Genomic DNA, 56862 nt, shown 5'->3' on the forward strand with positions numbered 1-56862 from the left:
TGAGCGGCTGTACCGGGCGATCGGGGAGTCGATGAACTTTGGCATCTGGATCTGCGATGCGGCGGGGCTCAACCAGTACGCGAGTGACTCCCTGCTCAAACTGGTGGGGATGACGCAGGCGGAATTCGCCGGGGAAGGCTGGATGAAGGCCCTGCACCCGGAAGATGCCGAGGCGGTGCGGCAGGCCTGGCGGCGGTGCGTGACGGGGCCGGACACCACCTTCTGGGAGAGTGAGCAGCGCTTCCGCGGGATGGATGGGGCCTGGCATCCCGTGCTGGCACGCGGCGTGCCGGTGAGGGATGAGTCCGGGCGGCTCCAGCAGTGGGTAGGGATCAACCTGGACATCTCTGAACTGAAGAAGACGGAGGAGGCGCTGCGCCGCAGTGAGGCGCACCTTACGGCTGTGTTTCAGCAGGCGGGCTCTGGCATTGCCCAGACCGATCTGGAGGGGCGGTATGTGATGGTGAATGACGCCTATTGCGAGATCACGGGGCGTACCAGGGAGGAGCTGCTGGGGCAGAAGGTTCATGAAATCACGCATCCGGATGACCGCGTGCACTATGGGGATGCCCATGAGGCGCTGGCGGGCGACGGCCCGGCATTCATCATGGAGAACCGTTTTGTGCGGGCAGACGGGGTGGAGGTGTGGGTGCGCAGCAGTGTGGTGGGGCTGCGGGATTCCCAGGAGCGGCTCTCGGGCACGCTGAGCATCACCCAGGACATCACGGAGAGCCGCCATGCCGAGGATGCGCTGATGGCGAGTGAGCAGCAGTTGCGGCTCGTGACGGACCACGCCCCAGTGTATCTGGCGCAGGTGGACCGGCACCAGTGCTACAAGTTTGCCAACCGGCCTTATGCGGCGCAGTACGAGCTGGAAGTGCCGCAGCTGGTGGGGCGGCCCATGCGTGAGGTGATGGGTGAGGCGGCGTATGAGGCGGCCCGTGGCTGTGTGGAGGCTGCACTGGCAGGAGAGCTGGTGGAGTTTGAAATGCAGATGCACTTCCCTTCCTCGCACGATGAACTGGGCGACCGGTGGATCCACTCCGTCTTTATGCCGGAGTGGCAGTCGGACCAGGCGGAGGTGACAGGCTTTGTGCTGGTGCAGACGGACGTCACAAACCGAAAGCAATCGGAGCTGGATCTGGAGCAGGCGCGTGATCAGGCGCTGGAAGCAGTGCGGGCCAAGGATGATTTCCTCGCCCGCCTCTCGCACGAGTTGCGTACGCCGCTGAGCCCGGTGTTGCTGCTGGCAAGTGAGGGGGCTTCCAATCCGGAGGTGCCGGAATCGGTTCAGGCGGACTTTGATACCATCCGCAAGAATGTCGATCTGGAGGCGCGTCTCATTGATGATCTCCTGGACCTGACGCGCATCACCCGGGGGAAACTGGCGATGGACCTCCAAGGTGTGGATGTCCATGTGGTGCTGCGTGATGCGCTGGACACGGTGCGCCAAGATGCGGAGGCAAAGAGCCTGGTGCTGACCCTGGCTCTGCATGCGACCTCCCGGTTGGTTTGGGGGGACAAAGTCAGGCTTCAGCAAGTGTTCTGGAACCTGCTCAAGAATGCAGTGAAATTCACGCCTGAGTACGGGGCCATTGTGGTGTCCACAGCGCTCGGGCCGGAGCCGGGCACGGTGATGATCCGGGTCAGCGACAATGGCATGGGGATGACCCTGGAGGAGCAGCAGCGGGTGTTCGAGGCCTTTGCCCAGGGGGAGCATGCCATGCAGGGCGGCTCGCATCGCTATGGCGGACTCGGGTTGGGGTTGACCATCACGCGCATGCTGGTGGAGCTGCATGAGGGGCGCATCCAGGCGATCAGCGAGGGACGTGGCCACGGGACAACGTTTGTGATCACGCTGCCTCTCATGAAGGCGGCAGCCGCTGCTGAGGGTGAGACCAATGGCATGGACGAGCGTGAGGCGGCTGCGGTCGGGCAGACGGGGAGCCCCATCTCTCCGGCAGTATGGCGGCGCATTCTGCTGGTGGAAGATCACGACGCCACGCGCGCAGCGCTGGGGGTGTTGTTGCGGCGGCGCGGGTATGAAGTATCCGCTGCGTGCAGTGTAGAGGAGGCCAGTCTCCTGGGGAATGAGGGGTCTTTTGATCTCGTGATCTCGGACATCGGCCTGCCGGATGGCTCGGGCTATGAAGTGATGCGCCACCTCAAAACGCTCCACCCCGAATTAAGGGGGATTGCTCTCAGCGGCTATGGCATGGAGCAGGATGTGGCGCACAGCCGTGAATCGGGTTTTACCTTGCACCTGACGAAGCCCGTCCGCGTGGAGGCGTTGGATCAGGCGATTGAGACGGTGTTCAGACAGGATTAACAAGATTTTTGAAGGATTAACAAGATGGGGAGTGGGGAGAGGTTCAGCGCCGCTTTTTGAAGTTTTGACATGTAATGTGTGAAATGCCATCGTTGCGGCCTGTTGTCATGAATCAAGTCCCCCCGCCTCTGCCTCTCCTGTCGTCATGCTCATCTGGCAATGAAGCTGGGAACTGGGAGTCCGCGTCGAGCTTTCTCACTTCGCTATTAAGAGCTGCTGCGGTGATTTTTCTGTTGTTTGGTATTCGAGACCTTGGTGGTATTCCATGGCTTTCGCTGGCCATCTCAATTGGGAAAGATGAGGTTTATGAGGGAATCATGGTCCGATCGGGCGCAGCCATTTTGGTTGGGATTGTCATGTATGTGTTAGGGACGGTCGTGGTTTGGAAACTGGCACCAAAGATTTCCTCGCATCTGAGCGGCAAACGGCGGGCTCAAGAGCCTGGTGGTGGACCACTCGGTGCTAACGAGAGTTTTCTTTTCCTCGCGGGTATTTTTGCCGAGTTGTGGGCGGTGGCTCAAGTGATCGGTATCTTTTGCCCTCCGATGACGTTCGGGGTGCAGCGTGAGGATGTGTTGCCACAGAGTGTTGGAACGGCGCTCCTGACCCCCGCAATCGTCTTTGGGGCCGGGCTATGGCTCTCTCTGGGCTCTCATCGCATTCACATGTGGATGGTGAAGCGCCGACAATGACGAAGATGCGAAGACACCCCACGCAGCGGGCCTCACTGCGCGGGGCAGGGGCCGTCGGTCTGGTTGGCTTCGTCGAAGAGCGCCTGGGCTTCTTCGATGTTGGTGCCGAGACGACGCTGAATGTGCCATACGATTTCCTCCGAATGGGTGCCGGATGGCGGCAGGGCGTCGTCTTCCTTGAGGTCGGGATGCAGATCCTGCAGGCGGCGCTTGAGGGTGGCCCAGTCGGATTTGAAAGGTGTCTCGATCATGACGCAGGGAGGAGTGTAATGAACGGAAGGGAATCGTTTGCAGGAGAGCGAACGAGGGGGGCAACTTTTGCAGACTTTCGCCCCCCACCCTCAAGCGTTAAGCCCCCCGCACGATTTCCGCACGATCAACGGGCATTCCAGCAAGATATCGCGCACGGGCATGTCGGGGCGGGCCAGGCGGTCGAGCATGGCACTCATCGCGGCCTGGCCGATCTCACGGGCTGGCTGATGCAGGGTGGTGAGAGGGACAGGCAGGAGGCTGGCGTAGGCGATGTCATCAATGCCCACGATGCGAATATCCTGAGGAACGCGGTGGCCGAGTTGCATGAGGCTGTGCATGAGCTGGCCGGCGGTGCGGTCGTTCGCGCAGACGATGCCGTCGGGGGTGGCGCTGTGGAGGAGGGTTTGAACCTGTTCCTGTGAGTCAGGGGCCAGGCGTTGCACATGCGCCTGGACCACCGGCAGGCTGTTGGTGTAGAGGGCTTCTCTGTAGCCTGCGATGCGCTCGTCAATGGTGGCTGCGGGTTCCGGGTAGGTGACGAAGGCGATGTGGCGGCAACCCAGTTCCACCAAGTGCTGGGTGGCGGCGAAGCCAGTGCGGCGGTTGTCGATGCCCACCAGATCGTGTCGGCTGCGTTTGGGGTAGGGCAGAAAGTCGCGGTCCAGCAGTACTACGGTGATGCCAGCCTGATCCAGGGCAGTGACGATGCGGTGGTTCGTCTGGTCCTCATCGTAGGCGGCTTCCAGCGGAGCGAAGAAGACGCCGCTCACCCGGCGGCCGAGGTAGCTCTGGCAGATCTCCCATGCTTGAGCGGCGCGGGAGAGTGAGGGGTCCCGCGAGAGGGAGCTGGACCAGAGCAGGGCATGGCCCAGGGCCTGCGGGGACTCTGCCATGCCCTGGCACATCGGTTCGAAGATCTCTGTGCGCCCCCGGTCTGGAATGAGCAGGCCAAAGGTGAGACCTTGTTCGGGTACGCCCATCTCAGCAGGGGGCAGGCGGACATAGGTGCCAGACCCGGCGCGGCGTTCCACGAGCCCGGAGCGATGCAAATCACGCACAGCCCGGCCCACGGTGATGCGTGAGGCCCCAAATCGTGTGACGAGGGCAGCTTCGCTGGGGATCTTCTGTCCTGGCTGATACTTGCCGTGAAGAATCTCCAGGCGCAAGGTGTCGTGGATTTGGCGGTGTTTAGAGATTTTCAAAGGGAGCGGGGGCGATGTTGGGGCAGGCAGGTGGTGGGAGGGTAAAGGCTTAAAGTTGTTACATCAACTTGGAAACATCGACTCTATAAGGAGGGGCCCCCTTAAGGCGGGAGGACTTCATCTTTTCGAAAGACTTCGCAAGGCGTAGTGACCTTGCGGAGAGCATGGAGCATGCTTTCTTTAGCTGGAGTTAAGTCAGCTTGGCAAGAGCTGTTATAACCAAACATCAATCTATGACCACACGAAAGGAGACGACCATGAGGACCACTGAATTTGAGACCTCCGGCGAGCGACGCTTTCTGGTCGCGAGCGACTTTGACAAGACATTGAGTTTCAATGACTCGGGATATGTGCTGGCGGAACTGTTGGGCGTACCAGGCTTTGAGGAGAAGGTCGCAGGACTGGCGAGAACCCACCTCGTGCAGCAAGGCGCGGAACTGGCGTATCTGCTGCGGCATGATCCCGCCTTCCGAGGCGTGCGGCGTGAGCATCTGGTGGCGGCGGGCAAGAAAGTGCGGTTGAAGCACCAGGTGGATCTGTTGAGCAGGGTGCTGGCCCAGGGGTTGCCGGGCTATGAGTTCCCCTTTTACGTGATCTCTGCCGGTCCGGCTGAGGTGGTGCGCTCGGCGTTGGAGGGCATTGTGCCTCCCGATCGGGTGTATGGCACGGAGTTCGACTTTGACCCCGCCACCGGGGAGATCGCCAGCGTGACTCGTACCCCGGCAGGTTACGGCAAAGTGACGGTGCTGGAAGGCATCGAGGCCGCGCTGCGCGTGAGTCCCGACCGTACCATCTACATGGGCGACGGCAGTTCTGACCTTTATGTAATGCACCATGTGAACAGCCGGGATGGGCATACGATTGCCGTCTCGGAAACGAAGGCGGTGGGCCGTATCGCGCAGCGCACGGTGATCAGTGACAACGCGCTGAGTGTGCTGGTGCCGATCCTGGAGGAGGTGCTGCTCTGGAACTCCACGCAGATCCGGGCACTCTTTGCCAGCCACGGCATGGCGTTGCAAGACTGGGACAAGATCCACACGGACTGGGTGAGCTTTCATCCCATGGGGGCACGGCATGATGCCACGCACCTCGCGCTGCTGGGCTGAAGGCCCGCATTCATTCTTCTCCTGATTGCCCCCTGATGAGTGAGCTATTGCAAAGAACCCCAGCACCCGCCGCCCTGGCAGCCCGGCGGGCGGTATCGTGGCTCTTCCTGCTGAACGGTATGCTGTTTGGCACCTGGGTGTCCCGCATTCCGATGGTGCAGGAGCGTCACGAGTTGACGCACGGAGCGCTGGGGGTGGCGCTGCTGGGCATGGCTCTGGGGGCGTTGGTGGCCATGCCGTTGTCTGGCTGGGCCTCTGCCCGGCTGGGAAGCCGGCGGGTGGCGGCCTTCTGGACGTTGGTGTATGCCAGCATGCTGCCCAGTCTGGCCTTTGCGCCCGGGGTTCACTGGCTGAAGGCAGGCCTCTTTCTTTTTGGTGCTGGTCATGGTGGCCTGGATGTGGCCATGAATGGCCAGGCCGTGCTGGTGGAGCGGCGTTACCACAGGCCCATCATGTCATCCTTCCACGCGCTTTTCAGCGCTGGTGGTCTGGCGGGTGCGGCATTGGGCGCCGGGATGGCCTGGCTGGCAGTGCCGGTGGAGACGCATTTCGTGACGGTGGCCACCCTGCTGGGTGGGACGGTCGTGTTGATTGCGCTTCGCCCCCTGCTGCCGGATGATCCGGTGGATCGCAGGAGTGAAAATAAAGTTTCCTCGAACGGAGGGCGGCTTCAGGCCAGCGGTTCCGGGAAGAGCGGCCTGGCCGCCATCTCCGCAGCGGATCTGCGGAGGCTCATCGCGCTGGGAGCACTGGCCTTTTGCATCATGATGGGGGAGGGGGCGATGGCTGACTGGAGCGGTCTGTTTCTCAAACAGGTCACTGGTGCTGGCGATGGTCTGGCTTCGGCCGGGTACGCGGCTTTCTCCCTGGCGATGATGCTGGGGCGCATCGCGGGAGATTCTTTGACCTTGCGTCTGGGGCCGGAGTGCCTCGTGCGCGGCAGTGGGGTCCTGGCTGCGGCTGGTTTGCTGTTGGCCCTCGTCACGGCCCATCCGTACGCGGCGGTGCTGGGCTTTGCGGCCGTGGGGGCTGGATTTGCCACGGTGATCCCTCAAGTCTTCAGCGCCGCCGGGAGGGTGAAGGAGATCTCCCCAGGGCTGGCTCTGGCGACGGTGACAACGCTTGGGTACGGAGGCTTTTTGTTGGGTCCGCCCCTGATTGGATTTGTGGCTGAAGGAATCGGCCTGCGGGGTGCGCTGGGGCTGGTGGTGCTTACCAGTGCGTGTGCAGTGACGCTGGCGGCAGCGTTGCGGACCCGGAGGAGCGATGAAATCACATCACAAGTCCAGGCGTCTCAGCGGTTGAGCGTTTAAGCCGGGGAGCCGAAACTAACTTTGATTGAATTATGAAGACAGAAACGACAAAAGTAAACTTGATGACAGAACAAGAACGCCAGCAGGTGCGTCTGGAACGTGCGCAGCTGGTGGAGGATGGCGTCAAGGGGGCTGCGCCGGTAAAGCGTGCGCTGCCCAAAGGACTGCGGCTGTGGGTGTATGCGCCGCTGATGCCCTGATGGCCTCAAGCGGAATACTCGCATACGAAGGACCCGATTTGTCGGCGGAGCACGCATCCTCCCCAAGGATGGGCCAGCCAGAACCTGTGGAGCAATCGTATCTTATGTCCAGGCCAGATTGCAGGGAGCGGGAAGCACCGCCCCCTGCCTGGACGATCAAATCAACTGACCGGCAAGCGACTTCCTTATGATCACACGTGAACTGGGCAAAAACGGACTGCGCGTTTCTGCGCTGGGGCTGGGATGCATGGGCATGTCCGATTTCTACGGGCAGCGGGATGACGTAGAATCCATCGCCACGATCCACCGGGCGCTCGATCTGGGGGTGACGCTCCTGGACACGGCCGACATGTATGGTCCCTGGACGAATGAAAAACTGGTGGGTAGCGCGATCAGGGATCGTCGGGACCAGGTGGTATTGGCCACGAAATTTGGCATCGTGCGCGATCCTAATGACCCCGCCAAGCGTGGGGTGAGTGGGAGGCCGGAATACGTAAAGGCCTCCTGTGAGGCGAGTCTGGCACGCCTGGGTGTGGACGTGATTGATCTCTACTATCAGCATCGTGTGGATCCCGAAACGCCGATCGAAGAGACGGTGGGGGCGATGGCGCAACTGGTGCAAGAAGGCAAGGTGCGGTACCTGGGGCTCTCGGAAGCAGGGCCGGACACGGTGCGCCGTGCACAGTCGGTGCATGCCATTGCCGCGCTTCAGACCGAGTACTCTCTGTGGTCACGTGATCCGGAAGATGAACTGCTGGGCGTGTGCCGGGATCTGGGCATTGGCTTTGTGCCGTACAGCCCGCTGGGGCGCGGCTTTTTGACCGGGCAGATCAAACGGTTTGAGGACTTCGAACCCGACGACTATCGGCGGCACTCTCCGCGGTTTCAGGGAGAGAACTTTGAGCGCAACCGGGCACTTGTGTCCCAGATCGAGCAGTTGGCCGCTGACAAGGGCTGCGCGCCGTCCCAACTTGCCCTGGCCTGGGTGCTGGCGCAAGGCCAGGATATTGTGCCCATCTTTGGCACAAAACGTCGCTCCTACCTGGAAGATAATCTGAAAGCTCTGGAAGTGCAGCTCACCGTACAGGATCTGGCAAGGATCGATGAAATAGCGCCTCAGAATGCGGCTGCCGGCACCCGCTACCCAGAGGCCTGGATGGGCATGGTGGGCCGCTGACGCGGAATGATAAATGATGAATTAGGAATTAGGAATGACTGAGAGAGGCTACCGTGTCCTATGAAAGTCATTACCTTTCACTTTTTACTCTCAACTTTTCACTCTTCTCCCCATGTCCCCTCTCTCTGTTGCTCCTCCTTCCTTCCTCTTCGATCTCGATGGCACGCTGGTGGACAGTGTGTATCAGCATGTGCTGGCGTGGCGGGAGGCGTTGGAGTCGGAGGGGATACAGCTTTCCGTCTGGCGCATTCACCGGCGCATCGGGATGAGCGGGGGCTTGTTCGTCAATGCCCTCATACAGGAGACAGGGCTGGAGCTGCCGCCTGAGGTGGCGCAGCGTCTGCAGCGTCGCCATGCCGAGAGCTATGCACGCCAGCGCTCTCAGGTGAAGCCCCTGCCTGGGGCCAAGAAGCTCTTGGAGGCGCTGACCCAGTGGGACGTGCCCTGGGCCATCGCCACCAGTGGAAAAATCGAGAGTGCTGGTCCGGTGCTGGAAATGCTGGAGGTGCCCAAACACGTGCCGATCGTGACACGTGATCAGGTTTCCTATGCGAAACCGAATCCGGATCTGTTTCTCGCTGCTGCCGCCAAACTGGGCGCGGACATCACGAAGTGCATTGTAGTAGGAGACAGCATCTGGGACATGCTCGCGGCCCGTCGCGCGGGAGCGTTGGGCGTGGGGTTGCTCTCTGGCGGGTATGGTCAGGAGGAGTTGGAGAAGTCGGGCGCGTACCGGGTGTATGCGGATCCTGATGACTTGCTGAAGCATGTGTACGAGGTGGGGATCCGCGGGGAAGAAGGCTAGACAGGATTAACAAGATTTAGGAAAGATTCACAAGCTGGGAAAGGGGTGGATCGAGCGGCGTTGAGGTTTGACGTTTGGTGTTTGAAGTTTGGATTTTCCCTGTGGTTAACCAATTTATTCTCTATCTCATGGATGCCTCCGCTGCCGTTCCTTTGACCCAAAGTCCCTTTGCGGTGCTGACGTTTATCGTCGCGCCGGCGTTGCTGACAAATGCGACCAGCATGCTGGCGCAGAGTACGATCAATCGCTTGTTGCGGACGCGGGAGCGAATGGCGCAGTTCCTGGCGAAGTCTGAGAAGGGGGTGGAGTCGGATGAGGCGGGAGAGTTGCTCTTGCAACAGGTGGATCGTGCGGAGGCCCAGGCGGCTCTGCTCATGCGGGCGTTGTTCTCCATCTATCTGGCGCTGGCGGCGTTTGCTGGTGCCACCTTCATCACCCTGCTGGGGGTGGTGCTGGCGTCGTTGCAGCAGGGGTTTTGGCTGAAGGGGCTGGTGCTGGTGGGGCTGGGTCTGGGGTTTATAGGCTTTGGCGGATTGATCTGGGGTAGTGCGTGTTTGTTCCGAGCCACGGCGCTTTCGCTGTTGAACATCCATCAGGAAGCGGAGATCATACGGGGGAGAGAGAGGGTGCGTCGTCGTTAAGAGATGAGCGTTAGACCGAGGATCTGGGGCGCGGGCGTGACGACTGGCATATCCGGCGGATTTGTCCAAGGAGCTTCGGATAGTTGGTTCGATCACGGCCATCTTCTTTGTCCTCGGGAACATGGTGATCTATCTAAAGTGGCGGAAGGGCCGAAAAGAACGCGAAGCAGTTGAGCCGCAACCAGACTCCGGAGGACTCTGATGCGGATCGCATCATGTTTTCGGGTGCGCGGTACCCTTTTTTGGCAGGCGTCGTTGCCATTGAGGGTTTGACGACAGGTCGGAGATGTTTCAAAGATGCGCGCGACAGTATTCAACTCAACAAAACACACCCCTCTGCGCCCACTCCCATGGCCATCACCAATGAAAACCTTAGCTCGTACTCCTTTGTCAAAGAAATGTACGAGGACGACTACTTCCCGACCTTTCTCGTGGACAAGTGCCGCAACATTCTCATCGCGCTCTGTGAAGAGATCGAACGCGTCAATCCGGCCAAGGACTCCGACCTGCTCGAACTGACGCATGCGGCGACCGAGGAGATCAATGAACTGGTCTCAGAGTTCGAAGACAACGATAGTGAGCTGGAAACCAACGCGCGGGAGATCCTCGCTGCAGACTTCGATTTCATTGTCAAAGCGTATGGCTTCGACCTGGATATTGAAGAGGTCATTGCGCCACGCGACTGGTAGCACGTTTTTTTTGGAGGTTGCCCCCGGCAAACGCCGATTTTTACACCACCAGTTGTCATGGGCATTTTGAGTTTCTTCCAACGTAAAAAAAGCAAAGAGCCGCCAACATTTTTTGAAACCCTGGCGGCGATGAGCAAGATGCAGAATGTCAGGGAGTGCTCCCCGGAATTCTATCAGCAGCATCGCGATGCGATTGACATGACCATGGGTTTTCTTGGCTTTCTACGGCAGCAGCATCCCGCATTCGGACAAATCTTCACGTGGACCAACGCACCCCTTCCTGACATTGCTGCCGCGCTGGAGCAGGCCATTCCGCGCATGGGGCTGGACCAAGGCACCGTCGACTTTGTCGATTCAACCATGACGACCGTGATGAGCAGGCTTTGCGATGTGGTGACCGTACCGGAGCTGCCACCCTATTTGGCGGAATGTGTGTGGCCCATCATCGGGGCGTTTGAGTCCTGAGGGGGCACTTGTCGGGATGGGCCGGTTTGGTCCACCCCTGGCGTCCTCTGATGAGGCAAGGGGCGAGGTCTGGCGTTGCAATCCGGGATGGTTCTGCGAGGTTTTCAGGCGTTGTTGGCTGGAATTTCTGCACTGGATTTTGTCATGGCAAAAGAACTGGAAAACAAGGTTGCCATCGTCACTGGCGGTGGCCAGGGGATTGGGCGCGGCATTGTGATGAAACTGTTGGCTCGCGGCATGCGGGTGGTGATTGCGGACAAGGATGATGACGCGGCGGCGGAGGCGGCGGATGAACTGGGGGAGAGCGCCCCGGATCGTGTTTTTGGCATCCAGACGGATGTGGCAGATGAGACGTCTGTGCGGGATATGGTGGCCGAGACGTTTGCCACTTACGGCCAGATCGATCTGCTCGTGAACAATGCGGGCCACGGGACCAAGGAGCCCACCCCGGTGGAGGAACTGACGCTGGAGGATTGGAACCGGGTGTTGGGAACCAACCTCACTGGGACCTTCCTGTGCAGCAAGCATACGGTGCCGCACTTGCGCAAGCAGCGGGGGGCCATCGTCAATATTGCCTCGACCCGGGCACTGCAATCGGAAGTGGACACAGAGGCATATGCCGCCAGCAAAGGTGGCATTGTGGCCATCACCCATGCGCTGGCCATCAGTCTCGGGCCGGACGTGCGGGTGAACTGCATCAGCCCCGGATGGATCGTGGTGGATGAGTGGCAGAAGCGCAGTGAGCGCAAGGCACCACAGTTGCGCCCGCAAGATCATGCCCAACATCCAGCCGGTCGGGTGGGGCATCCAGAAGATATCGCCGAGATGGTGGCCTATCTGGGATCAGCTCGAGCCGGATTTATCACCGGGCAGAACTTCGTGATCGATGGTGGGATGACGAAGAAGATGAGTTATTTTGGGTAAGAAGGGAAAAGGGGTGAGGATGCAAAGAGGGCTGAGAACCTGTTTGGATAAAAACATCTGAATCTGCCCCTCTGGGTTGCGGCCCTTTTGAGCCTGGACGGCGTTGCTCATCGGTTGTGAATCACGATTCACCCCCTCTTAGTGCCTTGTCCAGACTCAAAACGCCTCGCAACACACCCAGCGCTTTTATCCACACAGGTTCTGAGAGGGGCGCTATCGTTCGTTCACGTAGCTGGGCCGGTCGTTCTGGTGCCGGGTGAAGAAGTGGGAGGTGGTCCACATTTCGAGCTCAGGCATGGCAGGGAGTTTGTCTGCGAGGAGAGAGTGTTGGATGAGACGGGCACCGTGGGCGCAGCAGAGGATCTGAAGATCGACGGGCAGGTACATCTCCGCCATGATGGCGAGGGCTTTGCGGGCTCCCTGCTGGGTGACGATATAGGCCTCGGTGCCGCATCCGGGGGCGAGAGGGATGTAGGGATGCGCGGCCAGGTGGGCATCCAGTTTGTCGGTGCTCTGGATGTGTTGAGGTATCAGGCCCGGTACGCGATTGCTGAGAAAAATGAAGTCGGCGGTGGCGGGCCAGGGCTGGTGCCACCAGGGGCGCACGATTTGGGCGTCATCCTCAAAAATGCACGCATGGGGAAGCTCCTCTGCCACGACCTTCTGCCAAAGAGTCATGTGGGAGAGAGCGCAGGCGATGTGTCCGAGATGGAGGGAAAGCTTCCCTGCCCGGTCGGGGATGTTGCACAGGCGGATGCCAAGGTCGTCGCGGTGCAGTACCACCTTGTGCGTGGGGCTGCTCTCAGCAACCTTCAGGTCACGGCGGTCAATGGCATTGAAGATCGCGACTTCCCATCCGTGATCCTGGCTGCCCACCTCAAATTCGGCCAGCCGCTCGGTGGCCCGGGCAAGATTGATGACGAATGTCGGGAGAGCCACCGAGGTGGGCCCTTTCTCTTTAGACATTGTCGCAGGCGCCTCTTTGCGGCGGATCAACTTTAACTCATGAACCGGCCCCGAGAGGGGGGTGGTGGCTGTGGTGGGGAGCTCCATGTTAGTCAAAGGGGGCGTGATTCAGAGGGAGACCGTCCTCGGTGGCGGTGAGTGAGTTTTGGGACCTGTCGAAATGGTCTTATGATGATGGAGTATTACATCGCCCCATATACTTTCATTGTGGAATGAGTCTGACAGAGAAGTGGATCAAGTTTTGAAATCGCATCCGGCGCAGGGGTGGGGGAAACGAAAAAGGTCGAAGCCCTGGGAAGGGACATCGACCTTGGAGTGAGTGAGATGAAAGGGCGAGGAGCGCGTTTACGCACCGGAGGATTTTTTGGCAGCGGCGACCGCAGCCCAGCGTTTTTTCTGCGCTTCAATGATGCGGCGACGGCCTTCCTCAGACATCTTGCGCTTGCCGCCTGCCGATTTGGCATTGACTTTGTTCTTGCTCGCCGGTGGGCGGCCGGGGCCCCGACCACGCTTAGGCGCTTCTTCAGCAGGTTTGCGCCCGCGCTTGCCTGTGGCTTTGGTGGTGACGGTGGCGACGGCGCGGGTGGCAGCGGCCAGGAATGCATTAATATCGAGAGGGCCATTGCTGCTCGGGCGGCCACGGCGCCCCGGTGCGGGAGGGGTGGACGAACGGATGACGGTGGCGAGATCGGTCTGCAGACGCTGAATTTTCTCTGCAATGACCAGAGCTTGCTTGAGTTGATCAAGCGAGGGGAGAGAGATGGTTTGAGCCATGCGAGGATGTTAGCGAGATATGGCGCGACTCAAAGGAGAAAATTCAGTTACGGCTACAGGGAATTGACGACAAAGGATAAGATGGAGGGGTTTTACAGGGAACACAGTGGTTTTTTCAGGTGCCCAATGTTGAAAGAGATGTTCTTTTTTTCATGGTGCACCGCAGATAATGCCATCACGCAAGTCCACCTTGAGCATCTTTTCCTTCAACTCTGCCTCGGTGGCAAAGTTGTGATCACGAGTGATTTCCCCTGAGGGCTGGCAGGCCCGCGTCAGGCGATCCACCTGACGATGGAGTTGATCCATGTTGCCCGGGAGTCGCTCCGGTTTGAATCGATGCCGGCTCTCCCTCTGGCTCAAGCGCGCTGGGGGACCTCCGTTTGTGGTCGAGCGGCCTGGGTCGAAGGGGCATGGTCTCGCCTGCGCGTGGCGGTTGTAGTGGGTATGAGTCTGTCGTGATCCGAGATAGCTCTGAGTTAGTTCATGAACTCGTGGGAGGTGGGATTCGAACGTCCGATGGTTGACTGATGTCACTGTCCGCGCTGCCCATTACTGCTGTCCTTTAGGATTGATCTGGCAGCCATGGCGATCGGAGCGGCGGCCTATGTCGGGGTGCTGCTGGCCTTTTTCATGGGGATTGAGTGGCTCATCCAGCGGGGGAAGGGGTGTCATCCTCGTCAGGCCCGCTCCGTCTGCCAGCCAGTTTTCGGGCCGCAGTGCATGGTGACACCTGGGAGAAGTTGAGATCCGCACAAGTGGTTGGCGACGAATCTTTTTTAGGAATGACGAAACAGTCGTGCAGTTTCCGGGTTGTGGCGACAATGACCATACAAGGACGGGTATCCTGATGGGGCGGTGCCGGAGCGGTACGGCGGAGGGATCATGGTACCGGAACTGTTTCGCGATTTCGGTCTCTTTCCACGACTCCTTTTGCCATGATTTCTGACGCCTCATTGCCCAAGGTGGTGCCCCTATCTGCCCTCCCCTCAGGGGCAGCGGGGTGCCTTGCTGCTCTGAATCCAGGCCGGATGGGGCCGTCGAGGCGAAGATTCTGGGCGGTGAGAGTTACTCTTGCTCTGGTTTGCCTGTGGCTGGGGGCGGGACGGGTCAATGCGGCGACCTACACCTACACTAATACGACCACCGGTACGACCACCCAGTGGGCGGCAGGGACCAACTGGGATGTCGTGCCCGTCAGTGCGAGTGACACCGCTCTGGTGTTTGGGGCGGGGGCGGGGTTGGTGAACACCAACGTGCTGACTGCGAACAATGATGTGGCGGATCCGTTCGTGCTCAACTCGCTTACCATGAGCTATGCGGGGACAGGGACGGGGACAAACTTCGCCAAAGTGACCATCTCGGGGGGCACCCTCAATTTCGTGAGCAATGGAGGTATCGGCCCGACGCTGGCTTTGAACGCCACCGGCAGCACCGGAGCCGGTCTCAACACCATCCCTCAGATCAGCATCGACGCGAATGTGTCATTGTCCGATGCGTTGACGGTGACAGGCAACTCCTCTGCCATCATCAATGGCATCGTCAGTGGAAGCGTGGGGATCACGAAGAACGCCGGTTCCTCCGGCATCCTCGCGTTGGCTGGAGCCAACACCTACACTGGGGTCACCACCATCAGCAACGGGTCCATCAGTGTGCGTCACAATCAGGGGCTGGGGACCACCGATGGGGCGACAGTGGTTACCGCAGGAGGTGCCTTGTTGATGTCCGGCGGTGTGACTGTGACGGGAGAATCTCTCGCCATCGACGGGGACGGCGCGGCAACTGCGGGGGCCCTGCGCAATGAATCCGGCAACAACACCTGGGCAGGCGACATTACGGTGGGGGGCTCCGCCACCACGCGGGTCGTCTCCACTTCAGGAACGTTGACGATCAGTGGAAACGTCGCCGTCAGCTCCGATGTGACTGACCAGTTTGTGCTGCAGGGGGATGGCAACGGGGTGATCTCTGGAAACATCAGCGGTGCGGGAAGGGTGACCAAAAGCACCACCGGAACAGGGCGGTGGATCTTAAGCGGCGTGAATACCTACACGGGGATCACGACGATAAGTGGTGGAATACTCCAGTTTGCGAAGAGGGTTTCCCTCTACAACGCGGATACCAGCAAGTGGACTTCAGCCAATATCACGGCAGCGGCGGCCGGGGCTCTTGCTCTGAATGTGGGAGGAACAGACGAGTTTACCCTGGCGGATGTGCTCCTCCTCCAAAATATGGGCTTTGTTGCCGGCAGTGGATTGGGACTGGACACCACTAATGCTGCGGGGGGCACCTTTGACCTGAGCACAGGGCTCACCAACACCAACTTGAGGCTGATCAAGCTCGGGACTGGGATCCTGACTTTGTCCGTCGCGAACGCGTACACCGGAGTCACGACTGTCTCGGGCGGCACCGTGCGGGTGTTGAATGACCAGAGCATGGGGACTCCTACAGGCGGGGCAACGGTGGCCTCCGGTGCCACGCTGGAGCTGGTCGGGGGCAGAACGATCACTGAGACAGGTGCCACATCCGCTATCTCTGGAAGCGGCGTGGGCAGTGTGGGGGCGCTTTATAGCAGCAGTGGAAACAACGTGTGGAATGGGAACATCGACGCCGATACCACGCAAATTACTCGGATTGGCGTCGAGGGCGTGAGCAGTCTCACCATCAACGGCAACATCAAGACCACCGGTACTGCGGCGAACGGGCTGGTGTTTCAGGGCGTTGGTTCCACCACGGTCAACGGCGTCATCAGCGGCAACGGCCAACTCACTCGCAGCAGCAATGGCGCCGGAGTACTCGTATTAACGGGCGCAAATACCTACACGGGGAACACCATCATCAGCAATGGCACGATACAGGTGGGGGTGGCAGGGGTGGGATCGCTGGGGGCCACAAATGTGGCCATTGGATTCTCCAGCAGTACCGTCAAAGGCACGCTCGCTGGGACGGGTTCAGTGGGGGGCTTGGTGACGGTGGCCAGTGGAGCCATCATTTCGCCCGGTGACAGCGCCGGTGCTGGCACGGGGTCTTTGACGCTGGCGGGTGGGCTGACGCTGAATGCAGGCGGCGGTGCGGTACTGAATTACAATCTCGGAACGACTGCTGCATCGGACAAGATCGTGATGACGGGTGGAACCTTCACCTCCAACACCACGGGCAGCACGACTTTTGCCATCACTCCCGGAGTGGGCTACGACAACGGCATTTACGACCTCATCGACTGGACGAATCTGGCCGTGACTGCGACGGGTGTGGACTTGACTGACTTCGCCGTCACTGGTCTGGGGGCGGGTAAGATCGGGACGTTCCAGTTCGATATCACAGGACGAATTTTGCAATTGAACGTCACCCCGGAACCCGGTAGGGCGATGTTGTTGATGCTGGGGTTGGTGGCTGTTGCAGGGCGGAGGAGAAGGAGGTAAGAGGTTCTTTTGTTCGGTGTTATGTCATGAACCCGGAGGGTTCGGGATGAAAAGGGTGCCGCGCCGGTGCAAATCCTTGACCTGACCTGTCGAGCACGCGCACTGCGGTTCCCCCTGTCACAATCTTTTGGCTTTTGACATGCAGGATGTGGTCTCGTGTCAGTGCCTGGAGACAGGGTGTTTTTCACCCAAGAACCGGGGTGCTGATGCGTGATGCCCGGCGGGAGTTGGCTCTTTGGATCCGCTCTTTGCGCCAGTCGCTCTACTTGAACCCCCTTTTGCCATGCATCCTCTCGTTCGCCCTTCTTCACTATGGATGAAGCCGTTGCTTCTAGCGCTTTTGACCATTCTGTCGGTTGAGACCGCCACCTGGGCGCAAAGCAAGAGGGATGGCTTGCCGCCGCGCCCCAACCGTCCCATCACCCGGTTGCCGCAGGTGGAGGATGAGCACCTTCTGGGGCACCGGCCACCGGTCATCTGGGTGGATCCTCAACAGGGCAGGCTCAAGGGCATGACTGTCCAGGAGGTGAAGGTGGAAATTCGCGTCCAGGGACATCTGGCCACCACCACTATGGAGATGGCCTTCTACAATCCCAATAATCGGGTGCTGGAGGGGGAGCTGATCTTCCCTCTGGGGGTGGGGCAGACCGTGGCGGTTTATGCGCTGGAGGTGGAGGGAAAGATGCGCCAGGCAGTGGTGGTGGAGAAGGAGAAGGGACGCGAAATTTTTGAAGAGGTGGTGCGACGTGGCATTGATCCCGGTCTGGCTGAGTTGACCAAGGGCAATGTCTTCCGTACCCGGGTGTATCCCATCCCGGCCCAAGGAACGAAGCGGGTGTCGGTGACCTTTGAGCAGGAATTGCAATCGCAGGTGGGTGAGGGGGGTGCCGAGAGCTTTCGCTACCATCTGCCCATGGCCTTCGGTGAAAAGGTGGGGCGTTTTCACGCCCGGGCGGAGGTGGTGAAGCAGGAACTGTCACCCGTGACGGACAAGCAGGACTCTGCGGTGCTCTCTTTTGAGAAGTGGCGGGACAGCTATGTGGCAGAACTGACGCTGGAGAATGTGCGGCTGGAAAAGCCTTTGAGTTTCCTCGTTCCCCATGGTGGAGAGCGGAGCGGTGCGCACGCTCTGATGGTGGCGGATGCGCTGGAGCCGTCGATGGGGTATTTTCATGCCCGGGTGGAGCTGGAGGTGCCAGAAATGACGCCGGTGGCGAAGCCGGGTCGCATCGCTCTGTTTTATGATGCCTCTGGCAGTGCGGCAAAACGGGACCGGGACCTGGAGTGGCGGTTCCTGGATTCCTGGCTCAAGAGCCTGAGCTCGGTGGAGGTGGATCTGATCGCGTTCCGCAATGATGCGGATGCTCCGCGGCGTTTTGTCATTCAGAACGGTCAGACGGCAGCCCTGAAGGAAGCCATAGACGACCTGCCGCTGGATGGCGGGACTTCGCAGGGGGCAGTGGATCTGCTCAGTGTGATGGAGTCAGATGTGGCGCTGCTGGTATCGGACGGGTTCTTCAACTTTGACACTTCCAACCCGGGGCGGGCACGCAAGGACGGGCGGCCGGTGCAACTGCATGCAGTGCACGCTGCGGCGATGGTGGATCAGGTAAGGCTGCAGCAGATGGCGGCCGCGACTGGAGGACAGGTTGTGAACCTGCTGACGACGGGAGTAGAGGACGCGGTGAAGTCGCTCAGTGCAGTGCCGTTCCAATTCCTCGGTGCGAGGGTGGTCTCCGGAAAGGTGACGGAGGTGAGCCCCAGCCGTCCGGAGGCGGTGGGGAGGGTGTTCTCCCTGGCCGGACGGGTGGAGGGGCGCAGTGAGGTGGAACTCATGTTCGGTCAAAGGGGCAGGGTGACGATGACGCGGAAGATCACGCTCGATCCCAAGCAGGCACTGGTCGCAGATCGTGGGGATTTTATCCGTCGGGCCTGGGCGCAGAAGCGGGTCGCGGAACTCTCCTTGGAGCCGGACAGTGATGCGGCCATTGTTGCCTTGGGCAAGGCCCACCGTCTGGTGACGGAGGGGACGTCTTTGATCGTGCTGGACCGGATGGAGGACTACGTGCGTCATGGGATCGAACCGGCGGAGCCGGAGTTGAGGGATGAATACCTGGCACTGTTGAAAAAACAGCCCAAGGACTCGCGCAAGAAGGATGAGGCCGAGCATCTGGCGGCAGTAGCGAAGGCGTGGAAGGAGTTCAACGAATGGCATGACAAGCGCCATCCCTGGCTGGAGACGGTGTTGAAGCCAGCAGCCGAACGTGAGGCGGCACTGTATGCGGCACTCTCTGTTGAGAACCAGCCGGGAGGGAAGGCTGTGGGGCAAGCTGGAAAGCGCGGCGTTTTGAGCCAGGAAGACTCGGCGGCTGCCGCTGCTCTGAAAGAGAAGGCGCGTGATCTGGACGCCAGATGGAAGAGGGAAGGGCGTGAGACGGCGAGCCGGAACCAGTGGATCGAGGAAGCAACCAAGGTGATGCTGGCAGTGGATGCGCTGCGTCAGCGCAGGCTTGAAATGCTGCCTGGATCTGACGATCAACTCAAGCAGGAGACCGAGGGGGAAGCGAGGGGCAGCTACGGGGCTGCTGGCGGAGCAGCTCCGCCACCGCCCCGCCCGGCGACCGCGGCCCAGCCCATGGCCGTGATGCCGATGTCCCCAGCTTCTCCCGCTCCCGCTGAGCTGTCACGGAGTCGCGCCAGCGCCAAATCGGTCGTGGGTGAGAGTGGCGATGCTTCCCCACCTGCCATGACGAGTCAGATTGAAGTGAAAGCCTGGGATCCCAACACCCCTTACCTGAAGAAGCTGCGCAAGGCGGAGGATGCCTATGCGGCGTATCTGAAGGAGCGCCCGGCCAACGCCAGCAGTTCCGCTTTTTTCCTGGATTGTGCGGACTTCTTCCGTGAGGAAAAGAAGGATGAACGTCTGGCGTTGCGTGTGCTCTCGAACCTGGCGGAGATGGAGCTGGAGAGTGCGCCCCTGCTGCGCATCCTGGCCTATCGCCTGCAGCAGCTTGAGAGGCTTGACCTGGCGGTGCCTTTGTTTGAGGCGGTGCTGAAGATGCGCGGCGAGGAGCCACAGAGCCGGCGTGATCTGGCACTGTGTCTGGCGGAGAGTAAGGAGCCAGACTATGCCCGGGCGGCGTGGTTGCTCTCAGAGGTGGTGAGGAAACAGTGGGATGGCCGCTTCCGTGATGTGGAGGTGATCGCGCTGCACGAACTCAATGACCTGCTGAAAAAGGTGCCGGCGGACTGCCCGGCCAACCGGAGGCCGGATGTGGAGTCGTTGGGGATCCCGGCCGCGTTGCTGGAGGGCGTGCCCGTGGATCTGCGGGTAGTGCTGACTTGGGACGCGGACAACACGGACATGGACCTGTGGGTGATCGACCCCACCGGGGAGATCTGCATCTACAATCACAACCGCACCAAGACCGGTGGATACATGAGCGCAGACTGTACGCGGGGCTACGGTCCGGAAGTCTTCACCGTGCGCCGTCCGCTTCCGGGCACCTATACGGTGAAGGTGAATTACTTTGGCAACACCCAGCAGAAGCTGGCGGGGGCTACAACGGTGCAGGTGGAGTTCCAGACGGCTTTCGATCAAGAAGGGAAGGTGCGTCGTGACGCCGTGACACGGCGGCTGGAGGACAAGAAGGAAGTGATTGAGATCGGCAAGTTCTTGGTCGGCCAGTGACCCGGTACGTCAGTATATCGGTGACTCTGTAATTCGGTAGAACAGTAGTTCATCGGTGAGGGGGAAGTGTGGAAGGGGAAATTGGCCGTTTAGCCGTCAGAAATGGGCGGCTCCACCTGCCAGATGCATCAGGGCACAGCAACGATGTGATGTGGCGGTGTCACAAGCAGCAGGAGATTCACATGCATGAGGCAGAACCGCACCGTGAGTGACCGTCCTACGACGGTCGCCTGGTGCTCAGCCTGAAGATTGATTGTTATGAATGCCCCTGCCGAACTCACGTATGATTTGTCTGAACTGAAGTCGTGGCGCGGACTGCGGCCGGGAATGACTCGCAAGGAGGTGGAGGCACTGCTGAATGCAGAGGGCGTGGACACTTCCGATTGGGAGGAGGATGAAGAATGTTTTTTGGTGACCTCTGGATGGGATCTGGAACTGGTGTTCGACAAGCATCAGCGCCTCTACCAGATCTCTCTGGAAGACTCAGACAAGTACCGCTGGGCGGGCAAACCCATTATTGATGTGCCGCTGCACGAGGCCTTGTTGGCCATGCAGCCGATCATCTCCGGCGCGGGATGGCGCAAGGAAGACGCGGTGACAGACCCTTTCCAGGAGTCGGAAGTGATCTCTCCTTCGCAAGCGGCCAATCCCACAGGAGACGCCGCGCTGTTGTATGAAGGTACCCTGTGGCTGCCCGGAGCGGGCCTGGGGCTGATGATGTGCGCAGGCTATGTTTGTGAGATCACCTGGCGTCAGCCGAAGGATGTTCCCAATCCATTCCTGAGTGAAGTGACGATGTCGCAGTTGGAGCTCTCTCAGCAACCGGGACTGGATGATCATCTGCGCAGCATCATGACCCGTGAACATCGCGAGGCTGCTGCTGCCAATGGCAATCCGGTCATGGCGTTGGTCATCTGGCTGGCTCTTGCCGCGCTGGTGGGAGCGACGGTGGTCTTTGTGTTGAAGTGAGAGCCGCTGCGCGGGGAGACACAAGACTGCAAGACGCAAAACGCTGGAGAGCGCGCAACTCGCCTGGCATAGATTCCGCGCGCGCCAGTGTCTTGGAGTGTCGGTGGCTTGACACCGCTTTCGCCTGCCGGATGCGTTTTGGCTTATCCCGTGCCTCCGCCAGCATGTCTGTTGGCATTGTGCTGCCAGTGGTCTGACGAGGCGCCTGGGCGGGCAAACGTGGTCCGGCAGTTTTTCAAAATGACCTACGCATGGGAAGCTCGGGGAGCGCACGCAGCACATGACACCGCATCCATCTGACGTGGAGGCGTTCATGGCGGTGGGGAGAAAGTGGATGCAGTTGGCCGCCCCACCTGATCATCTCTCTCCGGAGGTTCCCAGGGTTTGACTCGCTTGAGGCTCGTCCAACCACTGGGCTGTGGTAGATATCCCCTTCGGGGAAAGCTACAGACTGAATAGGTAATGGCAAGAGCCGCGAAAGCGGTGTCGAGCCACCGGCACTCCAGGACGCTTCGCGACTCTTGTTCGCGTTGGAGTTGTTGAGCCCTGTCTGATGGTTTGTGAAAACAAAAAAGCGGGCCGCAGTTTCCTGCGACCCGCTGATGCTTGGGTTATTGGTTCACCGTTTTACCGGCTTACCGAACCACTGAATTACATGCCCATGCCGCCGTGGTCGTGAGCAGGCTCAGCCTTCTCTTCCTTGGGGATGTCGGAGATGAGGCACTCCGTGGTGAGGAGAAGACCGCTGATGGAGGCGGCGTTCTGCAGGGCGCTGCGGGTGACCTTGGTCGGGTCAACGACGCCGGCCTTGATGAGGTCCACGTATTCGCCGGTGGCGACGTTGTAGCCGCTGTTGCCGGAGCCCTTCTTGACTTCGGCCACGATGAGGGCGCCTTCCAGACCTGCGTTGGCGGCAAGCTGGCGGAGAGGTGCTTCGATGGCGCGGCGGACGATGTCAGCGCCGGTGGCTTCGTCGCCAGTCAGCTGGAGCTCAGCCAGAGCAGCCTGAGCACGGATGAGGGCAACACCGCCCCCTGGGACGATGCCTTCCTCAACGGCTGCACGAGTGGCGTGCAGAGCGTCTTCCACGCGGGCTTTCTTTTCCTTCATCTCGGTCTCGGTGGCAGCACCGACGTTGATGACGGCCACACCGCCTGCGAGCTTGGCAAGGCGCTCCTGGAGCTTCTCGCGGTCGTAGTCGCTGGTGGTTTCGTCGATCTGACGACGGATCTGGTTCACACGGCCGGCGATGGCCTCGGAACCGCCTTCGCCTTCAACGATGGTGGTGTTTTCCTTGTCGATCGTGACGCGCTTGGCGCGGCCGAGGTCGGTGAGCTCAAGGTTTTCGAGCTTGAGGCCGAGGTCTTCGGTAATGCAGCGACCACCGGTGAGGATGGCGATGTCTTCAAGCATGGCCTTGCGGCGGTCGCCGAAGCCAGGAGCCTTGACGGCGCAGATGTTGAGGGTGCCGCGGAGGCGGTTCACCACGAGGGTGGCGAGGGCTTCACCTTCGACATCTTCAGCGATGATCAGAAGCGGGCGGCCGGTGCGGGCCACTTTCTCAAGCAGGGGAAGGAGGTCCTTCAGGTTGCTGATCTTCTTCTCGTGGATGAGGATGAGGGCGTTCTCAAGAACGGCTTCCATGCTCTCAGCATCGGTCACGAAGTAGGGGCTGAGGTAGCCCTTGTCGAACTGCATGCCTTCCACGACGTCGAGGGAGGTCTCGATGCTCTTGGCTTCTTCCACCGTGATGGTGCCGTCCTTGCCCACTTTGTCCATGGCGTCGGCGATGATGTTGCCGATTTCGGTGTCCCAGTTGGCGGAGACGGTGGCGACCTGGGCGATTTCGGTCGCGTTGGTCACGGGCTGGCTGATTTCCTTCAGCTTGGCCACGATGGCCTCGGTGGCCTTGAGGATGCCGCGCTGGAGGGAGGTCGGGTTGGCACCGGCGGTCACGTTACGGAGACCTTCGGAGTAGATCGCCTCGGCGAGCACCGTGGCGGTCGTGGTGCCGTCACCGGCCACGTCGCTGGTCTTGGAGGAGACTTCCTTCACGAGCTGGGCGCCCATGTTTTCATAGGGATCGCTGAGTTCGATTTCCTTGGCCACGGTGACACCGTCTTTGGTGATCGTGGGGGAACCGAATTTCTTCTCGAGGATCACGTTGCGGCCGGAAGGCCCGAGGGTGGCTTTGACCGCTCTGGCGATCTTTTGCACACCACGGAGAAGTGCCTGACGGGCGCTTTCGTCGAAGTTGAGTTGTTTAGCCATGTTCTTAGGTATTCGATGTTTGAGTTAAGTGGAGAGGATCCGCCCGCAATCAGGCGATGATGCCGAGGATGTCGGTTTCGTTGATGATGAGCACGTCGTCGCCGTCGAGCTTCACTTCCGTGCCGCCGTACTTGGAGATGAGCACCTTGTTGCCGACTGCAACCGTGAAAGTCACGTCCTTGCCTTCGTCATCCTTGCCGGTGCCGAGAGCGAGAACTTCAGCCTCTTGGGGCTTTTCCTTGGCGGTGTCGGGCAGAAAGATGCCGCCCGCGGTCTTTTCCTCGCTCGTAACGCGCTTAACAAGGACGCGGCGGCCCAGAGGTGTGATTTTGGTAGCCATGGTTGGTATGCTGTATGCTTTTCGGGTTTCTGTTGTGTTTTGGTTTGGTTCACCCAGTCGGTAGCGCGCCGTTTTTCAAAAATGCGGTGTCGCTACCGGCTGTGGGGAAATCTCTGTCGGTCACTGAATCCACGTCGGAAGCGGGACGCGGAAAGCGGTTGAAGCACGGGATCGGACCCGTTTTTAGAGGGGGGATGCCGCGTGCTTCAAAGGGGGAGTCTTAGCTCTTTTTGTCGCTGTCAACGACCTCAAAGTCGGCGTCCACGACCTTGCCCTTGTCCTTGGGTGCCTCGGCAGCGCCTTCGGGGGCACCGGCAGCTTCCGGCCCGGGAGCGGCACCCTCAGGGGCACCACCGGCCTGGGCCATGTGCTGGTAGGCCTCCGCGAAGAGCTTCTGCAGCTCATCCGTCTGGGACTTCATGGCAGAGGTGTCGTTGTCGGCGATAGCCTTCTTGAGGGCGTCCACCTTGTCCACGATGGGCTGCTTCTGGGTGGCGGGCACCTTGTCACCGAGGTCTGCGAGGGATTTCTCCACTTGGTACACCATCGTTTCAGCCTGGTTCTTGGTCTCGACGCCTTCCTTGCGGAGGCGGTCTTCCTCGGCGTGGGATTCAGCTTCCTGCTTGGCGCGCTCGATCTCGTCCTTGCTGAGGCCGCTGGAGCCTGCGATGGAGATCTTGCTTTCCTTGCCGGTGGTCTTTTCCTTGGCGGAGACGTGAAGGATGCCGTTGGCGTCGATGTCGAAGGTGACTTCGATCTGCGGAGTGCCGCGGGGCATCGGCGGGATGCCATCGAGCTTGAAGGTGCCAAGCGTTTTGTTGTCGCGGGCCATGGGGCGCTCGCCCTGGATGACCACCACTTCCACGCCAGGCTGGTTGTCTGAGGCGGTGGAGAAGGTCTGGGTGTGGCGCTTGGGAATGGTGGTGTTGCGCGGGATCATGGGGGTGGCGATGCCACCTTCCGTCTCGATGGCCAGCGTGAGCGGGGCCACGTCGAGCAGGAGCACGTCTTTCACGCTGCCCTGGAGCACCCCGCCCTGAATGGCGGCACCGACGGCGACGACTTCATCCGGGTTCACACCCTTGTGAGGCTCTTTCCCGGCGAGCTTGCGGGCGGTTTCGACCACCTTGGGCATGCGGGTCATGCCACCCACGAGCACGAGCTCGTCGATCTTGCTGGCATCCAGCTTGGCGGCATTGAGACACTCGCGCACTGGCTTGACCGTGCGTTCGAAGAGGTCGTCGGTGAGCTGCTCCATCTTGGCGCGGCTCAGGGACTTCATGATGTGCTTGGGACCTGTGGCGTCTGCCGTGATGAAGGGCAGGTTCAAGTCATAGCTCTGAGAGGAGCTGAGGGCGATCTTGGCCTTCTCGGCCTCTTCCTTGATGCGTTGCAGGGCGTCGGGCTGACCGCTGAGGTCAATGCCGGAGTCTGCTTTGAAGTCGCTGATGATCCACTGGATGAGCTTGTTGTCCCAGTCGTCACCACCCAGGTGGGTGTCACCGTCGGTGGCGAGCACCTCAAACACGCCGTCACCAATCTCCAGCACGGAGATGTCGAACGTGCCACCGCCAAGGTCATACACGGCAATCTTTTCGTCCTTCTTCTTGTCCAGACCGTAGGCCAGGGAGGCTGCGGTGGGCTCGTTGATGATGCGGCGGACCGTGAGGCCGGCGATCTCGCCAGCGGCCTTCGTGGCGTTGCGCTGGGAGTCGTTGAAATAAGCTGGCACGGTAATCACGGCTTCAGTGATAGTCTCGCCGAGGCGGGCTTCTGCGTCAGACTTGAGCTTCGCGAGGATCATCGCGGAAATTTCCTGCGGGCTGTAAACTTTCTTTTCGCCGCCCACTTCCACTTCCACGTGGGCATCGCCGTTGGATGCCGCCACGATTTTGTAGGGCACCTGCTTGTCGGCGGCAGTGAGTTCAGAGAACTTGCGGCCCATGAGGCGCTTCACGGAGAAGACCGTGTTGCGGGGGTTGGTCACAGCCTGGCGTTTGGCAGCCTGGCCCACCACACGCTCGCCGCTCTTGGTGAAGGCCACCACGCTCGGGGTCGTGCGTGCACCTTCGGAATTCTCCAAGACCTGTGCTTCCCCGCCTTCAAGGACGGCCATGCAGGAGTTGGTAGTACCGAGGTCTATGCCTAAAATTTTGCTCATGATGTTGGTAAAGTTCCTTTCGTACCCGGAGTCGGTCCGGGTGAGAGTAGTAGGGCACGAGACGTGCCATCAGGGTTTATTTTGAGTTAATGTGTTTAAAGTGAGTGAGTTATAGAGGTGAGTGGGTGAATGGGGTGGAGTGGGCTTGGGTAAAATGGTGACAAAGTGGCGCAATAGAGCGTGACTTTTTGGCCAGATTGACGCAGGGGGTGGCGTTTTCTAACGCACTGAAGTGCTGGCCTACTTTGCTCTGCGATGGCGGTGGGTGAGCAGGAGGACGCCGCCCAGCATCAACAGCACAGCCCGGGAGGGCTCGGGGGTGGCGACGATCTGGAAGCCCGCCACTTTGTTGCGCTCTACACCGGTGGAACCATCAGCGGCGAACAGAGAGAGAATCTGGCTGGAGCCGGTGAGGTTGCTGAACCGCACATAGTTCCCCTGGTCCACGGAACTGTCGGTACCGTCGATGATGGTGGTGTCGGTGGAGAGGACGTAGCCTGAGCCGTCGGTGCCGGGGATGTTGTCGCTGGCGACGCCGGTGCCACGGGCATAGTACGTCGTGCCGCCGATGGTGAAGCCGCCGATCCGGTTGGCGCCATCGTTGCGCATGTAAACGTAGATGTCGTAGGTCTCGAAAGGGATGTTGCTAAAGGCGGCCGTACTGGCAGTGGCGCTGTACACGTCCACCACGCCGTTGAACATCTGGGGGTCGTTGGTGGTGTTGCTCGTCCGGTTCGTCAGGAGCCCCTGGCTGGCGGGGATATTGAACGTCATGGTGAAGCTGCCACCCACGAGGGTGCCGTCGTCATAGCGCATGCTGTCGGCGGCATCCAACACGAGGTTGGATTCATTAAAATTGTTCCAATAGCCCACTCGCACGCCGGGCGCACCAGCCAGATAGGTGGTGGTCATGAGGCCACCTGTGGAAGCTTGGGGGTTAAAGCTGATGATGGTGCCTGCAAGTGCCACCGAGGGCATGGCCCATGCGGTGGCCAGAAAGGTCAGGGCGAATAGAGCGAGATGTTGAATTTTCGAGCGGGAGGGCAGCATGGGTTGGCAGGAAGTGGGCGCAGACTACAGCGCTGGGGAGGGGAACCTTTCAAGCAGTTGGCACCATGGGGCGCGCGGCGGGATGGCTTGCTTAAATTGGCGGCAGGCTCGTGTTCTCCGTCGTCCCAAAGCGTCTTTGGAGGACGGTGGCGCGACACCGCTTTCCGCCGCGACAAAGCGCGACTGAAGACAACTCCTTTGTTCGAGCGTCCAACTCCCTTACGAATATACTCGTCTTGCCGCGGCCCGCAGGTCAGTCGCTCGGCAACCCATGCCGATCGCCAATTTGCGCCAGGTTGTCGAAGGCGCACCTTCAAACAAAAAGCGCCCCGGTCGTGAAACCGGGGCGCTCAGGATCAGGTCTTCTGTCTTGAAGTCTTCTGTCTTCGATTTCGTGGGCCCTACTCGTACAAGAACGTTGCGCTTGCCGTGGTGTCCTTGTCAGACACGACGCGCACCCAGTAGGCGGTGAAGGCGGCAGGGAACTCGTGCACGACCGGATTGTCAGCGACCACCTCGAAGGTGCGGTAGGCAGCCCAGTCGCCGGAACCGGTGAGATCCACTTCCACCTTCAGGTTCACGGTGCCTTTGCCGCTGTGGCTCAGGGTGACCTTCTTCTTGTCGTACGCCGTCATGAGGTAGGGCTCGGAGGGGGCGTTCGCCTTCACGGCAGAGTCCTTCCAGGGTCCGCCTTCGCCGCGGGGTTTGCCGAGTTTCCAGATGTCATCGACGGCACCGGCCCAGAGGGAGGCTTTGCCGTCATCGCTGCGGATGATGTGCGGGTTGCCTTTGCCTGCCTCGGCATCGTTGGAGAGACCGGTGAGGATGAAGAGACCGCGATAGGAACAGTAGTCGTGGATGCGGAGCTGGCTCGTGGCCACGGGACGGATCTTCGAGAGGCCGCCTGCATTGTCGGCGGGCAGTTCATAGAAAGAACCTTGCGCGGTAAAGAGGTCGCGCTCGGTGGCCACTTCACGGCAGACGCGGGAGTCGCCCAGCGGTCCGGCCTTTTCAAAGGCGGCGTCACCCTTCGGCAGGCGCCAGCGCTTGCCGGCGTCGTCGGTGAAGATGACGGAGGCGGCATCACTGCTCAGCACGCCTGCGGGGATCGCGGCGTTCTTCTTCGTATGCTCCAGCAGCACTTCATCCGCCACGGCCTTGAGCTTCAGCTCGGCATCCAGCTCATAGTAGCCGATGTCCTTGCCGCCAGGAGCCTGGGCAGCGAAGGCGAGCGTGCGTTTGTTCTGTGCATGGGCACGGATGACGCCGCCTGCAACATTGTCATCGCTCACCTTGGCCACCCCGGCGAAGATCGCATCCGTCGTGGTGTTGCGTTTGTCGTCGTTGCGGTATTGGAAATAAGCCGTGGCTTTCTCCAGTGCGGCACTCGAGGTCAGACGGATCCAGGTGCCCTTGACGTTGCTGAGGTCGACCCACTGATAGCCGGTTTTTGCCTCAATCTCGCTGGCCTTGGACCATGTGCCATTTCCAGCTTCGTCCACTTCCACCGTGATCCTGGCGGGGCCGGGAGCGGTCACGTTCAAATGCAGCCCCTTGTGATCATAGCCGCTAAAGAGGTAGGGCTCGGAGGCCTCGCCTGCTTTCACGGGCTCATTCATCCACACCGCACCACGTCCGATGACTGGACCCAGGTGGTCCAGTTGTTTGGGCTCCACGAACCAGAGGTTCGACTGGGACTGCGGCGCGGCGACTTTGCCCTTGGCCTTGCGCTTGTTGAGGAACTCCGCGTGGGCGGTGTCATCGCAGCCAAAGACCACGCGGTCCTTCCAGAGCGCGAAGTCGCCGATGACCTTGAGGTAATTGGAGCGGGGGGCGATGCCGGCTGAGTTCCTGGAGGAGAAGGTTTTAGGAAATTTCCAGAGCGCTCCGTGCATGGTCATCAGCAGGGAGTCGCCTTCACCGATCTCGCGGATGCGGGGCCACTCCGTGTTCCAGCCGTGGGCGCCGTCATAGCTGTGGCTGGACTTGGGCAGGCGGTACACGTGCCATTTGCCCTCCTCCAGCACCTGGAGAATGAGGGAGCGGAAGTCCCACCCGATGGTCCAGATGGGGTCTTTTTCCGGATGCTCGTTGCCATAGATGCCGCCAGGGCCAGTGACTTCCGTGAACTGGTTGCGGCGGATGAGGGTCCACTTGTCTGCCTTGCCATCCCATTCAACGAGGGCACCGGAGGGGACGGTGGGGTCAGTGAGGACCTTCTTGTCGCGGTCGCCGTTGTTGGCATAAACCAGTCGACCCTGGGTGGAGTACAGGCCTTTGCCATGATAGCCCGGGAAGTCGGCCTTGCGGTCGGTGGTCTTCTTGGCTTCGTCGGCCCAGAGTTCGGTGACCTCCAGAGATTTCACATCCACCTCATAGATGCCTTCCTCCATGGTGGCGTAGTAGATCTTGCCAGCGGGATCTGTCAGGTGGCGGGCATTGCCAGTGTGGCGGCCAAACATCACCGTGGGGGGGATGACGCGCACTTTGCGCTCCGCATCGATCGCATATGGCCCAATGAAGAGCTGATTCGACTCACGGTGGATCATCCGGTTCGCCGGCGTGCCGCCCACGCTCTCCGGCCGCACGATCTGCTGGAAGTCCGGCGTGATCTCGTAAAGTTTGTCCGAGGAGCCGTTAGGCGAGTGCGGCGCATAGGTGATCGCCCACAGACGGTCGGCCCAGGGGACCACGGCACCTGTGCCGCATTCGCGCTCATTGTTGAACATGGCCAGTCCCGGGTAAATGCCGGAGATCTGGGGAGGGGCGGCTTGGGTCAGGCGTGCCGTGAAAGGCAAGGTGGCCGCAGCGAGGAAAGCAAAGGAAGGTAGGGTCAGACGCATGGCTGTGACGGGGATAGTCCCGCCACAGCCTTTTTGGACAATGAATTATTGCGTCTTCTACAGGACTGGTTTTTTTGGTCTGTATCCTGCGGATTAAAGTAGGTAACTGAGCAATGAACTCTAGGGCTTCGTGATGAGCGCCAACACCTTGGAGATTTTGATTCCCAGGCGGATGGCGATCATGTCCGGCGCTTTTCCATTCGCGTGGAGCCGGTTCACTTCTTTTTGCAAAGGGGCAACGGTCTTGGATGGGGTTTGGTTCGATTTCATAGATGTCAGCCTTCGTCGTGCCATTTTTTGCACGGCGTCCTTTTCTTTAGAGACATCGCAATTCGTCCGCCGTTCAGCGTGAGGTGGTGGTGAAAACGCATTTGCATGGTTTTTTTGGGAAAAGCGCACCTTTTTACTTGCTCTTTTTCCGGTTATAGGCATACTCACTGCCCCGCATCCTGCGGGTGTAGCTCAGTGGTAGAGCACTTCCTTGCCAAGGAAGATGTCGCGCGTTCGAATCGCGTCACCCGCTCCATTTTTATGGAACCCGCACGCAAGGCGGGTTTTTTTGTTTCTGGAGGACGCAAAAGCATGTCTGTCTGAAATTGGTCGGTTGAGTTCATCCGGGACAAGCGCCTTATTGGGGATCGAGAGATGTCGGCCCAGAACATGCGCGTAGCTTCAAAGGAGGCAGAGCCATCGGACGCACAGATTCTCATGAATTCTGAATCCCCGGTACCCTTCGAATCGATCTATGACGCCAGATAGCCTAAAATTGCTGATTGATGCGGGAGAGGCGGACCGCGTTGAGCGGACAAGATCAACGACGGACACGAACAAGTTTAGAGAGGCGATTTGTGCATTCTCCAATGACCTTCCTGGCTATGGCAAGCCGGGTTATCTGTTGATTGGCGTAGAGGATGCTGGAGCGCCATCCGGGTTGGCAGTCACCGATGGATTGCTGAAGCAGTTCGCCTCCTACAGAGATGACGGACAGATTCTGCCTCAACCTGTCGTGAATGTTTCGAGTTTGGCCCACCCAGAAGGAGGGGGAGAGGTCATCGTGGTAGAGGTGTTCCCGCATCCGCTGCCCCCGGTGAGGTTTAAGGGGCGCACTCACATTCGGGTCGGGCCCAGGAAGGGCACCGCAAGCGAGGCAGAGGAGCGAGTCCTCATGGAGCGCCGCAGTTCGAACTTTCCCACCTTTGATGTTACCCCATGCCCGGAAGGTCACATCGAGCGCTTTGACCTAGAGACGTTTCGCCAAGTTTACCGCCCCGCCGCAGTCGCCCCTGAGGTTATTGAAGAAAATCATCGCAGCCTTGAAGAACAACTCGCTGCGCTGAGGTTTTACAGTCTTAAGCGAACGTGCCCTACGAATGCAGGCATGCTGGTGTTTGCGATCGATCCTCTGGACCTGTTTCCTGGGGCAAAACTCCAGTTTGTGCAGTTCGACGGCCTGGATCTGGCGGATGAAGTGATTTCGGAGAAGGTATTTACCGGAAACCTGATCACCCTCCTTGCCGAACTGGACATCTTCCTGAAGGGTAGGTTCACCCAGAAGCCTGTCCCTATTTCGGACCTGCGCGAGCAACTGATATACGACTTCCCGCCGGAGGCTGTGCGTGAGTTGCTGATGAACGCGATCGCGCACCGCGACTATCAGTCCACAAGCCCCATTCGGCTCTACCAGTTTGCGGACAGGATTGAAATCCAGAACCCCGGTGGCCTCTATGGGGATGCTTCCCCTGAGAATTTCCCAAAAGTAAATGCGTACAGAAATCCAGTCATCACCGAGGCGATGCATGTGCTTGGATACGTGAATCGTTTCGGGCGCGGTATTGCCCGGGCCCGGCGAGCTCTGGTGGAGAATGGAAGCGCGGAACCTTCCTTCGACTTCGAATCCAGTCATTTTTTGGCCACTATTCCGAAGCACCCCTTGCGATGAGAACGCTCGCCTTCTTCAACAACAAGGGCGGGGTTGGAAAGACGACTCTCCTCTATCACCTCGCATGGATGTTTTCCGAGCTGGGCAGGCGAGTTGTGGTCGCCGACTTTGATCCTCAGGCCAACCTGACATCAATGTTTCTTCCTGAGTCGCAGTTGGAAAAACTTTGGGACCCCGACATCCTGACACTCCAGAGCATTATGGCTCCCCTGAGTCCTATCATCAGGGGCATTGGAGACATTGGTTCTCCTCCGATGATCGCCGTTTCGCCAATGATCAGATTGATTCCAGGGGACCTCAACCTTTCGAATTTCGAGGCAAATCTGTCGGAAGCGTGGGGAAAGTGTCTTGACGGGAGTGAACCCGCATTTCGAACCACCAGTAGTCTCCATCGACTTGTCCAGGCCGCCGCAGCTGACTTTGACTCCGATCTGGTTCTGATTGACGTTGGGCCCAACTTTGGGGCGATCAACCGTGCAGCGCTGATTTGTGCAGACGCAGTTGTGGTGCCACTGGCTCCCGATCTCTTTTCAATTCAAGGCCTGCGGAATCTGGGCCCCACGCTAAAAAAATGGCGTGGTGAATGGCAGAAACGTCTTGTTGAGAATCCGGCGCCGGAGCTTGCCCTGCCCAGCGCCGCGATGGTGCCCATTGGATACGTTGTCGTACAATTTGGGATTAGGGACAGTCGGCCTGTGGCCGCATACGACAAATGGGCAAGGCGGATACCAGCGACCTATTCTGAGAAAGTGGTGGGAAATGCACCTGTGTCCGTCACAACTGAGAGTGATCCCAACTGTCTCGGGTTGCTCAAACACTACCGTAGCCTTATGCCCATGGCAATGGAGGCGCACAAGCCCATCTTCAAACTAAGGCCAGCTGACGGGGCGATTGGTGCCCACTCTCAAGGTGTCCGAGACTGTGAACGCGATTTCAACCTTCTCGCGAAGCGAATCTTGGAAGCCTTGGGACTGAGCGACTGATCAGAGCTTGGGAGGCTACTTCTCTCGCAGCTATTCTCCCTACCGGTGTGAATCGACTTCTTTTAACATTTACAAAGGAGCGAAATCGGTGTTCCGCCACCGCAAACATTCAACGATGTGAGCAGGATGAATAGGGCTCTCATTGCTTGTTTAAAGTAATTTGCGACGATTTTTGACAACACCTGCTGACTCGCTCGGGGTTGCACCCGAATCACGAAATTGAGGTGGTGTCCGCTTGCGCATTGAAACGGCCATTTCAGAGCTGGTTCGTGTGCCTCGATCATTCGTACGCGCATTTCGCCATGGAAGCTCGTCGCAGATCCTCATATACGACACCCATCAATGTCGCCGCCGCCTCGCGGACTGCCAGCGGCGGGGTGTCGCAGTCAGCGTGTGCGTAAGGATGTCACCTTTCTGCTCCAAAACGCCATGGAATCATGGCAGGATGAATTTCGGCGCATTGCATGACTCAGAACGAGAACCCCCAATCAGCTTCCAAACCGCACGTGCCCGCTGATTTTTACACGACACGGTGGACGCGGGTGAACTTGGCCAAGGCGGACTCTGAAGATGGGCGGCGGGCGCTGGCGGATCTCTGTGATGCCTACTATGAGCCAGTGGTGGCGTACTTGGGCAGTGTGTTGCGTGATGCGGACACAGCGCGAGAGATGAGTCACGCTTTTTTTGCGGATGTGTTGGAGGGCGGGGCGATAGGCGCGGCAGATCCAGAGCGAGGGCGCTTTCGATTTTATCTGTTGGGGGCGGTGAAGCACTTTCTCTCGCATCATCGCGAGGCGGCGCTCCGGCAGAAGCGCGGAGGTGGGGTGGCAACGCTCTCACTGGATGCTGACCTGCCGGATACGCTGCCTTTGGAAGTGACCGCCAGTGACCGGTTGTCACCCGATGCGGTCTATGACCGACAGTGGGCCATCACGGTGCTGGCGAGAGCGATGGGTGCGCTCACGGCAGAATGCGAGGCGGGTGGGAAGGTGGCGTTGTTGGAGGCACTGCGCCCCTCGCTCCTGGGGGAGGCGGAGCATGGGGACCAAAGTGCGGCCGCTGCGGAGCTCGGCATGAGCGCGGCCGCGGTGAAAGTAGCGGTGCACCGGCTCAGGCAGCGGTTTCGCCAGTGTGTGAAGGAAGAGATCGCGGGGACCCTCTCCGATCCAGGAGCGGTGGAAGATGAAATGCGCTCCTTGTTCCTGGCACTGGGTGGATAAAAAAGAAAATGTGTGCAATGCGTGTAACCATTCCCCGGCAAAACGCCACGGTGAAGCATGAGCCCATCTTCTTCTGCCACGGAATCGACCTGTCCACGCTGTGGCGAAGCCCTGCCTGCTGACGCGGTGGGTGGGCTCTGCCCGCGCTGCCTCATGGCTGCGGCAATGCTGCCCACGCAGGTGGAAGATGATTTGGCGGCCGTGCCTCCTCCCAAGCCAGAAGATCTGGCTCCGCACTTCCCGCAATTGGAGATCATCGAGTGTCTGGGCCGGGGCGGCATGGGGGTGGTGTACAAGGCCCGCCAAAAGTCCCTGAATCGACTGGTGGCTCTGAAGTTGCTGGCTCCGGAGCGGGCGGGGGATGCACAGTTTTCCGCGCATTTTGAGAAAGAGGCCCGGGCACTGGCGGCGCTCAATCATCCGCACATCGTGGATGTCTATGACTTTGGCGAGAGCGGTGGGTACTACTACCTGCTCATGGAGTTTGTGGATGGGGTGAATCTGCGGCAGCTCTTGCAAACGAAGAGACTGACTCCCGAGGAAGCCCTGACCATCGTGCCGCCCGTGTGCGACGCCCTGCAATGCGCGCACGATCACCATATCGTGCACTGCGACATCAAGCCGGAGAACGTGCTGGTGAACAAGGCCGGGGTGGTGAAGATCGCGGACTTTGGCATTGCCAGAATCGTTGAACCCAAGACTGGGGTGTTTGAGGAGGCTTCTGGTTGCACGAGTCTGGCGGGCACGCCGGACTACGCAGCTCCGGAGCAGGCCACTGGAAGAGCCGATCACAGAGCCGACATCTACAGCCTGGGCGTGGTGCTTTACGAGATGCTCACAGGTGAGCGGCCCAAGGGAAAGATTGAAGCTCCCTCCCGGCATGTGCAGGTGGATATCCGCATTGATGAGATCGTGTTGCGGGCGCTGGAGAAACAGCCCGAACTGCGCTTCCCCACGGCTGGCGCGTTGCGGACGTCCATTGAGGCCGTGATTGCCTCGGCGGCACCCTCTGCTGGGGCAGCCAGGCCCGCGGTAGCGATATCGGCACCTGTATCACGCCGAAAGAGGAGGAAACTCGTGTTGGCGGTCGTTGTCGCCGGCCTTTTGATCGCGGGGGCGGGTGTTTACATCTATGACCTGACGGGCAGGCCGAAGCCCAAGCGGCCCGGGACGGATGTGGTGGACTTCGACTCTGGCAAGCTTACGGATTACTTCGCTGAGAACATCCTCTTTGGCCGGAGCGGTTATGCCAACACCATTCATGGCGTGGCGAAGACGCAGGGCTTGGTGCTGGCGCAGAACATGAGTACGGAGGGGACGCTGGTGTACAGCCGCAAATCGTATGATCTCACACGACTGTCGTTTCTGGAGGTGTCGTGTTGTTTCCAGCGCCAGGACATCGGTGCGGCGTCCAATGCGCTGGCGCTAGGGCTCATTGCGAGCAGCGAGGGGCACCTGAGCGGTGTGTCTGGAGCGCCCTTTGTGGCCCTCCGACTCACGCCAGAGGATGAGTCGCTGCAGTTTCAGTTCATGAGCAAGCCTGCGGAGACAAAGGCTCCGAGATCTTGGATCGGAAAGAACAAGTTTGAGACGGAAGTGGGTCAATGGTACCGGCTACAAGTCGTCTTCATCCGGATGGCCGCTGACCGGCTCCGGGTGAAAGGGGCGGTGTACGAAGTACGGCGCAACGGGGAGAATGGTGCCCGGGTTGGCGTGTTTCATGACCGCGATTTCATGGTGGCGGATTTCCATATGGGTGAGGTCATGGAAGGGCCGGTGTGGGTGGCTTTGCGGGCTTGCGGACCTGGAGGGGTGGCGCTGGTGGATGACTTTGAAATTCTGGCCCGCCCCCTGCCGACACCGTTGGCAGTGGCGGGACCGGAGGTGAATCAGGTGGTGCGTTGAAATAACTGTGCGAATTTGATGCCATGAAACACAGCGTCACGGAGCTGCCGTTCAACCGCTTCATGGGCATCGAGTCGTGCAGGGACGGGGAACTGTTGCTCCGACTTCCTGCGGGAGATCAATACCTCAATCACTTGGGGACGGTGCATGCGAGTGCTCTCCTCTCCCTTGCTGAGGCGGCGAGTGGGGAGTGCCTGTTGCAGCAGTTCGGCACGAGTGATGGCCTGGTGCCGGTCGTCCGCCGGTTGGAGGCGAAGTTCCGCAAGCCGGCGAATGGTGTGGTGGGTGCCAAGGCATCACTCAGTGAGGAGCAGGTGACGCAATTGAAGGGAAACCTGGCGGCAAAGGGACGGGCGATGGTGCTGGTGCAAGTAGAGCTGTATGACGCGACGGGCGAGCACGTGTTGAGCGCGACGGTAGAGTGGTTTGTTGTGGCGCGGGGTGGGCGGTGAGAGGCTCTTGGCGGCCAAAAGCAGGAATGGGCAAGAGGTAGTCGTCAGGGGCTGCATGCGCGGGGAGGTAAAATGCTCCCCCCCTGGGGGCGGGCTGCTTCCTGCATGGCGGTTGTCACGAGTCTGAATGTTGCTCTTGTCGCGGGGGGCGCAGATGATCCATTGCTTCCTGCAAATGAGTGCCAGCTTTGGTTAGTCCCAATTGGGTGCCGCGTTTCACCCATACGGAGCGCGCGGCGGATTCCACCTTCTTTTCTGCCTGAGCTATGGCCTGGCGGGCGGCTTTCAGTTTCCGACGCCCGTCCGCCTGTCGTTCTCTGAGGCCGTCACACTGACTTCGCAGCGCAGTTGCGACCCCCAGGGCCTCATCGAGTGACTTCTGTTTGGCGGAAGCGGTGGACTTCCATTCGTTCAACGTCTGGCCGGCCGCGCGGCTTAGCCGGGCGACGAGTGGGAAAATCAGATCACAGGGGAGGTGGGCTCCAACTGGAGCCTGAAGATGCTGGGGCATCCACTCCTTGGCCCGCCCCTGAAAATGCAGAGTGGCGTACCGGATGACCTCCCCGCTCCCAGGGCACAAACCGTAGGGTTGTCCTTGGCGGTATTCGATACGCTTGTGTCCATCAGCCAGTCTGGTTCTGGTCTCGATGTCATAGTTGAAATTTGAATCAAACTCAGGCTGTCCATGCTGGCCATAGCCAATCTTGAGTTGGGATGTGAAAGAGAAGGCAGCCAGATGATACATGTCGCCAATATTATAGATCCCGCCTTTGGCCCGGTGCCCGGCCACCCGGTTTTCAAAGAAAGCGATCCTGGCGGGGTCAGCATAGGTGGACTCCACGAATGAGCAGAACTCTTCCAGGGCGCGGAGATTGAAGTAAGAGCTGTGTCCAGAGGAGTCGGGGAAACTCAGGAGAGAGGGGCGGCTCAGAGTCAGGTCGCATTCCTCGAACTGCTGGCCAGCGGTTTCGACATCGTCATAGAGCAGCACATCGCTGTCGAGATGCAGGATGCGCTGAAGGGCGCGCTCCCGTACAAAATTGCGCATGATGAACCAGCGCTCGATGTTGAAACGGGTGTATTCGGGCTGGTTGACGCTGAAATGGACATAGTGGCGGCGGAAGCTCTCAGCTGCCGTGTGGTAGTTCTCCAAAGGAATCACTTCGACGCCGGGCGCTGCCAGGACGGTGCGTGCGGCAGCATCGGCCAGCACAAAGATCTCTGAATGAGGGTTCCACAGCCGGGCTTGAAGCAAGGCGAGCTGGAGGTCCAGGCATTCCTGCGCCTTTCCCCAGTGGAGAAAGATGATGGCCGTTCTCATGGCTCGCCTTGGATCACCGGAAGGCTGCCGCCCCAGAACAGCTTCCTATCGGCTGGAGCATGGTGCAACAAGCGCTGGTCCGGGGGACGCGTTCCTCGGGATTTTCTCCATGGCGGCATGAATCCGAGACGGAGTGAAGCCGGGTGGATCTGGCTGCTTACGGCCGAGGCAAAACTGATGAAAGCGGGCAAGTGCACGGGGTGCTAAATGCACCGAGAGACAACCAATTGCAACGGTAGATGTTCCGGCAGGGGAGACAAAAAAGGGAGCCAATTTTGATTGGCTCCTGAGGTAGGGTTCGAACCTACGACCTAGTGGTTAACAGCCACCCGCTCTACCGCTGAGCTACTCAGGAATTCCGTGAGGGCCGTTATCTTACCCAGCCTCTGATCTTTGCAACTGAATTTGCAAAGTTCCTGCCGCTTTTTTCGATTTTTTTTGGGCTTGTCGTAAAGTTCCCCGGTGTCGGATCATGGATGTTCGACTTTTTGCCACATGAATCTCATTATGAAGACGTCACTCCTGTCTCAAGCTCGTCTCGGCAATGCCGGTGGGGGCAGGGGATGGGTGGGGCTGATTGCGCTGCTGATCGTCGGTCTGGGGATGGCCGCACCGGGATCCGCGTGGGCCTTGGGACTGCTGGTGCTGAAGGGGGCGAATGCCAGCCCGGAGTTTGCCAAGGTGGTGACGTTTTCCCGCTGTGAGGAATTCGCGGTGAACTACAAGGTCCAGGTGACGGGCGGCGGGGAGAAAGTGTATTTGATCAGTGAGGTCTTCGGGATGGTGGAGTACGATCCCGTGCTGCTGGCGGTGGATCTGGTGGATCTACAGGACTATGCGCCTCTGTTGGAGGTGGTGGATCGGACACGGAGGCTGGAGGCTCGGTACCCGGCGGTGCGGCAGGAGTCGCCTCGCTTCTTGAAGCCCATCCTTGAGGTGATGCTGCTCCGCGATCAGGGCTTGGTGCAATATGAAGGGCGCTGGATGACGCGGGCCTCCTACGACCGGGTCAAAGAAGAGCAGCGGCAAAAGGTAAAGGACACCCGTGCCATGACAGAAGCGCTGGAACGGACCCGCAAGCTGGAGATACAGCGCCAGGAGGAGGAGGCCAAGGCCATGTTGAAAGCCGCGGCGAACCGCGTGAAGGCGGAGGAACAGGCGCGGATGGAGGAGGAAGAGCGGCGTCGGGCTGCCCAGAGAAAGATGGAGGAAGAGCAGGAGAAAGAAGCCCGGCTTCTGGCGGAAAAGCGGGCGCAAGAGGAAAAAGAACAGTCGCGACTGCGTGTGAACTGGAACCGTCTGGGTGGTGGCCCGACGGCGGCGCTGTTGAAGGCGGAATGGGAAACGCTTCAGAACTGGCATCGGGCAGGGCGGGAGACATTTCCGGGCATGGAACTACCCGGTGCTGCAGAGGCTCTGCTGATGCAGCAGCACTTTGCCAAGGGGGGGACGGATTTGCCGGCGGCGATGGGGAGCACTCAACCTGCCACCTGGGTGGAGTCTGCGGATGGGCGCAGTCTGATGATTCGCGTGGTTCGGACGGCGGAGGCGGGAGCCTCTGCGTCAGGCGTGCCTCGCTCGGGGCTGCTCATGGCATTCCAGGTGCCTACGGATGCGAAAGGTGGACCGGTGGCAGGGGAGGAACTGCGAGGTCTGACCACTGTGGTGGGAGACGTGAGTCGCGAGCTGCAACGGGCCCTTCCGCGCGCCATGACGGTGGCGCTCACCTCACTGCCAGAGGCAGGAGCGCTTTCCCTGCGGGTGCCTTTGGGAGTGGGAGAGCCTTCTGGCTACCTCACTGTGAGTCGTCCCCTTTTGGGGGAGGATGGGAGCTATCATCTGATCTTGCTGGTGGCATTGGGGCTGACGGATGGCCGGGCTGCTGCGCCGGTGGATTCCGTGCTGAGATGAGTGTGGCTGAGTTGATGAAAGTCTTTCCAACCATTGTAATACCTTAGACTCGGGTCTGAAAGTTCCATGGAATCCCCATTGCCACCGCCTACCCCGCAGCCCGCACCGCCGCCTGTGCCTTCTTCCGCTGTGCCGATGCCTGCCGCTCCAACGTTGCCGCCTCGGTCAGCCACCCCAGGCATGCCGGGAGTTTCCGGGGTGTCGGTCCGCTTGACCCAATCCGGGGCCGGACACGGGCAAGTTCTGCTTCCGGCCAAGCAGAAAGGGCGGGGTGGTTGGTCGCTGGGCATCGTGGCAGGGGTCGTGCTGGTGCTTGCAGCGGGGGGGGCCTGGGATGCCGCCCGGTCAGGGCCGGTCTGGCACGCCTTGAGGAAGGTGGCAGGTCTCTTGGAGGCTCCTCATCCGACGGGACGTTGGTACGAGTTCGGCCACCGATTGGGGCGCACTCATGCGGGGGTGTGTGCGGCGTTTGAGACTGCGCCCGTGGCCACCGCCGCAGATCTGGTGTATGCGCTGAAGTCCTTGGGGGTTGAGAACCCGCCCCGGGAGGTTTTTGAGATGTGTCTGCGGGGCTACGAGGACGGCGTGGCGGGGCGGGAACGACGCTACAGGGCTGATGGTAAAGGGTCGGACGGGTTCCCGCCAGCGTTGGAAAACTTGTGAGGCAGGCGGGGAGAGGAGGCCGCCTGGATGGGCAACTCCGGGCCGCTGCAACCATTGCGGGCTTTACTTTTCCCCCATTTGGCCGCAAGGTTCCGGCCCGCTATGAGCCGACAAGACAACCTTGAGACTTTCTTCCGTGACGGAAAGACCGTCATTCTGCCGATCGACCACGGAGTGGCGATCCCTGTCCCCGGTCTGGAGAATCCGTTCCAACTGATCGAGGATGTGAATCCCTATGTGGATGGGTATGTCTTGAATCTCGGCCTGGCCCTGCGCACGGGCGACATGCTCACGGGCAAGGGCATCTGTCTGCGCACCGATGTGTACAACGTGCGGACCACGGGCAAGGGCGCTGGCAGCATCAACATCTACGGCCTCGGCGAGGCGGAGATGGTGGGGGCCACCGGCGTGATGAACATGCTCTTCCCCTTCAGCGAGAATGAAGAACTGATCACCCAGAACTGTGCCGATCTCATCAGCGAGAGCCTGGACGTGGACATCCCCGTCATTCTTGAGACGCTGCCCTACGGACTGGGCCAGAAGGACAAGTACACCGTGGAAAACATCGGATTCGCCGTGCGTTTGGCCGCCGAGATGGGGGCTGATGTGGTGAAGACTGCGTACCCCACCAACGGTACGGTGGAGGACTTCAAGCGCATCGTAGAGTCCTGCTACGCTCCGGTCATCGTGCTGGGCGGCGCGGCTGACGGCAATGATCTGGACCTGCTCTCCATGGTGCATGATGCCATGAAGGCCGGTGCCGCTGGCATTGCGATTGGACGCAACGTGTGGCAGCACCGCAGCCCTGCGGCCATCGCCCGCAGCCTCGCTGCCATTGTGCATGAGGGGGCCAAGGTGGACCAGGCGCTCACGCTCCTGAAGGAGCCCGTTTGAAGGGACTGGAGCTGGCGGCGTTGAGGTGAGTGTATCTGACCGGGTGGATCGCCTCCACACCGGCCCCTTGGGCCGAGACTCCGTCGAGTGACCCCGACTGCGAGAGCGAGCAAAAAGATCTGCGAAGAAGACGGGCCGAAGCCCGTCTTTTTTTGTGTCAAAAATGCACCTCTCGCTTGACTCTGAAGACGGCTCGGCTAAGAATCTCTTCCCGGGCTTAACCGCCTGAGCTGAGCATTATTGGAGAGATGGCTGAGTGGTCGAAAGCACATCTTTGCTAAAGATGCGTAGCCTTTAACAGCTACCGAGGGTTCGAATCCCTCTCTCTCCGCCAGCTGCTTCATCGGAAAAACTGTCAATGCATTCGGCCTCAATGCCACGCCACATGAGCTGCAAAATGATGTCGATTGTGTAGCACAGGAGCTTTGCCGAAGGCCAGAAGTATGACCACCCACCGAACAGAGACCGGGCGGGTGTTTCACTCCAAGCGCCACTCGGTTCCGTCGAACACTAGAGAGCATCTGTGCTGGTACGACGTGTGGGCGACCATTGAACCAAAGCACACGTCCCAAGAGACCCTTGCCATTGCCTGGAGCCGGTCTTTCGGATCACTGTGGGATGGGACAAGTCCGTTCATCAACATCAAGGACAGATATTCAAACTTTGAGAACCTGAGGAAGAATTGGATTTTGTTTTGTCGAGTTCCACACATGATGAATACATGACTTCTCAATCCAAGCCGCACGTGCTGCTTTCCGGCTGGCAAAAGGATCTATTCGGCAGTGAACACTGAGGCTGGCTGGTGACTGACCAGGCATTCACCGCAGACGGTATTGGGGGGGGGCGGCTGGGGGCGGGAGGGCGGCTGATCTTCCTCGAAGAGGATGTGGCTAAAAGCCCGATGTTGACGACCTTCCAGCGAATCTACGTTGGGTGGAGGAGTGATTGTTTCCTACTCCGAAGGGGTTGTGGCGGTCTAGTCCTTGCGACGCTCAAGGATTCTTGGCAGGCACGGACTTCTGATTCTGCTGAGTAGTTGGAACGAACCTGTGGGAGCTGCCCAACGGGTGGTCGCCTTGGCTGGGCGGCATTGGCGGTATTGGTGGCAGAGGAGGGATGGAGGTGGCCGAGGGAGATGCAAGATGCGTCTGCCTACCGAATCTTGATGATCACTTTTCCTTTCGCCCGTCCTGTTTCGACATACGCCATGGCTTCGTTTGTGGATTCGAACGGGAAAACTCGATCGACGACGGGACGAATTTTTCCGGCTTCGATCAGCGAAGTGATCTGGCTCAACTGCGCACCGTTCGCACGCATGAACAGGAATGAATAGCTGATCTGCCGGGATTGCGCCTTCCTCCGGATTCCGAAGCTCAGAAGGCTTACAATCTTCTGCATGATCCAGTTCAATCCTTGCTCCCTCGCGAGGTCCGGATCCGGCGGACCCGAGATCGAGATTAGCTTGCCGCCGGGCTTCAGCACTGCGAGGGATTTCTCCAGCGTGTCCTTTCCGAGGCTGTTCAGCACGACGTCATAACCTTGCAGCACTTTCTCAAAGTCGTCATTCTTGTAGTCGACGACGACGTCTGCGCCGAGGCTTTTCACAAGATCGACATTTGCCGTGCTGGTGGTGGTGGCAACATGGGCACCGAGATGCCTGGCAAGCTGGATGGCGATCGTGCCCACGCCGCCTGAACCTGCATGGATCAGGACTTTCTGCCCCTTTTGCAAGTTGGCCCGCTCGACAAGCACCTGCCAGGCGGTCAGGGCGACAAGCGGAAGGGATGCGGCTTCCTCCATGGTGAGATTGGCGGGCTTCATCGCGACATCGGCCTCGTCCATGGCGATGTACTCTGCAAATGTCCCGATGCGATCCTGGGCCGGACGTGCGTAGACCTCGTCGCCGAGCTTGAATCGGCGAACATTGGACCCCACCCGCACCACGACGCCCGCGACATCGTTGCCCAGCACCAAGGGAAGACGATACGGCAGGATTAGCTTGAGCTCCCCGCTTCTGATCTTGTGGTCCAGGAGATTGACCCCGGCGGCATGAATCTCAACCATGACGTCGTTGTCCCGCAACTCCGGCGTTGGACTTTCGCCGGGTCTCAGAGCGCCGTGTTTCGCGTAGTGATCGATCAGGAATGATTTCATAGAACTAGCTTTCGTAGTTATGCTGGTGGTAGAATCTCATCCGGGAAGTCTGTTGAATTTGCGAAGGTTCCTGTCGACGAGGGTCTCGGGCAGGAAGCGGCGCATGAAACGGACTTGTCCGGCAGACTTTCCGGCCGTGTAACGCCTTTTGGGCGTGGCCACATTTGCGGCTCTTACGACGGCTTCGGCGACCACTTCGGGCGCGTCGCCCTTTGCGACGATTTCCCGCATCAATTTCTCCGCGTCCGCGCGGACGGCATCGTAGAGGGGAAGCGGTCGGTCCGGTCGGGTGATGTTCTCTTCGAAGGACGTGCGGGTGACCCCGGGCTCGACAAGCACGATGCGGATGCCTTGCGTCCGCACCTCGTGGTCGAGCGATTCCGAGTACCCCTCGATGGCGTGTTTGGTCGATGCGTAGAGGGCGTTGTAGGGAGCGGGGATTAGCCCGAGGATGGAGCTGAGATTGATGATGCGGCCTCCACGCTGCTGTCTCATCACTGGCAGGACCGCATGGGTCATCCGCATGGTGCCGAACACGTTCACCTCAAACAGGGCCTTTGCCTGTGCCGTGGTGGATTCCTCAGCGCCGCCAAGCAGGCCGATTCCGGCATTGTTGACGAGAAGATCGATCCGGCCTTCCCGGGTTAGCACCTCGCCGACCACGCTCTGCACGGATGTCTCGTCAACGACGTCGCAAACCAGCATCGTGATCCCATCGACGGGATGGGCGGCCGGCTTGCGACTGGTTCCAAAGACACGGTAGCCATCGCGACTCAGGGCCTGTGCCGTCACCAGCCCGATGCCTGAGGATGCCCCCGTGACCAGGGCGACACGGCGACGGCTGTCAGCCACCGGCTCCTGCTCTCTTTTTGTTGTTGCTGCATTCATAAAGGCGAGGTTAGTATTAAATCAGTAGTGAGTCAATACTAAAACGATAGTGACATGAAGAAGGTTTCGAACCAACCCTGCCTGATCGCCCGGAGCCTTGCCCTTGTGGGGGACGCCTGGAGCATGCTGATCATGCGCGACGCCCACGCCGGGCTGACCCGCTTCGATGATTTCCGGAAAAGTCTCGGAATTGCGCCGACGATTCTGACGGGGCGACTGGCAACTCTGATCGACGAGGGGCTGCTGGAGAAGCGCCGCTACTCTGAACGTCCGCCACGGGATGAGTATCTGCTCACGGAAGCCGGTCGGGACTTTCTGCCGGTACTGTTTGCGATCGGTGCATGGGGGCGCAAGCATCGCGGTGGGGGCAAGGTGACCCGGTTCTACGACGTTGAGACCGGATCGGAGATCGATCCCGTGATCATTGATCGCGGTACCGGCGCGCCGATTGGAACGCGTCCCATTCGTGTTGCTGCACCGGAATAAGCCAAGGTGCCGCACGGCTATTGAATCGCCATCCTTTTCGTAACTCCGGGTTGCTATCGCGTGTGTGGGAGATGGAGCATAGTCCAGCTGTCCCCAAACGGCAAGGGAGCGGAGTGGTGGGTATTTCAAATAACCGTCACGAAGTCATTTTTGTTTGCCTCGCTCTAGGCGCAGACGAGATCTGATTCGCAGATGTCAAATAGCGGGTCACCTCTCGGACTCGCCTCCCATCAGCAACTCGGCATAGCGGGTCAGCATCTTTGTGAGTCGCTCCATCTCGCGTTCGCTCATCAACGAGGGCGCCACGGCTTCCACTTCGAGAATGGCGGTGTGGGCTTCCGTCAAAGCCTTTCTTCCCGAGGCAGTGATTTCGCTGCGGAGAATACGGCCATGGTTGGGATCGGGTGATCTCGTGATAAAGCCCTCGCGCTCCATGTTGACGAGGATGCCTTGCATGCTCTGAGGGGTGACAAATGCTGCTCGGGCCAGTGCGGCATTGGACAGGCCGGGTTCCTGCTCCAGTGCGGAGAGCACTGCGCACTGGGGGGCGGTGAGGTTGAGGGGGCGTAGCGCTTCGTCCAGCCGCGTGCGCAAGGCATGCTGGGCTAGATTGAGCGCTCCTCCAAAGCGACGAGCGAGCGGAACTGCGAAGTTTGATCTCGACATATCAGGGGCCTGATACTACTGCGTTGTCGCAGTAGTCCAACACCCAAATGGTCCAACATGTCTGGCACCCGCTCACGACAGGATTCTTCGCGTTCATTGAACGATGAGAAACTCGAACGCTTCATTCAAGATGGGTTCGTGAAAATCGAAAACGCTTTTCCGAGGCACCTTGCGGAGGAGGCTCGTGAGATTCTCTGGCAGGACTTGCGAAAGCAGGGAGGTTGCGATCCTGATGATCGGGCCTCTTGGATTCGCCCGGTGATCCGGCTGGGCATGTACAGTCAGCGGCCCTTCATCGCTGCTGCCAACACGCCGGTTCTCCATGCAGCCTTTGATCAATTGGTCGGGGTGGGCTCATGGGAGGCCTGTAGAAGCATGGGTACCTTCCCGGTCCGGTTTCCCTCGGCCGATGATCCTGGGGACGTGGGCTGGCATGTGGACGTGAGCTTTGACTGCCACCTGCCGAACTTCCTGGATTGGCGGGCGAACATTTACTCCAAAGGAAGAGCCTTGCTGATGCTGTTCTTGTTCTCCGACGTCGGGGAGAATGATGCACCCACTCGTATTCGTGCTGGCTCGCACCTGGATGTCGCAAGAGTGCTGGCGCCGGCGGGTGAGGCAGGATTGACTTTGGGCGAGTTGGTTCCGCATTTTGCGAAGAGCAAGCGGCGTCCCGAGGTTCTGGCGACGGGATCTGCGGGTACAGTCTATCTTTGCCATCCATTTCTGGTGCACTCCGCACAGCTGCATTCGGGCAGTGAACCGCGATTTATGGCGCAACCGCCGTTGCTTCCTCGCTGTGAGCGACCGATTGGTTTGGGTGGTGACCCGGTGACTCCCATCGAGCAAGCGGTGAGGTTGGCGCTTGGGTGACATCCGTTGGGCCGGACCTTAGGCGGTGGCGGTGGCGGTGGATTGGTGTTGGATCGTGAACCCGGCTGGAGAAAGCGGTGTCGAGCCACCGGCACTCCAAGACGCTGTCGCGAGATCAGTGGATGCTGGTGGTAGTGGCGTCTGTGGGAATCGCGGGGCGGGGAATTCTTCCTGATGTAACCATAAATGGAGGTCTGGAGTCCGGTCCATGAAGAAAAGCTCTACGGTCTTTCTCCAGGTGGTCATCGTGCTTGTCGGCAGGGTTGCTCTTGTCCTGATGCTTTGGGAGCCTCACCTTGAAGGCAGCACAAGGCTCAAACCGCCGTTCTTTGGTGGCCATTTCCTCCCGGCTCAAGACTGGTGCCTGAGGTCTGACCGTGTGCAATCTTGAGCTTATTTCTCCGCCTTCAGGCGTTCGAGGAGATAATCCTGGGCGGTGGCGTGCTTCACTTCCGGGGCCCCGGGGTACACCAGTTCACAGGGGACGTTGTTGGTGCGGCAGTGTTCTTGGAGCTTTACGCCGAAGTTTGCAGAGTGCGTGGGATCCTTCTGGTTCTGTCCCATGGCGGGGGCTTCTGAGTAGGACATGTAGATGGGTGGATCATCGGAGGTGACGAGGGCATAGGGCGAGTACTCGGCGATCCAGGGGAGGATGGTTTCGCGCTTCGCGTGGAACTCGGCGAATGAGGAGGTCTTTTTCACCGGGTCGCCCGTGATGCCGAACGCGTGGGCACCGTAGCTGCTGTTGGGCATCCATTCCTTCATCTGCTGGGGATCGAGGGAGGTCTGGGCACCGAGCACGGCCGCGCACCAGAGGCGCGTGGACTCGTGGGCGATGGGGTCGGTGTTCTTCGGATCAGCCAGATCGGGGTGGAAAGCGAGCCAGAGGGAGGTGCAGGCTCCGGCCGAGCCGCCGCAGGCACCGATGCGAGTCTTGTCGATGTTCCACTCAGCCGCTTTGCTCCGCACCAGTTGCAGGGCGCGCGCGGCATCGTGAAGCGGTCCTTTAACGGGGGGCACGACACCGTCCTTGGTGGCCTCGCCCACGAAGCGATATTCCACGGAAACGACGGAGATGCCTGCCTTGAGCATCGCTGACAGCATATTGGCGACGCCACTCAAGCGGCCGCCACTGGTCCATCCACCGCCGTGCACGAAGAACAAGAGCGGGGTCGGCTTGGAGGACTCCGCTTTCCAGAAGTGCAGAACCTGCTTTGGATGCGGGCCATAGGCCACATCGTACTCGGTTGGGTTGGGGATAAGAGGATTTTCTGCCGCAAACTTCCTGGCCTCGGCTGCTTTGATCTCGCGAATGAAGACGTTGCGCCAGCGGATCTCACCCCCGTGTGTTTGCAGCATGATGGGACCCTTGGCCGGGAAGGGCTGGGTTTTGTCCCAGTAGTTTTCCATGCGCGCGCCGTTAACCACCAGGCGGGTGTTGTACGTCACCCAAACGCGGTCACCGATGTGCTTGATGCGAAAGGTGTTCCACTGGCCGAAGGATTTGTCTTTAAGCTCGATGGGATCACGCCCGAGCGTCTTGGACGAGTTGTTAAAGAGGCCGCCTGAGCCCAGATGAGGACGTCGGTCGGGTTTGGTGGGATCGAACACCTGGTTTGAGTCCCAGATTTGCACCTGCGGCACGCCGCGCAGATAGATGCCACTGTCGGCCTTGGCCACGGTCTTGTACTCGAGCATCAGTTCGTAGTCGCCGAACTCCTCATCTGTCGTGGCGTAGGGGCCGGTGCCGTTGTTGACGAGTTCGCCGTTCTCCACGCGCCAGTGGTTCGCGAAGTCCTCCCGCATTTGCTTGAGTGCGGCCTCCTTTTTTTCACCGGAGAGCTTGGCGACGGAGTGCGGATTCAGGCCATGCCAGCCGCTCAGATCCCTGGTGTTGAAAAGGGTGCGGAAGCCTTCTGGCGGCGTCGATGCCACGGGAGAGGTCGCAGGTGAAGGTGCTGAAGTGGCAGGGCTGGCTGGTGGGGGAGCTTTTTCCTGCGCTATGACGGGGAAACTGGAGACGCTGCTGGCGGCCAGAGCGAGGGAACAAACAAGAAGGGCGGGGCGGGACATGGGCGTAGGCTAGAGCGTGGGAGGGCATACGTGGGTGGGAGGGAAATCATTCGGAGAATTTGGGGATTGGGCGTATGGGAACCTGGAAGCATGGGGAGGAGAGGGTTCGTGGAGGCGACCTTGTGCATTGTCCACAAGGGGCCCTTTGGGGGCTGTGGCAAGTCGGACCGCCGAATCTCCTGCGGAGTAAATGTTTCCTCCACCTCAACCCCGCCCAGACTCGCTGGAAGCTCGTCAACGTGGGGCTTGTGGCCGCATCCTCTTCGGGGAAGAGCTACGGATGATCAGGTGAACGTTGAGGCGTCATGGATGTCAGCTCTCGCCCTTTGCAGCCCAATGATCGGGCGCGACGGACGCGGGACTTGCGACTGATGGGCTAAAACTCAGTACTGTTTTGCTTTGAGCTCAAAATTCGGAACTTGAGTTCTGAATGCTTCAATATTGGAAGCTGCGAGATCGTCTTAGCACAGAGCACCTTCAACACATGGGCGTACTGCCCACTGACGCACTGGACTCCGAAGTCAGCCACAGCCAACCGCCTCATATTCTTCTAGCCGATCACAAACTCCCGGCTACCCCCGACTTTAGAGTGATTTCCAGACGTGAAGGACGGCATAGCTCCGCCAGGGGCGCCAGCGCTGAGACATTTCCTCAGCTCGTTTGGCGGTCACTCCGCCGAGCTTGTTGCGCACGGCAATGTCTTCCTTGGGGAAGGCGTCGGGCCAGCGGAGCGCGCGCATGGCGATGTAGTGGGCGGTCCACTGACCGATGCCCGGAAGAGTGACCAGGTGGGCGATGGCGCTGTCGGGAGGGGATCCAGCGTCGAGCTTGAGGGTCCCGTTGTGGTAAGCGCGGGCGAGGCCAATGATGCAGTTGGCGCGGGCAGCGACGATGCCCAGCCGGGCCACTTCATCCAGTGAAGCGCGGCTCACTCGTTCGGCTTGAGGAGAGAGCCGGGTGAGTTCGGGGAACGGGGTCTCAATCTTCTCCCCGAACGCGGCGGCGAAGCGGCAGGAGATGGTGGTGGCGGCCTTCACGGTGACCTGTTGGCCCAAGATGGCACGGACCGCGAGTTCGAAGCCGTCAAAGGCTCCGGGCACGCGCAGGCCCGGGTGTGCCTCCAGGCTGGGGCGCAGAAGGGGATCCTGGGAAAGGTGTGAGGAAATTATATCAGGGCGTGTGGCGAGGTCGAAAAGGTTGCGAAGCCGGTCCAAGAGCGCGGGCAGGACCGGGGCGAGGCTGTGGGTGAACTCCACGAGCAGGGCGTGCTTCTGCGGTGCATGCGTCACCCGTACCCAGCCAGCATGGCAGCCAAGGCGGACCGTGCGAGTGTAGCTCTCGCCAGTGACGTGCTCCACGTCCTTGATCATGCGTCCCTGTAGAAACTCCAGGATGGCCTTCCAGTCATACGGAGGGCGGTAACTGAGCTGGAGGGTGGAGGTGTCTGAGGTGGGGGCCGCTGCGTCCACCTTGGTGGTGGCTTCCTTCCGCAGACGACTGGGGGGCATGCGGTACCGGGCGCTGAAGGCGTCGTTGAACCGCCGCAGGCTGGAGAATCCGCTGGCAAAGGCGACGTCGATCACAGGAAGGCGGGTCTCTGTGAGCAGCTGTTTGGCCAGGAGCAGCCGGCGGGTTTGGAGGAGTTCGAGGGGGGAGACTCCGAGTACTTTCTGCACAATCCGGCGGAGCTGGCGGGAACTGAGGCCGAACTCGCTTGCGATTTCCTCGATCCCGGTGCCGTCCTCCAGCAAACCCTCGTTCATCCGGTGGGTGATGAGCTGGGCAATCCGATGGGCATTGTCCACCGGGGCATGGCCGGGGGCGAGCTCAGGCCGACAGCGCAGGCAGGGGCGGAAACGCGCTTTTTCTGCCGCCTCAGCACTGGGGAAAAAGCGGCAGTTCTTCAGCATGGGCACCTTGGCGGGGCAGATGGGGCGGCAGTACACACCTGTGGAGGTCACTCCTACGTAGAACACGCCGTCAAACCGCGGGTCGTGAGAGGTGAGGGCCTGATAGGCCGCCTGGTCATCGATGAGTGGGCTTCCTTCTGGATCGTTCATGGCTGGGGGCAAAGTAGCTGCGCCGGGGATCCAAAACTCGCCGTTTTCGGACGTCGATGTCATTTTACTTTCATGTCCGAAAACGGCCAGCGATAATCCATCTCCCGTGGCATGCTGGTGCCGTAAATCATCTGAGGACGATCATGAAGCATGTTTACAAGACCATGAAATCACCCGTGGGAGAACTCACACTGGTGGCTAGCGACCACGGGCTGGCGGCGGTCCTTTGGGAAGACGACGACCCCAGGCGCGTGCCGTTGGGCCACACTGAGCGCGATGACCTGCATCCGGTGCTACTGGAGACGGAGCGGCAGTTGAAGGACTATTTTGCGGGCCGCCGAAAGCAGTTTGAACTCAAGCTCGCGGCGGTGGGTACGGCATTCCAAAAAGAAGTGTGGCGGGCGCTATCGACCATTCCCTTTGGGGAGACTCGCAGCTATGGGCAGATTGCGAATCAGATTGGCCGCCCCAAGGGGGGCCGGGCGGTGGGGGCCGCAAATGGCCGCAATCCCATCTCCATTGTGGTACCTTGCCATCGGGTCATAGGCAGCAATGGCAAGCTCACGGGATTCGCTGGCGGGCTGGAGGCGAAGAGCCTGCTGCTCAAACTCGAGGTTGGGAATGATGAGCTGGGATTGAGGTCTTAGAGGCTCTGTGGTCCAACCTGCTTCTTCCCTTGCACCATTCGAAAAGGGGCGAGCCCAGCGCTTCCTCCAGGCGGAGGATTTGTTTGGTCAAAGCAGGCTGGCTTAGGTTTAGCAGCCGGGCGGCGCGCCCATAGTGGAGATGCTCTGCGAGGGTGACAAAGGAGCGCAATTCGCGGATGTCCATAACCAGAGGTTATCACCATCATGAAAACATGCCATTGGAAGAATGGAGGGTAAAATGGAACGTGGAACATGAATGCAATCCTCGATATGGAACCTGATGTAAAAAGTGAACTGGCAGGATGTGATGCTGGGAAAACGGGGCTCCAGGTGAGTTCCAGTCTGCTGGCGGGCATCAAGGCCATCCTGTTTGACATGGACGGTGTCTTGATTGACTCCGAGCCGGTGCACGCGACTTGCATTTCCACTCTGGCGGTGGAAATGGGTGGCCGGGCGCTCGTAGAGACGGAGTTGCTGAGCTTCAAGGGCGTGCCGGACCGGGAAGTGGCGGCAGGACTGATGCGGTTGTTTCCTGATTCCGGACGGGACGCGCCGGCGGTGATGAAGCGGGCCTTTGATCTGTACGTGGAACGTTTTGCCCTGGTGCGCCTGATTTCCGGAGCCCGGGAGTTCGTGCTGGCTGCTGGGGAATCGGGTCTGCGGCTGGCGGTGGCGACGTCTGCAGCATCAAGCATGCAGAGAATGGCGTTTGATGCATTTGATCTGAGTGGCCTCTTCGAGACGGTGGTGACAGGCGATGACGTGAAACGTGGCAAGCCGGATCCCGAGCCCTATCTGCTGGCAGCGGAGCGCTTGGGCGTAAATCCGGCCCAGTGCCTGGTCATTGAAGACTCGATCAACGGCGTGAAATCCGGCAAGGCGGCGGGCTGCCGGGTGGTGGGGCTCACCACGAGCTTCCCGAAAGAGACCCTGCTGGCTGCGGGCGCTGAGGTGGTGGTGGAGGCTTATGGGGTTTAGGCGCGTTTCGCGTTGGTTGAGTGCCCGCAAGCGGGCAGTTGAGGTGCTGCGCTGGGATGGTGGGCCCCAAGTGAGGGCTCAGATCTGATGTCTGGAGTCTGGCTGTCTGGTGTCTCCCGACCTTTTTATGTAAAACATACTTTACATAGTGTAAAGTATGCGCGTAGCTTGTGGCGTCACCCCGACTTCCCTATGCTTCCGCGCATTTTGTTGCCCCGATGGTTCAAGTGGCTGGGGGTTTTGCTCTATTTGGGCACGGTGGTTTATGTGGCAGTGACGCTGCCGACGCTGGACGATCTCACTTCTGGAGTGGGGCTGTTGGTCCAGTGCCTTTGCATGGCGGGCTTGCTCTTCATCACCTGTGCGCGGGAGCAGGTGGAGGACGAGTGGATCGCGCGTCTGCGCTTGACCTCACTGCAATGGGCGGTGGTGGTGTTGATCGTGGTGCGCATGTCGGTCAAAACCTATGCCTGGGCGCGGCAGGATCCCTCGGTGGACGTGGGTTACCAGACGAACTTCATGCTGCTGGTGTATGCGTTGGTCTTCCACTCGCAACTCTACGGCTGGTGCCTCTATGCCTGGTGGAAGGGAAGGGAGGGCGCGGATGAATGAAGAACCATCTTAAGGTGGAGCGCGCCCGCCACAGCCTCACGCAGCAGGACCTGGCCGACGCTGTCAAGGTGTCCCGACAGACGATCCATGCCATTGAGACGGGCAAGTTTGTGCCGTCCACGGTGCTGGCGTTGAAGCTGGCCCAGCGATTTGCGATTCGGGTGGAGGAGTTGTTCGCCCTGGAAGAGGGGGATTGAGCCCGTCGTCCAAGTGCCCCCCTGGACCCACATTTTTGTGTTTTTCAGTTCTGTCCACAACGGCGTCATCCCTGTCGCGGTCTCTTCCCGGTGCGTACACGCGCTCCTGCTGGAGGCGGAAGGTGACCGGTTCAGCCGTCATGTTCACCGTTCATCACGAATATGAAGATTCATCGCACTCTTTTGATTATGTTTGCCTGGCTTACCAGTCTTATGTCTTCCAATGCCCAACTTGCCGACCGCGTGGCACACGATGAGGTGTGCGAGAAAATCAAGGAGCGCTACAACGCCGGAGACTATGCTGCCTTGTACAAGATGCTTTCGGCGGAGTTTCAGGAGCAGTTGAGCCTGGAAGCGACTGAGAAGTTCTTTGGCGCCTCTCTGCGCCAGACGTATGGCGAGTTCACGGCGGTCACCTTTGCTTTTGCCGACGCGGAGACTCGCGTTTATGAAGTACAGGGCGAGAAGGGTGTCTGCACCTTGAGATTGGTGGTAGATGGGCAGGGGAAGATCGCGGGGATGATCTTCCGCCCCGGCAAGCCGAAGGTCCCTGCCGGTCAGGCGCTGCGCGCTGAGCCGAGGCATGACAATCCTTTGAAAACAGCGACGGACAAGAAGGTGCACGAGGCAGTGCTGGAGTTCTATCGCAAGAGCAAGGTGCCCTGCCTGACGGTGGGAGTGCTGGAAGACTGGGGGACGCGGATCTACAACTATGGCGAGACGTCTCCTGGCAGCGGCAAACTACCCAGCGGGGAAACGATCTATGAGATTGGATCCATCACGAAGACGTTCACGGCGCTGCTGCTGGCTCAGGCGGTGGTGGAAAAGAAAGTGGCGCTTGACGCGGACATTCGCCCCTTGCTGGGGCCGGGGGACTGGAGCCATCTGGCGAAAAAGAATCAGCCGATCCGGCTGGTGCAGCTTGCAAACCATACTTCGGGCCTGCCACGACTGGCAGATGACCTGGACAAGCAGCCGCACTACGATCCACAGCAGCCGTATGCAAATCACGACTGGAAGATGATCTCGGCATTCCTGGAGCGGGTTTCCTTGAACTCCGAGCCAGGGGTGCATGAGGAGTATTCCAATCTGGGGGCGGCGGTGCTGGGGCGCTTGATGCAAAGCGTGTGGGGTAAACCATACGACACGTTGGTGGAAGAGCGCATCTGCGAGCCGCTCAAGCTGGCAGATACCCTGGTGGGCACCCGCGACCCTGCGAGAATGGTGTCGGGATACGATGAAGAGGGGGATGAGACGCCAGCGTGGGAGCTGGGTGACTGGGCTCCTGCCGGTGGTGTGCGTTCGACCATGAAGGACATGCTGGTGTATCTGGAAGCTCACCTGCACCCTCGTGATGAGGCGGTGCGACTGGCTCTCACCAAAACGACGGGACAGGGGCGGGAAGCCGCCGCGCTGGGCTGGCAGCTCACCCGCCTGAAGAATGGGGATGAGCTCACCTGGCACAATGGTGGGACGTTTGGCTTCAGCAGCTTCTGCGGGTTTGTGCGCAACCGGGATTTTGGAGTGGTGGTGTTGAGCAATTCCGGAGAGTCGGTGGATGGCTTGGCGGCCAAGGTGTTGAGGAAGTGAGGGTGGCAGGGGGCAAGGGTTGGCTTGCGTGTTGGCTCATGAACTGAGGGGGGCGGAGACGTGCGGCGGCGCTGGTGCCAGCCCTGCTGGACGCCAAAGCGGCGATTCTCACCGCAGTCCCTAAATCCCGCTGCGCGGGATTAAGTGTTGGGGGGTGTTGAGGTGGATTGGGCGCTGAGGGAGCTTGCGGTGTTGGAGGGAGGCGGCTGAGTCGCCGGGACACGCAATTCCCAGATTTTTTCCTTCAAAGAACCCGGTCAAAATCGGTGTCGGACTCGTTTCGGTGGGCAACTGGTACGTCGCCATCGGGATCTCCGCCTTCCATCCTCCGCATGCATCACGTTTCTTTCCTCCAAGACCTCGCCGTCGTGATGATCGTCGCTGCAGTGGTCACGATTATTTTTCGTCAGCTCAAGCAGCCGGTGGTGCTAGGGTACATTCTGGCGGGGGTCATTATTGGGCCCCACACGCCCCCGTTTCCGTTGATCTCGGACCAACACACCATTGAGACGTTGTCGGAATTGGGGGTGATCTTTTTGATGTTTGCTCTGGGGCTGGAGTTCAGTCTCAGAAAGCTTACGCAGGTGGGCGTGACTGCCTTGGTCGCGGCGGCATTTGAGATCCTGTTCATGGTCTGGGTGGGATATCAGCTGGGGCTGGCTTTTGGGTGGAACACCATGGACAGTGTGTTCCTCGGAGCGATCCTCTCCATCTCCTCGACCACCATCATCATCAAGGCACTTGAGGAGATCGGGAAGACGCGGGAGCGGTTTGCGCAGCTCATCTTTGGGATTCTGATTGTGGAGGACATTCTGGCGATCCTCATGATCGCGATGCTTTCGGCGTTTGCCACGACAGGTGAGCTGGGCGTCGGTGAAGTGGCGGCTACTGTGGGGCGGCTCAGCGCCTTCCTTGGGGTGCTCCTGGTGGCGGGGCTCATTCTGGTGCCGCGACTTCTGAACTATGTGGCCAAGTTCAAGAGCAATGAGATGCTGCTGGTGACGGTGACGGGCCTGTGTTTTGGCGTGTCGCTTTTGGCGGTGAAGCTGGGCTACAGTGTGGCTTTGGGCGCGTTCCTCATCGGGGCCATCATTGCGGAGGCCCGGCAGATTGCCCAGATCGAGGACCTGATGCACCCGGTGCGGGATCTCTTCAGTGCGGTGTTCTTCGTCTCCATCGGTCTCCTCATTGATCCGGCGTTGCTGGTCCAGTACTGGCTGCCGATTCTGGTGATCACCCTGGCGGTGATCGTGGGGAAGGTGCTGACGTGTTTCTTTGGCACCTTTATTGCGGGCAATGACTTGAAGTCATCCATGAGGGTGGGCATGGGGCTGGCGCAGATTGGCGAGTTTTCGTTCATCATCGCGGCACTGGGGCTGTCGTTGAAGGTCACGAGCGGTTTCCTGTACCCCATCGCGGTGGCTGTGTCGGCGCTGACCACGCTGACCACGCCTTATCTCATCCGCAGTTCCGACTCCGCAGTGGGGTTGCTGGTCCGGTGGATGCCGCCGGGACTCGTGACCTCCCTGAACGCGTACACGGAGTGGGTGGGCGGTCTTTCCGCGAACCGCGGGCGAAAGTCTGCGGGAGTCTTCCTGCGCAAATGGGGCTGGCAGATTGCCTTGAACCTGCTCTTGATCGCCGCGGTATTTATTGCGGCTGTCTATTTCAAAGACCACGGCCGGGACTGGGCGTGGGTACCGGAAGTGCCCGGCGGGCAAAATGGATGGAAAGGAGCCATCTGGCTCGCAGCCATGGTGGTGAGCCTCCCTATGATCATTGCCGCCGTGCGGAAGTGGCAGGCCTTCGGCATGCTGGTGAGCGAGATGAGCGTGAGCCGGGCAGCAGGTGGGGAGCGCACCCCGGCCATTCGGGCGGTGATTTCACAGACCCTGTTCGTGGCTGGATGCGCGGGGTTGTTGCTGTACCTCCTGGTGCTCAGTTCAGCACTGCTGCCCTCCAGGAACCTGCTCGCGGTGCTGGCGGTGGTGCTGGCGGGCACGGTGGTCCTTTTGCGCAGGGCGTTCATCAAAGTGCACTCCAAGGTGCAGATCGCCCTGCAGCAGACGTTGAG

General features: G+C 59.9%; 48 protein-coding genes, 3 tRNA genes and 1 pseudogene (2 of these 52 running past the window's edge). 33 read left to right on the top strand and 19 right to left on the bottom strand.

What is annotated here, in order from left to right; translation table 11 throughout:
- Both VSP_RS39195 and VSP_RS10055 read left to right on the top strand, forming a co-directional pair.
- A protein-coding gene (locus tag VSP_RS39195; RefSeq protein ID WP_086010721.1) for a PAS domain S-box protein crosses the window boundary here: on the top strand, nt 1-2329 show its 3' portion. Its footprint begins 3023 nt before the window's first position; only the last 2329 of its 5352 coding nucleotides appear in the window; the start codon falls outside the window, past its left edge; the stop codon is at nt 2327-2329.
- A 221-nt stretch (nt 2330-2550) separates the two neighbouring features.
- Nucleotides 2551-3021 (top strand): hypothetical protein, encoded by a 471-nt coding sequence (locus VSP_RS10055; RefSeq protein ID WP_009960395.1) that lies wholly within the window; start codon nt 2551-2553, stop codon nt 3019-3021.
- Between the two features lie 32 nt (nt 3022-3053).
- On the opposite strand, the gene VSP_RS10060 is transcribed toward VSP_RS10055, so the two are convergent.
- Nucleotides 3054-3272 carry a hypothetical protein gene (locus tag VSP_RS10060; RefSeq protein WP_009960396.1) on the bottom strand — a complete coding sequence of 73 codons (219 nt, stop codon included), beginning with the start codon at nt 3270-3272 and terminating at the stop codon, nt 3054-3056.
- A gap of 90 nt (nt 3273-3362) precedes the next feature.
- A complete protein-coding gene (locus VSP_RS10065) occupies nt 3363-4475 on the bottom strand; it encodes a GntR family transcriptional regulator (RefSeq protein WP_198141355.1) in 1113 nt (370 codons plus the stop codon).
- A 257-nt stretch (nt 4476-4732) separates the two neighbouring features.
- Here VSP_RS10065 and VSP_RS10070 point away from each other — a divergent pair, with 257 nt between their 5' ends.
- The 9 genes from VSP_RS10070 to VSP_RS10110 all read left to right on the top strand — a co-directional run bounded on the left by VSP_RS10070 (nt 4733) and on the right by VSP_RS10110 (nt 11795).
- Complete coding sequence (locus VSP_RS10070; RefSeq protein ID WP_198141356.1) at nt 4733-5581, top strand: HAD-IB family phosphatase; 849 nt, start codon at nt 4733-4735, stop codon at nt 5579-5581.
- 35 nt (nt 5582-5616) lie between these two features.
- On the top strand, nt 5617-6894 hold the full coding sequence (locus VSP_RS34790) for an MFS transporter (protein ID WP_044133494.1): 1278 nt from the start codon (nt 5617-5619) through the stop codon (nt 6892-6894).
- A gap of 32 nt (nt 6895-6926) precedes the next feature.
- Nucleotides 6927-7094 (top strand): hypothetical protein, encoded by a 168-nt coding sequence (locus VSP_RS42130; RefSeq protein ID WP_009960401.1) that lies wholly within the window; start codon nt 6927-6929, stop codon nt 7092-7094.
- Between the two features lie 187 nt (nt 7095-7281).
- On the top strand, nt 7282-8271 hold the full coding sequence (locus VSP_RS10085; protein WP_009960402.1) for an aldo/keto reductase: 990 nt from the start codon (nt 7282-7284) through the stop codon (nt 8269-8271).
- 112 nt (nt 8272-8383) lie between these two features.
- Nucleotides 8384-9076, top strand: a complete 693-nt coding sequence (locus VSP_RS10090) for an HAD family hydrolase (RefSeq protein ID WP_009960403.1) — start codon at nt 8384-8386, stop codon at nt 9074-9076.
- A 128-nt stretch (nt 9077-9204) separates the two neighbouring features.
- A complete protein-coding gene (locus VSP_RS10095) occupies nt 9205-9717 on the top strand; it encodes a DUF2721 domain-containing protein (RefSeq protein ID WP_029190325.1) in 513 nt (170 codons plus the stop codon).
- 350 nt (nt 9718-10067) lie between these two features.
- A complete protein-coding gene (locus tag VSP_RS10100) occupies nt 10068-10406 on the top strand; it encodes a DUF5713 family protein (protein WP_009960405.1) in 339 nt (112 codons plus the stop codon).
- 57 nt (nt 10407-10463) lie between these two features.
- Complete coding sequence (locus VSP_RS10105) at nt 10464-10871, top strand: hypothetical protein (protein WP_009960406.1); 408 nt, start codon at nt 10464-10466, stop codon at nt 10869-10871.
- A 144-nt stretch (nt 10872-11015) separates the two neighbouring features.
- A complete protein-coding gene (locus tag VSP_RS10110; RefSeq protein ID WP_009960407.1) occupies nt 11016-11795 on the top strand; it encodes a glucose 1-dehydrogenase in 780 nt (259 codons plus the stop codon).
- 213 nt (nt 11796-12008) lie between these two features.
- Here VSP_RS10110 and VSP_RS10115 read toward each other — a convergent pair whose 3' ends face one another.
- The 3 genes from VSP_RS10115 to VSP_RS42135 all read right to left on the bottom strand — a co-directional run bounded on the left by VSP_RS10115 (nt 12009) and on the right by VSP_RS42135 (nt 13841).
- A complete protein-coding gene (locus VSP_RS10115) occupies nt 12009-12848 on the bottom strand; it encodes a glycosyltransferase family 25 protein (protein WP_009960408.1) in 840 nt (279 codons plus the stop codon).
- A gap of 258 nt (nt 12849-13106) precedes the next feature.
- Nucleotides 13107-13535 carry a hypothetical protein gene (locus tag VSP_RS39200; RefSeq protein WP_009960409.1) on the bottom strand — a complete coding sequence of 143 codons (429 nt, stop codon included), beginning with the start codon at nt 13533-13535 and terminating at the stop codon, nt 13107-13109.
- 150 nt (nt 13536-13685) lie between these two features.
- Nucleotides 13686-13841, bottom strand: coding sequence for a hypothetical protein (locus VSP_RS42135; protein ID WP_009960411.1), 156 nt, complete (start codon nt 13839-13841; stop codon nt 13686-13688).
- Nucleotides 13842-14470: 629 nt separating this feature from the next.
- Between VSP_RS42135 and VSP_RS10130 the strand changes: the two genes are divergently transcribed.
- The 3 genes from VSP_RS10130 to VSP_RS10140 all read left to right on the top strand — a co-directional run bounded on the left by VSP_RS10130 (nt 14471) and on the right by VSP_RS10140 (nt 21611).
- Nucleotides 14471-16951 (top strand): beta strand repeat-containing protein, encoded by a 2481-nt coding sequence (locus tag VSP_RS10130; protein WP_029190326.1) that lies wholly within the window; start codon nt 14471-14473, stop codon nt 16949-16951.
- A 283-nt stretch (nt 16952-17234) separates the two neighbouring features.
- A complete protein-coding gene (locus VSP_RS39205; RefSeq protein WP_081452479.1) occupies nt 17235-20642 on the top strand; it encodes a VIT domain-containing protein in 3408 nt (1135 codons plus the stop codon).
- Nucleotides 20643-20900: 258 nt separating this feature from the next.
- Complete coding sequence (locus VSP_RS10140) at nt 20901-21611, top strand: hypothetical protein (protein WP_009960417.1); 711 nt, start codon at nt 20901-20903, stop codon at nt 21609-21611.
- Between the two features lie 651 nt (nt 21612-22262).
- Here the strand turns inward: VSP_RS10140 and groL are convergent.
- From groL to VSP_RS42140, 6 genes are all read right to left on the bottom strand, one after another.
- A complete protein-coding gene (gene groL / locus VSP_RS10145) occupies nt 22263-23882 on the bottom strand; it encodes a chaperonin GroEL (protein ID WP_009960418.1) in 1620 nt (539 codons plus the stop codon).
- Between the two features lie 49 nt (nt 23883-23931).
- Nucleotides 23932-24222, bottom strand: a complete 291-nt coding sequence (locus VSP_RS10150; RefSeq protein WP_009960420.1) for a co-chaperone GroES — start codon at nt 24220-24222, stop codon at nt 23932-23934.
- 220 nt (nt 24223-24442) lie between these two features.
- Complete coding sequence (gene dnaK / locus VSP_RS10155) at nt 24443-26383, bottom strand: molecular chaperone DnaK (protein ID WP_029190327.1); 1941 nt, start codon at nt 26381-26383, stop codon at nt 24443-24445.
- A gap of 240 nt (nt 26384-26623) precedes the next feature.
- A complete protein-coding gene (locus VSP_RS10160; protein WP_009960424.1) occupies nt 26624-27433 on the bottom strand; it encodes a PEP-CTERM sorting domain-containing protein in 810 nt (269 codons plus the stop codon).
- 401 nt (nt 27434-27834) lie between these two features.
- Complete coding sequence (locus VSP_RS10165; RefSeq protein WP_009960426.1) at nt 27835-30276, bottom strand: hypothetical protein; 2442 nt, start codon at nt 30274-30276, stop codon at nt 27835-27837.
- Between the two features lie 120 nt (nt 30277-30396).
- Nucleotides 30397-30546 (bottom strand): hypothetical protein, encoded by a 150-nt coding sequence (locus VSP_RS42140; RefSeq protein WP_009960427.1) that lies wholly within the window; start codon nt 30544-30546, stop codon nt 30397-30399.
- Between the two features lie 181 nt (nt 30547-30727).
- Between VSP_RS42140 and VSP_RS10175 the strand changes: the two genes are divergently transcribed.
- The 7 genes and pseudogenes from VSP_RS10175 (at nt 30728) to VSP_RS10200 (ending at nt 36775) form a co-directional block, all read left to right on the top strand.
- Nucleotides 30728-30802 (top strand) — tRNA-Gly (locus VSP_RS10175).
- A 219-nt stretch (nt 30803-31021) separates the two neighbouring features.
- A pseudogene (locus tag VSP_RS43835) lies at nt 31022-31399 on the top strand (AlbA family DNA-binding domain-containing protein); the annotation flags it as partial.
- 42 nt (nt 31400-31441) lie between these two features.
- Complete coding sequence (locus VSP_RS43355) at nt 31442-32215, top strand: ATP-binding protein (RefSeq protein ID WP_232289560.1); 774 nt, start codon at nt 31442-31444, stop codon at nt 32213-32215.
- Entirely contained in the window at nt 32212-33198 is a 987-nt protein-coding gene (locus VSP_RS10185; RefSeq protein ID WP_009960431.1) for a ParA family protein, read from the top strand. Before VSP_RS43355 ends, VSP_RS10185 begins: the two co-directional genes overlap by 4 nt.
- A gap of 506 nt (nt 33199-33704) precedes the next feature.
- Nucleotides 33705-34418, top strand: a complete 714-nt coding sequence (locus VSP_RS10190; RefSeq protein WP_232289561.1) for an RNA polymerase sigma factor — start codon at nt 33705-33707, stop codon at nt 34416-34418.
- Between the two features lie 57 nt (nt 34419-34475).
- Nucleotides 34476-36323 carry a serine/threonine-protein kinase gene (locus tag VSP_RS39210; RefSeq protein ID WP_081452480.1) on the top strand — a complete coding sequence of 616 codons (1848 nt, stop codon included), beginning with the start codon at nt 34476-34478 and terminating at the stop codon, nt 36321-36323.
- A 23-nt stretch (nt 36324-36346) separates the two neighbouring features.
- The gene (locus tag VSP_RS10200; protein WP_009960435.1) at nt 36347-36775 is read left to right on the top strand and encodes a PaaI family thioesterase; all 429 of its coding nucleotides are present in this window, start codon (nt 36347-36349) and stop codon (nt 36773-36775) included.
- Between the two features lie 115 nt (nt 36776-36890).
- Here VSP_RS10200 and VSP_RS39215 read toward each other — a convergent pair whose 3' ends face one another.
- Both VSP_RS39215 and VSP_RS10210 read right to left on the bottom strand, forming a co-directional pair.
- The gene (locus VSP_RS39215) at nt 36891-38096 is read right to left on the bottom strand and encodes a hypothetical protein (protein ID WP_009960436.1); all 1206 of its coding nucleotides are present in this window, start codon (nt 38094-38096) and stop codon (nt 36891-36893) included.
- A gap of 280 nt (nt 38097-38376) precedes the next feature.
- Nucleotides 38377-38451: transfer RNA gene (locus tag VSP_RS10210), tRNA-Asn, on the bottom strand.
- A 152-nt stretch (nt 38452-38603) separates the two neighbouring features.
- Here VSP_RS10210 and VSP_RS10215 point away from each other — a divergent pair.
- From VSP_RS10215 to VSP_RS10230, 4 genes are all read left to right on the top strand, one after another.
- Complete coding sequence (locus VSP_RS10215) at nt 38604-40007, top strand: hypothetical protein (protein WP_172682956.1); 1404 nt, start codon at nt 38604-38606, stop codon at nt 40005-40007.
- A 135-nt stretch (nt 40008-40142) separates the two neighbouring features.
- Nucleotides 40143-40670: a hypothetical protein gene (locus VSP_RS10220; protein WP_198141357.1), complete on the top strand. Its 528-nt coding sequence runs from the start codon at nt 40143-40145 to the stop codon at nt 40668-40670.
- A 102-nt stretch (nt 40671-40772) separates the two neighbouring features.
- Nucleotides 40773-41564, top strand: a complete 792-nt coding sequence (locus VSP_RS10225; protein ID WP_009960440.1) for a class I fructose-bisphosphate aldolase — start codon at nt 40773-40775, stop codon at nt 41562-41564.
- A gap of 242 nt (nt 41565-41806) precedes the next feature.
- Nucleotides 41807-41898: transfer RNA gene (locus VSP_RS10230), tRNA-Ser, on the top strand.
- Nucleotides 41899-42716: 818 nt separating this feature from the next.
- Here the strand turns inward: VSP_RS10230 and VSP_RS10240 are convergent.
- Entirely contained in the window at nt 42717-43718 is a 1002-nt protein-coding gene (locus tag VSP_RS10240) for an NADP-dependent oxidoreductase (RefSeq protein WP_009960443.1), read from the bottom strand.
- A gap of 36 nt (nt 43719-43754) precedes the next feature.
- Nucleotides 43755-44606, bottom strand: a complete 852-nt coding sequence (locus VSP_RS10245; RefSeq protein ID WP_009960444.1) for an oxidoreductase — start codon at nt 44604-44606, stop codon at nt 43755-43757.
- A gap of 54 nt (nt 44607-44660) precedes the next feature.
- On the opposite strand from VSP_RS10245, the gene VSP_RS10250 reads away from it, so the two are divergent.
- Entirely contained in the window at nt 44661-45092 is a 432-nt protein-coding gene (locus tag VSP_RS10250) for a winged helix-turn-helix transcriptional regulator (RefSeq protein WP_009960445.1), read from the top strand.
- A gap of 207 nt (nt 45093-45299) precedes the next feature.
- On the opposite strand, the gene VSP_RS10255 is transcribed toward VSP_RS10250, so the two are convergent.
- Complete coding sequence (locus VSP_RS10255) at nt 45300-45758, bottom strand: MarR family winged helix-turn-helix transcriptional regulator (RefSeq protein ID WP_009960446.1); 459 nt, start codon at nt 45756-45758, stop codon at nt 45300-45302.
- A 57-nt stretch (nt 45759-45815) separates the two neighbouring features.
- Between VSP_RS10255 and VSP_RS10260 the strand changes: the two genes are divergently transcribed.
- Nucleotides 45816-46631 carry a phytanoyl-CoA dioxygenase family protein gene (locus tag VSP_RS10260; protein WP_044133496.1) on the top strand — a complete coding sequence of 272 codons (816 nt, stop codon included), beginning with the start codon at nt 45816-45818 and terminating at the stop codon, nt 46629-46631.
- Between the two features lie 393 nt (nt 46632-47024).
- Here the strand turns inward: VSP_RS10260 and VSP_RS10265 are convergent, their stop codons facing one another.
- Together VSP_RS10265 and VSP_RS10275 are read right to left on the bottom strand one after the other, a co-directional pair.
- A complete protein-coding gene (locus VSP_RS10265; protein WP_157210827.1) occupies nt 47025-48704 on the bottom strand; it encodes a 3-keto-alpha-glucoside-1,2-lyase-like domain-containing protein in 1680 nt (559 codons plus the stop codon).
- A gap of 584 nt (nt 48705-49288) precedes the next feature.
- Nucleotides 49289-50764: an AlkA N-terminal domain-containing protein gene (locus VSP_RS10275; RefSeq protein ID WP_009960451.1), complete on the bottom strand. Its 1476-nt coding sequence runs from the start codon at nt 50762-50764 to the stop codon at nt 49289-49291.
- Between the two features lie 143 nt (nt 50765-50907).
- Here VSP_RS10275 and VSP_RS10280 point away from each other — a divergent pair, with 143 nt between their 5' ends.
- Nucleotides 50908-51411: a methylated-DNA--[protein]-cysteine S-methyltransferase gene (locus tag VSP_RS10280; RefSeq protein WP_009960452.1), complete on the top strand. Its 504-nt coding sequence runs from the start codon at nt 50908-50910 to the stop codon at nt 51409-51411.
- On the opposite strand, the gene VSP_RS43940 is transcribed toward VSP_RS10280, so the two are convergent.
- Nucleotides 51368-51595 carry a LysR family transcriptional regulator gene (locus tag VSP_RS43940; RefSeq protein WP_075088217.1) on the bottom strand — a complete coding sequence of 76 codons (228 nt, stop codon included), beginning with the start codon at nt 51593-51595 and terminating at the stop codon, nt 51368-51370. The two genes, VSP_RS10280 and VSP_RS43940, sit on opposite strands and share 44 nt — an antisense overlap.
- Nucleotides 51596-51663: 68 nt before the next feature.
- Here VSP_RS43940 and VSP_RS34820 point away from each other — a divergent pair, with 68 nt between their 5' ends.
- From VSP_RS34820 to VSP_RS10305, 5 genes are all read left to right on the top strand, one after another.
- Nucleotides 51664-52389 (top strand): HAD family hydrolase, encoded by a 726-nt coding sequence (locus VSP_RS34820; protein ID WP_053332327.1) that lies wholly within the window; start codon nt 51664-51666, stop codon nt 52387-52389.
- 192 nt (nt 52390-52581) lie between these two features.
- Nucleotides 52582-53001, top strand: coding sequence for a hypothetical protein (locus VSP_RS10290; protein WP_009960454.1), 420 nt, complete (start codon nt 52582-52584; stop codon nt 52999-53001).
- A complete protein-coding gene (locus VSP_RS10295) occupies nt 52998-53198 on the top strand; it encodes a helix-turn-helix transcriptional regulator (RefSeq protein WP_009960455.1) in 201 nt (66 codons plus the stop codon). Before VSP_RS10290 ends, VSP_RS10295 begins: the two co-directional genes overlap by 4 nt.
- A gap of 213 nt (nt 53199-53411) precedes the next feature.
- Nucleotides 53412-54788, top strand: coding sequence for a serine hydrolase (locus VSP_RS10300; RefSeq protein WP_009960456.1), 1377 nt, complete (start codon nt 53412-53414; stop codon nt 54786-54788).
- 332 nt (nt 54789-55120) lie between these two features.
- A protein-coding gene (locus tag VSP_RS10305; protein ID WP_009960457.1) for a monovalent cation:proton antiporter family protein crosses the window boundary here: on the top strand, nt 55121-56862 show its 5' portion. 331 nt of this gene lie beyond the right edge of the window; only the first 1742 of its 2073 coding nucleotides appear in the window; its start codon is at nt 55121-55123; the stop codon falls past the right edge of the window.

The organism is Verrucomicrobium spinosum DSM 4136 = JCM 18804 (assembly GCF_000172155.1).
In the GTDB taxonomy this organism is placed as follows: Bacteria; Verrucomicrobiota; Verrucomicrobiia; order Verrucomicrobiales; family Verrucomicrobiaceae; genus Verrucomicrobium; species Verrucomicrobium spinosum.

What these genes read in the sequence shown, in the direction of transcription:
- VSP_RS10250 (WP_009960445.1), top strand. Translation starts at nt 44,661, where the DNA reads ATGAAGAAGGTTTCGAACCAACCCTGCCTGATCGCCCGGAGCCTTGCC.
- VSP_RS10095 (WP_029190325.1), top strand. Translation starts at nt 9,205, where the DNA reads ATGGATGCCTCCGCTGCCGTTCCTTTGACCCAAAGTCCCTTTGCGGTG.
- VSP_RS43940 (WP_075088217.1), bottom strand. Translation starts at nt 51,595, where the DNA reads ATGGACATCCGCGAATTGCGCTCCTTTGTCACCCTCGCAGAGCATCTC.
- VSP_RS10130 (WP_029190326.1), top strand. Translation starts at nt 14,471, where the DNA reads ATGATTTCTGACGCCTCATTGCCCAAGGTGGTGCCCCTATCTGCCCTC.
- VSP_RS10070 (WP_198141356.1), top strand. Translation starts at nt 4,733, where the DNA reads ATGAGGACCACTGAATTTGAGACCTCCGGCGAGCGACGCTTTCTGGTC.
- VSP_RS10245 (WP_009960444.1), bottom strand. Translation starts at nt 44,606, where the DNA reads ATGAATGCAGCAACAACAAAAAGAGAGCAGGAGCCGGTGGCTGACAGC.
- VSP_RS34820 (WP_053332327.1), top strand. Translation starts at nt 51,664, where the DNA reads ATGAATGCAATCCTCGATATGGAACCTGATGTAAAAAGTGAACTGGCA.
- VSP_RS39210 (WP_081452480.1), top strand. Translation starts at nt 34,476, where the DNA reads ATGAGCCCATCTTCTTCTGCCACGGAATCGACCTGTCCACGCTGTGGC.
- VSP_RS10295 (WP_009960455.1), top strand. Translation starts at nt 52,998, where the DNA reads ATGAAGAACCATCTTAAGGTGGAGCGCGCCCGCCACAGCCTCACGCAG.
- VSP_RS10140 (WP_009960417.1), top strand. Translation starts at nt 20,901, where the DNA reads ATGAATGCCCCTGCCGAACTCACGTATGATTTGTCTGAACTGAAGTCG.
- VSP_RS10265 (WP_157210827.1), bottom strand. Translation starts at nt 48,704, where the DNA reads ATGTCCCGCCCCGCCCTTCTTGTTTGTTCCCTCGCTCTGGCCGCCAGC.
- VSP_RS10105 (WP_009960406.1), top strand. Translation starts at nt 10,464, where the DNA reads ATGGGCATTTTGAGTTTCTTCCAACGTAAAAAAAGCAAAGAGCCGCCA.
- VSP_RS10225 (WP_009960440.1), top strand. Translation starts at nt 40,773, where the DNA reads ATGAGCCGACAAGACAACCTTGAGACTTTCTTCCGTGACGGAAAGACC.
- VSP_RS10220 (WP_198141357.1), top strand. Translation starts at nt 40,143, where the DNA reads ATGCCTGCCGCTCCAACGTTGCCGCCTCGGTCAGCCACCCCAGGCATG.
- VSP_RS10115 (WP_009960408.1), bottom strand. Translation starts at nt 12,848, where the DNA reads ATGGAGCTCCCCACCACAGCCACCACCCCCCTCTCGGGGCCGGTTCAT.
- VSP_RS10085 (WP_009960402.1), top strand. Translation starts at nt 7,282, where the DNA reads ATGATCACACGTGAACTGGGCAAAAACGGACTGCGCGTTTCTGCGCTG.
- groL (WP_009960418.1), bottom strand. Translation starts at nt 23,882, where the DNA reads ATGGCTAAACAACTCAACTTCGACGAAAGCGCCCGTCAGGCACTTCTC.
- VSP_RS39200 (WP_009960409.1), bottom strand. Translation starts at nt 13,535, where the DNA reads ATGGCTCAAACCATCTCTCTCCCCTCGCTTGATCAACTCAAGCAAGCT.
- VSP_RS10100 (WP_009960405.1), top strand. Translation starts at nt 10,068, where the DNA reads ATGGCCATCACCAATGAAAACCTTAGCTCGTACTCCTTTGTCAAAGAA.
- VSP_RS39205 (WP_081452479.1), top strand. Translation starts at nt 17,235, where the DNA reads ATGCATCCTCTCGTTCGCCCTTCTTCACTATGGATGAAGCCGTTGCTT.
- VSP_RS10110 (WP_009960407.1), top strand. Translation starts at nt 11,016, where the DNA reads ATGGCAAAAGAACTGGAAAACAAGGTTGCCATCGTCACTGGCGGTGGC.
- VSP_RS34790 (WP_044133494.1), top strand. Translation starts at nt 5,617, where the DNA reads ATGAGTGAGCTATTGCAAAGAACCCCAGCACCCGCCGCCCTGGCAGCC.
- VSP_RS10215 (WP_172682956.1), top strand. Translation starts at nt 38,604, where the DNA reads ATGAAGACGTCACTCCTGTCTCAAGCTCGTCTCGGCAATGCCGGTGGG.
- VSP_RS10160 (WP_009960424.1), bottom strand. Translation starts at nt 27,433, where the DNA reads ATGCTGCCCTCCCGCTCGAAAATTCAACATCTCGCTCTATTCGCCCTG.
- VSP_RS10060 (WP_009960396.1), bottom strand. Translation starts at nt 3,272, where the DNA reads ATGATCGAGACACCTTTCAAATCCGACTGGGCCACCCTCAAGCGCCGC.
- VSP_RS10150 (WP_009960420.1), bottom strand. Translation starts at nt 24,222, where the DNA reads ATGGCTACCAAAATCACACCTCTGGGCCGCCGCGTCCTTGTTAAGCGC.
- VSP_RS10255 (WP_009960446.1), bottom strand. Translation starts at nt 45,758, where the DNA reads ATGTCGAGATCAAACTTCGCAGTTCCGCTCGCTCGTCGCTTTGGAGGA.
- VSP_RS10240 (WP_009960443.1), bottom strand. Translation starts at nt 43,718, where the DNA reads ATGAAATCATTCCTGATCGATCACTACGCGAAACACGGCGCTCTGAGA.
- VSP_RS42135 (WP_009960411.1), bottom strand. Translation starts at nt 13,841, where the DNA reads ATGGATCAACTCCATCGTCAGGTGGATCGCCTGACGCGGGCCTGCCAG.
- VSP_RS42130 (WP_009960401.1), top strand. Translation starts at nt 6,927, where the DNA reads ATGAAGACAGAAACGACAAAAGTAAACTTGATGACAGAACAAGAACGC.
- VSP_RS10280 (WP_009960452.1), top strand. Translation starts at nt 50,908, where the DNA reads ATGAAGCATGTTTACAAGACCATGAAATCACCCGTGGGAGAACTCACA.
- VSP_RS10090 (WP_009960403.1), top strand. Translation starts at nt 8,384, where the DNA reads ATGTCCCCTCTCTCTGTTGCTCCTCCTTCCTTCCTCTTCGATCTCGAT.
- VSP_RS10300 (WP_009960456.1), top strand. Translation starts at nt 53,412, where the DNA reads ATGTCTTCCAATGCCCAACTTGCCGACCGCGTGGCACACGATGAGGTG.
- VSP_RS42140 (WP_009960427.1), bottom strand. Translation starts at nt 30,546, where the DNA reads ATGAAATCGAACCAAACCCCATCCAAGACCGTTGCCCCTTTGCAAAAA.
- dnaK (WP_029190327.1), bottom strand. Translation starts at nt 26,383, where the DNA reads ATGAGCAAAATTTTAGGCATAGACCTCGGTACTACCAACTCCTGCATG.
- VSP_RS10275 (WP_009960451.1), bottom strand. Translation starts at nt 50,764, where the DNA reads ATGAACGATCCAGAAGGAAGCCCACTCATCGATGACCAGGCGGCCTAT.
- VSP_RS43355 (WP_232289560.1), top strand. Translation starts at nt 31,442, where the DNA reads ATGGAGCGCCGCAGTTCGAACTTTCCCACCTTTGATGTTACCCCATGC.
- VSP_RS39215 (WP_009960436.1), bottom strand. Translation starts at nt 38,096, where the DNA reads ATGAGAACGGCCATCATCTTTCTCCACTGGGGAAAGGCGCAGGAATGC.
- VSP_RS10200 (WP_009960435.1), top strand. Translation starts at nt 36,347, where the DNA reads ATGAAACACAGCGTCACGGAGCTGCCGTTCAACCGCTTCATGGGCATC.
- VSP_RS10185 (WP_009960431.1), top strand. Translation starts at nt 32,212, where the DNA reads ATGAGAACGCTCGCCTTCTTCAACAACAAGGGCGGGGTTGGAAAGACG.
- VSP_RS10260 (WP_044133496.1), top strand. Translation starts at nt 45,816, where the DNA reads ATGTCTGGCACCCGCTCACGACAGGATTCTTCGCGTTCATTGAACGAT.
- VSP_RS10290 (WP_009960454.1), top strand. Translation starts at nt 52,582, where the DNA reads ATGCTTCCGCGCATTTTGTTGCCCCGATGGTTCAAGTGGCTGGGGGTT.
- VSP_RS10165 (WP_009960426.1), bottom strand. Translation starts at nt 30,276, where the DNA reads ATGCGTCTGACCCTACCTTCCTTTGCTTTCCTCGCTGCGGCCACCTTG.